49 protein-coding genes, 5 tRNA genes and 1 rRNA gene are annotated in these 56,895 nt (G+C 63.3%); 20 read left to right on the top strand and 35 right to left on the bottom strand.

What is annotated here, in order from left to right; all coding sequences use genetic code 11:
* Positions 1–44: 44 nt before the first annotated feature.
* From AOG28_RS02585 to AOG28_RS02575, 3 genes are all read left to right on the top strand, one after another.
* On the top strand, positions 45–473 hold the full coding sequence (locus AOG28_RS02585) for a cupredoxin domain-containing protein (protein WP_235506922.1): 429 nt from the start codon (positions 45–47) through the stop codon (positions 471–473).
* A gap of 76 nt (positions 474–549) precedes the next feature.
* Positions 550–1,410 carry an FTR1 family iron permease gene (locus AOG28_RS02580; protein ID WP_054555232.1) on the top strand — a complete coding sequence of 287 codons (861 nt, stop codon included), beginning with the start codon at positions 550–552 and terminating at the stop codon, positions 1,408–1,410.
* Positions 1,411–1,451: 41 nt separating this feature from the next.
* Positions 1,452–2,960 (top strand): 4Fe-4S binding protein, encoded by a 1,509-nt coding sequence (locus AOG28_RS02575; RefSeq protein ID WP_054555231.1) that lies wholly within the window; start codon positions 1,452–1,454, stop codon positions 2,958–2,960.
* A 142-nt stretch (positions 2,961–3,102) separates the two neighbouring features.
* Here the strand turns inward: AOG28_RS02575 and AOG28_RS02570 are convergent, their stop codons facing one another.
* Both AOG28_RS02570 and AOG28_RS02565 read right to left on the bottom strand, forming a co-directional pair.
* On the bottom strand, positions 3,103–4,737 hold the full coding sequence (locus tag AOG28_RS02570) for a DHA2 family efflux MFS transporter permease subunit (protein WP_082388176.1): 1,635 nt from the start codon (positions 4,735–4,737) through the stop codon (positions 3,103–3,105).
* 2 nt (positions 4,738–4,739) lie between these two features.
* A complete protein-coding gene (locus tag AOG28_RS02565; RefSeq protein WP_082388175.1) occupies positions 4,740–5,867 on the bottom strand; it encodes an HlyD family secretion protein in 1,128 nt (375 codons plus the stop codon).
* A 244-nt stretch (positions 5,868–6,111) separates the two neighbouring features.
* Here AOG28_RS02565 and AOG28_RS02560 point away from each other — a divergent pair, with 244 nt between their 5' ends.
* On the top strand, positions 6,112–6,789 hold the full coding sequence (locus tag AOG28_RS02560) for a TetR/AcrR family transcriptional regulator (protein ID WP_054555230.1): 678 nt from the start codon (positions 6,112–6,114) through the stop codon (positions 6,787–6,789).
* A gap of 214 nt (positions 6,790–7,003) precedes the next feature.
* On the opposite strand, the gene AOG28_RS02555 is transcribed toward AOG28_RS02560, so the two are convergent.
* From AOG28_RS02555 to AOG28_RS02500, 12 genes are all read right to left on the bottom strand, one after another.
* Positions 7,004–7,753: an ABC transporter permease gene (locus AOG28_RS02555; protein ID WP_054555229.1), complete on the bottom strand. Its 750-nt coding sequence runs from the start codon at positions 7,751–7,753 to the stop codon at positions 7,004–7,006.
* A gap of 1 nt (position 7,754) precedes the next feature.
* Complete coding sequence (locus AOG28_RS02550; RefSeq protein ID WP_043333243.1) at positions 7,755–8,474, bottom strand: ABC transporter permease; 720 nt, start codon at positions 8,472–8,474, stop codon at positions 7,755–7,757.
* Between the two features lie 96 nt (positions 8,475–8,570).
* Positions 8,571–9,476: a transporter substrate-binding domain-containing protein gene (locus AOG28_RS02545; RefSeq protein ID WP_235506921.1), complete on the bottom strand. Its 906-nt coding sequence runs from the start codon at positions 9,474–9,476 to the stop codon at positions 8,571–8,573.
* A 79-nt stretch (positions 9,477–9,555) separates the two neighbouring features.
* Positions 9,556–10,413: an amino acid ABC transporter ATP-binding protein gene (locus AOG28_RS02540; RefSeq protein ID WP_082388174.1), complete on the bottom strand. Its 858-nt coding sequence runs from the start codon at positions 10,411–10,413 to the stop codon at positions 9,556–9,558.
* Positions 10,414–10,875: 462 nt separating this feature from the next.
* Positions 10,876–11,850, bottom strand: coding sequence for an ABC transporter substrate-binding protein (locus tag AOG28_RS02535; RefSeq protein ID WP_235506920.1), 975 nt, complete (start codon positions 11,848–11,850; stop codon positions 10,876–10,878).
* A 203-nt stretch (positions 11,851–12,053) separates the two neighbouring features.
* On the bottom strand, positions 12,054–12,698 hold the full coding sequence (locus tag AOG28_RS02530; protein ID WP_082388173.1) for an HD domain-containing protein: 645 nt from the start codon (positions 12,696–12,698) through the stop codon (positions 12,054–12,056).
* On the bottom strand, positions 12,695–13,849 hold the full coding sequence (tmpA, locus tag AOG28_RS02525; RefSeq protein ID WP_442854942.1) for a 2-trimethylaminoethylphosphonate dioxygenase: 1,155 nt from the start codon (positions 13,847–13,849) through the stop codon (positions 12,695–12,697). The genes AOG28_RS02530 and tmpA overlap by 4 nt, the downstream gene beginning before the upstream one ends.
* A 232-nt stretch (positions 13,850–14,081) precedes the next feature.
* Entirely contained in the window at positions 14,082–14,705 is a 624-nt protein-coding gene (locus tag AOG28_RS02520; protein ID WP_054555228.1) for a hypothetical protein, read from the bottom strand.
* A gap of 131 nt (positions 14,706–14,836) precedes the next feature.
* Positions 14,837–16,186: a TRAP transporter large permease gene (locus AOG28_RS02515; protein ID WP_054555227.1), complete on the bottom strand. Its 1,350-nt coding sequence runs from the start codon at positions 16,184–16,186 to the stop codon at positions 14,837–14,839.
* Positions 16,176–16,907 carry a TRAP transporter small permease subunit gene (locus AOG28_RS02510; RefSeq protein WP_082388172.1) on the bottom strand — a complete coding sequence of 244 codons (732 nt, stop codon included), beginning with the start codon at positions 16,905–16,907 and terminating at the stop codon, positions 16,176–16,178. Before AOG28_RS02510 ends, AOG28_RS02515 begins: the two co-directional genes overlap by 11 nt.
* Positions 16,904–18,040, bottom strand: a complete 1,137-nt coding sequence (locus tag AOG28_RS02505; RefSeq protein ID WP_082388171.1) for a TRAP transporter substrate-binding protein — start codon at positions 18,038–18,040, stop codon at positions 16,904–16,906. The genes AOG28_RS02510 and AOG28_RS02505 overlap by 4 nt, the downstream gene beginning before the upstream one ends.
* Positions 18,041–18,491: 451 nt before the next feature.
* On the bottom strand, positions 18,492–20,057 hold the full coding sequence (locus tag AOG28_RS02500; RefSeq protein ID WP_235506919.1) for a sigma-54 interaction domain-containing protein: 1,566 nt from the start codon (positions 20,055–20,057) through the stop codon (positions 18,492–18,494).
* Positions 20,058–20,433: 376 nt separating this feature from the next.
* Here AOG28_RS02500 and AOG28_RS18085 point away from each other — a divergent pair, with 376 nt between their 5' ends.
* Positions 20,434–21,294: a hypothetical protein gene (locus AOG28_RS18085; RefSeq protein WP_152965313.1), complete on the top strand. Its 861-nt coding sequence runs from the start codon at positions 20,434–20,436 to the stop codon at positions 21,292–21,294.
* A 90-nt stretch (positions 21,295–21,384) separates the two neighbouring features.
* Here AOG28_RS18085 and polA read toward each other — a convergent pair whose 3' ends face one another.
* Complete coding sequence (gene polA, locus AOG28_RS02495; protein ID WP_054555226.1) at positions 21,385–24,273, bottom strand: DNA polymerase I; 2,889 nt, start codon at positions 24,271–24,273, stop codon at positions 21,385–21,387.
* Positions 24,274–24,630: 357 nt separating this feature from the next.
* Between polA and AOG28_RS02490 the strand changes: the two genes are divergently transcribed.
* The 3 genes from AOG28_RS02490 to speA all read left to right on the top strand — a co-directional run bounded on the left by AOG28_RS02490 (position 24,631) and on the right by speA (position 28,193).
* The gene (locus tag AOG28_RS02490; RefSeq protein ID WP_082388170.1) at positions 24,631–24,960 is read left to right on the top strand and encodes a DUF2782 domain-containing protein; all 330 of its coding nucleotides are present in this window, start codon (positions 24,631–24,633) and stop codon (positions 24,958–24,960) included.
* A 195-nt stretch (positions 24,961–25,155) separates the two neighbouring features.
* On the top strand, positions 25,156–26,118 hold the full coding sequence (locus tag AOG28_RS02485; protein WP_054555225.1) for a homoserine kinase: 963 nt from the start codon (positions 25,156–25,158) through the stop codon (positions 26,116–26,118).
* Positions 26,119–26,294: 176 nt separating this feature from the next.
* On the top strand, positions 26,295–28,193 hold the full coding sequence (gene speA / locus AOG28_RS02480) for a biosynthetic arginine decarboxylase (RefSeq protein ID WP_054555224.1): 1,899 nt from the start codon (positions 26,295–26,297) through the stop codon (positions 28,191–28,193).
* A 255-nt stretch (positions 28,194–28,448) separates the two neighbouring features.
* On the opposite strand, the gene AOG28_RS02475 is transcribed toward speA, so the two are convergent.
* Together AOG28_RS02475 and thpD are read right to left on the bottom strand one after the other, a co-directional pair.
* The gene (locus tag AOG28_RS02475; protein WP_054555223.1) at positions 28,449–29,183 is read right to left on the bottom strand and encodes a fumarylacetoacetate hydrolase family protein; all 735 of its coding nucleotides are present in this window, start codon (positions 29,181–29,183) and stop codon (positions 28,449–28,451) included.
* Between the two features lie 208 nt (positions 29,184–29,391).
* Positions 29,392–30,498 carry an ectoine hydroxylase gene (thpD, locus tag AOG28_RS02470; protein WP_318833289.1) on the bottom strand — a complete coding sequence of 369 codons (1,107 nt, stop codon included), beginning with the start codon at positions 30,496–30,498 and terminating at the stop codon, positions 29,392–29,394.
* Between the two features lie 589 nt (positions 30,499–31,087).
* On the opposite strand from thpD, the gene AOG28_RS02465 reads away from it, so the two are divergent.
* The 4 genes from AOG28_RS02465 to AOG28_RS02450 all read left to right on the top strand — a co-directional run bounded on the left by AOG28_RS02465 (position 31,088) and on the right by AOG28_RS02450 (position 34,886).
* Positions 31,088–32,002 carry a CsgG/HfaB family protein gene (locus tag AOG28_RS02465; RefSeq protein ID WP_225996534.1) on the top strand — a complete coding sequence of 305 codons (915 nt, stop codon included), beginning with the start codon at positions 31,088–31,090 and terminating at the stop codon, positions 32,000–32,002.
* 25 nt (positions 32,003–32,027) lie between these two features.
* Complete coding sequence (locus AOG28_RS18080) at positions 32,028–32,954, top strand: hypothetical protein (RefSeq protein ID WP_152965312.1); 927 nt, start codon at positions 32,028–32,030, stop codon at positions 32,952–32,954.
* 116 nt (positions 32,955–33,070) lie between these two features.
* The gene (locus tag AOG28_RS02455) at positions 33,071–33,454 is read left to right on the top strand and encodes a hypothetical protein (RefSeq protein ID WP_054555221.1); all 384 of its coding nucleotides are present in this window, start codon (positions 33,071–33,073) and stop codon (positions 33,452–33,454) included.
* Positions 33,455–33,608: 154 nt separating this feature from the next.
* A complete protein-coding gene (locus AOG28_RS02450; RefSeq protein WP_082388167.1) occupies positions 33,609–34,886 on the top strand; it encodes a sigma-54 interaction domain-containing protein in 1,278 nt (425 codons plus the stop codon).
* Positions 34,887–35,015: 129 nt separating this feature from the next.
* Here the strand turns inward: AOG28_RS02450 and AOG28_RS02445 are convergent.
* From AOG28_RS02445 to AOG28_RS02405, 9 genes are all read right to left on the bottom strand, one after another.
* Positions 35,016–35,090, bottom strand: a tRNA-Gln gene (locus AOG28_RS02445).
* Between the two features lie 3 nt (positions 35,091–35,093).
* Positions 35,094–35,169 (bottom strand) — tRNA-Phe (locus AOG28_RS02440).
* A 77-nt stretch (positions 35,170–35,246) separates the two neighbouring features.
* Positions 35,247–35,322, bottom strand: a tRNA-Thr gene (locus AOG28_RS02435).
* A 49-nt stretch (positions 35,323–35,371) separates the two neighbouring features.
* Positions 35,372–35,446: transfer RNA gene (locus AOG28_RS02430), tRNA-Gln, on the bottom strand.
* Positions 35,447–35,451: 5 nt separating this feature from the next.
* Positions 35,452–35,527: transfer RNA gene (locus tag AOG28_RS02425), tRNA-Phe, on the bottom strand.
* A gap of 104 nt (positions 35,528–35,631) precedes the next feature.
* On the bottom strand, positions 35,632–35,943 hold the full coding sequence (locus AOG28_RS02420) for an oxidative damage protection protein (RefSeq protein ID WP_054555219.1): 312 nt from the start codon (positions 35,941–35,943) through the stop codon (positions 35,632–35,634).
* A gap of 138 nt (positions 35,944–36,081) precedes the next feature.
* Entirely contained in the window at positions 36,082–37,254 is a 1,173-nt protein-coding gene (gene mutY / locus AOG28_RS02415) for an A/G-specific adenine glycosylase (protein WP_082388166.1), read from the bottom strand.
* Between the two features lie 110 nt (positions 37,255–37,364).
* Positions 37,365–39,758: an AsmA family protein gene (locus AOG28_RS02410; protein WP_054555218.1), complete on the bottom strand. Its 2,394-nt coding sequence runs from the start codon at positions 39,756–39,758 to the stop codon at positions 37,365–37,367.
* 240 nt (positions 39,759–39,998) lie between these two features.
* Positions 39,999–40,484 carry an acetyl-CoA sensor PanZ family protein gene (locus AOG28_RS02405; RefSeq protein ID WP_225347481.1) on the bottom strand — a complete coding sequence of 162 codons (486 nt, stop codon included), beginning with the start codon at positions 40,482–40,484 and terminating at the stop codon, positions 39,999–40,001.
* Positions 40,485–40,744: 260 nt separating this feature from the next.
* Between AOG28_RS02405 and hisB the strand changes: the two genes are divergently transcribed.
* The 4 genes from hisB (at position 40,745) to hisF (ending at position 43,696) form a co-directional block, all read left to right on the top strand.
* Positions 40,745–41,338, top strand: coding sequence for an imidazoleglycerol-phosphate dehydratase HisB (gene hisB / locus AOG28_RS02400; RefSeq protein ID WP_043336716.1), 594 nt, complete (start codon positions 40,745–40,747; stop codon positions 41,336–41,338).
* A gap of 69 nt (positions 41,339–41,407) precedes the next feature.
* The gene (gene hisH, locus AOG28_RS02395; protein ID WP_054555217.1) at positions 41,408–42,049 is read left to right on the top strand and encodes an imidazole glycerol phosphate synthase subunit HisH; all 642 of its coding nucleotides are present in this window, start codon (positions 41,408–41,410) and stop codon (positions 42,047–42,049) included.
* Between the two features lie 115 nt (positions 42,050–42,164).
* Entirely contained in the window at positions 42,165–42,911 is a 747-nt protein-coding gene (gene hisA / locus AOG28_RS02390; protein WP_043336722.1) for a 1-(5-phosphoribosyl)-5-[(5-phosphoribosylamino)methylideneamino]imidazole-4-carboxamide isomerase, read from the top strand.
* An 11-nt stretch (positions 42,912–42,922) separates the two neighbouring features.
* Positions 42,923–43,696 (top strand): imidazole glycerol phosphate synthase subunit HisF, encoded by a 774-nt coding sequence (gene hisF, locus AOG28_RS02385; RefSeq protein WP_043336726.1) that lies wholly within the window; start codon positions 42,923–42,925, stop codon positions 43,694–43,696.
* Positions 43,697–43,804: 108 nt separating this feature from the next.
* On the opposite strand, the gene AOG28_RS02380 is transcribed toward hisF, so the two are convergent.
* From AOG28_RS02380 to AOG28_RS02370, 3 genes are all read right to left on the bottom strand, one after another.
* Positions 43,805–44,653, bottom strand: coding sequence for a CHAD domain-containing protein (locus tag AOG28_RS02380; protein ID WP_160317844.1), 849 nt, complete (start codon positions 44,651–44,653; stop codon positions 43,805–43,807).
* 62 nt (positions 44,654–44,715) lie between these two features.
* On the bottom strand, positions 44,716–45,327 hold the full coding sequence (locus tag AOG28_RS02375; RefSeq protein WP_054555215.1) for a YjaG family protein: 612 nt from the start codon (positions 45,325–45,327) through the stop codon (positions 44,716–44,718).
* Between the two features lie 181 nt (positions 45,328–45,508).
* On the bottom strand, positions 45,509–45,802 hold the full coding sequence (locus AOG28_RS02370; protein ID WP_054555214.1) for an MGMT family protein: 294 nt from the start codon (positions 45,800–45,802) through the stop codon (positions 45,509–45,511).
* 256 nt (positions 45,803–46,058) lie between these two features.
* Here AOG28_RS02370 and AOG28_RS02365 point away from each other — a divergent pair, with 256 nt between their 5' ends.
* The gene (locus AOG28_RS02365) at positions 46,059–46,685 is read left to right on the top strand and encodes a type 1 glutamine amidotransferase (RefSeq protein ID WP_054555213.1); all 627 of its coding nucleotides are present in this window, start codon (positions 46,059–46,061) and stop codon (positions 46,683–46,685) included.
* A 26-nt stretch (positions 46,686–46,711) separates the two neighbouring features.
* Here the strand turns inward: AOG28_RS02365 and mnmH are convergent, their stop codons facing one another.
* Complete coding sequence (gene mnmH, locus AOG28_RS02360; protein ID WP_043336739.1) at positions 46,712–47,818, bottom strand: tRNA 2-selenouridine(34) synthase MnmH; 1,107 nt, start codon at positions 47,816–47,818, stop codon at positions 46,712–46,714.
* Between the two features lie 118 nt (positions 47,819–47,936).
* Positions 47,937–49,808 carry a SulP family inorganic anion transporter gene (locus AOG28_RS02355; protein WP_152965310.1) on the bottom strand — a complete coding sequence of 624 codons (1,872 nt, stop codon included), beginning with the start codon at positions 49,806–49,808 and terminating at the stop codon, positions 47,937–47,939.
* A gap of 325 nt (positions 49,809–50,133) precedes the next feature.
* Between AOG28_RS02355 and AOG28_RS02350 the strand changes: the two genes are divergently transcribed.
* Positions 50,134–50,778 carry a DUF1415 domain-containing protein gene (locus AOG28_RS02350; protein ID WP_082388164.1) on the top strand — a complete coding sequence of 215 codons (645 nt, stop codon included), beginning with the start codon at positions 50,134–50,136 and terminating at the stop codon, positions 50,776–50,778.
* Between the two features lie 160 nt (positions 50,779–50,938).
* Here the strand turns inward: AOG28_RS02350 and radA are convergent, their stop codons facing one another.
* The 3 genes from radA to AOG28_RS02335 form a co-directional block, all read right to left on the bottom strand.
* Positions 50,939–52,351, bottom strand: coding sequence for a DNA repair protein RadA (radA, locus tag AOG28_RS02345; RefSeq protein ID WP_054555212.1), 1,413 nt, complete (start codon positions 52,349–52,351; stop codon positions 50,939–50,941).
* 141 nt (positions 52,352–52,492) lie between these two features.
* Entirely contained in the window at positions 52,493–52,960 is a 468-nt protein-coding gene (locus AOG28_RS02340) for a copper resistance protein NlpE N-terminal domain-containing protein (RefSeq protein WP_043336742.1), read from the bottom strand.
* 179 nt (positions 52,961–53,139) lie between these two features.
* Positions 53,140–54,279, bottom strand: coding sequence for an alkene reductase (locus AOG28_RS02335; RefSeq protein ID WP_054555211.1), 1,140 nt, complete (start codon positions 54,277–54,279; stop codon positions 53,140–53,142).
* Positions 54,280–54,691: 412 nt separating this feature from the next.
* On the opposite strand from AOG28_RS02335, the gene hisC reads away from it, so the two are divergent.
* Positions 54,692–55,747, top strand: a complete 1,056-nt coding sequence (gene hisC / locus AOG28_RS02330; protein ID WP_054555405.1) for a histidinol-phosphate transaminase — start codon at positions 54,692–54,694, stop codon at positions 55,745–55,747.
* A 167-nt stretch (positions 55,748–55,914) separates the two neighbouring features.
* Complete coding sequence (gene gloA2, locus AOG28_RS02325) at positions 55,915–56,358, top strand: SMU1112c/YaeR family gloxylase I-like metalloprotein (RefSeq protein WP_235506918.1); 444 nt, start codon at positions 55,915–55,917, stop codon at positions 56,356–56,358.
* A 341-nt stretch (positions 56,359–56,699) separates the two neighbouring features.
* On the opposite strand, the gene rrf is transcribed toward gloA2, so the two are convergent.
* Positions 56,700–56,815, bottom strand: a 5S ribosomal RNA gene (rrf, locus tag AOG28_RS02320).
* Positions 56,816–56,895 lie beyond the last annotated feature (80 nt).

Genomic DNA, 56,895 nt, shown 5'->3' with positions numbered 1-56,895 from the left:
CGCTGGTGTCAATGTGCGCTTTCCCTCATCGTCCGGAGTGTCCCATGCGCCTGACCTCTTTCTTGCCCTCACTCTTGCCCTCTCGCCTGCCCTCTCACTTGCCTTCTCGCCTACCCCCTCGGGCAAGCGCCCTGCTGCCCGCGCTCGCCATGCTGCTCATCGCCCTGTTGCTCGTGGCCCTGCTGCCTAGGTCGGCGGCCGCCAGCGACATGCCGTCCTACGACCTGACCCTCGACAACGGCAAGCTCATTCCTGAGGTCCTTGAGGTGAAGGCCGGCGAGAAATTCGTCATCCAGCTGCACAACGCGGGCAATACGCCGGCCGAATTCGAGAGCAACTCCCTGCGCAAGGAGAAGGTGCTGGCACCGGGCGTGAAGTCGTTCGTCGTCATCCATCCGCTGCGCGCGGGGAGCTATGACTTCTTCGATGATTTCCACCTGCCGGACGCGCGTGGCAAGGTCGTCGCCGAATAAGCTCGGCCACCCTGTGCCAATGACGCCTTTTTCGTCATCGATGGCGCGCACCGAACGTCAGTAGAAGAGAGTCCGCATGTTTGAACAGATCCTGTTTATCGTCTGGCGTGAAAGCGTCGAAGCCATTCTCGTCATCGGCATCATGCACGCCTGGCTGGTGCAGTCCGGCACCCGCGCGGGCCTGCACTACCTGTGGGGTGGGGTCGTCGCCGGCCTGGTGCTGGCCGGCCTGATGGGGGCGGCGCTGATGGGCGCCAACACCTGGCTGACCGGCACCGCGCAGGAGGTCTTCCAGGCCGTACTGGTACTGACCGCCTGCCTGTTGATCACCCAGATGGTGCTGTGGATGCGCACCAAGGGCCGCACGTTCAAGGCAGAACTCGAGAGCGGCCTGGCCAGCGCCGTCTCCTCCGGCAGCTACTGGGGCGTGGCGACGCTGGTCGCCATCGCCGTGGCGCGTGAAGGCGCGGAAACCGTCGTCTTCCTCTACGGCATGGGCGCCGCCAGCCTGCAGTCCGGCGGCATCGCCAGCTTCGCGCTGGCTGCGGGCCTCGGCTTCGCCCTCGCGGTGGCGACCTTCATGGCGCTGCAGCTCGGTTCACGCCTGTTCTCGTGGAAGCTGTTCTTCCGCGTGACCGAAATCCTGCTGTTGCTGCTGGCGGCGTCACTGCTGATGTCGGGCCTCGAACAGCTGATCGGCCTCGGCTATCTGCCGGCGGGCCTCGACCCGCTGTGGGATTCCAGCTGGCTGCTCGATGATGGCAGCGGCCTCGGCGGACTGCTGGCGACCTTCGCCGGCTATCGCGCCTGGCCTGCCACGACGATGGTGGTCGGCTATCTCGGCTACTGGGTCATCGTCGCAAGCCTCATGAAGCGTCAGCGCAAGAAGGAGCGCGTGGACCAGCGCCGTCAGCTCACTGCCCGCGCGCGCAGCTGAGTCTTGTTCACGCGATCTGCCAGTCAGGAGAAACGATAGTCATGGCCAATTGCGGCTCCAGCCCCCACGGCGACATAGCCAACCTCATCGCCAGTGATGGCGGCACCTCGCCTGGCCGTCAGGCCACGCGCATCGCGCGCTTCGGACAGGCGATGCAGCAGCGGCGTGGTCTGATCCAGCTGGTGCAATGGCTGGTGGTCGGCATCTATGCCTTTCTGCTGGTGGTGCCTGCGTTGCTGCCGCTGCCGGATTACCAGGCGCATATCCTCACCAATCTGACGGTGTTCGCCGAGTTCGTGTTCTGGGGGCTGTGGTGGCCCTTCGTACTGATCAGCATGGTGCTGATGGGGCGCGTGTGGTGCGGTGTCTTCTGCCCCGAAGGCACCCTGACCGAAGCCGCCAGTCGCATCGGCCTCGGTCGGCCGATTCCCGGCTGGATGCGCTGGGGCGGCTGGCCCTTCGTGGCCTTCCTCGGCACCACGCTCTATGGCCAGCTGGCCAGCGTCTATCAGTACCCGCTGGGCGCACTGGTGGTACTGGGAGGCTCGACGGTGGCCGCGATCATCGTCGGGCTGATCTACGGCAAGGGCACCCGCGTCTGGTGCCGTCAGCTGTGTCCGGTGAATGGCGTCTTCAATCTGCTGGCGCGCCTGTCACCGACCCACTTCCGTACCGATCAGGCCCGCTGGAACGCCCACAATCAGGCTGTCCGTCAGGGCAACGCCGTGCGCATGCACGCCCCTGACTGCGCGCCGCTGATTCCGCTCAAGCAGCTCGACAGCGCCGGTGACTGCCATGTCTGCGGACGCTGCAGCGGCTACAAGGACGCGATGCAGCTGGAGTGGCGTGCGCCGGGGGCAGAGCTGGTCGAGCCGCCGCAGCCGGTGCGCTTCACCCACTACTCGGTGCTGGTGTTCGGCCTGCTCGGCATCGCCATCGGCGCCTTCAGCTGGAGCGCCAGCCCGTGGTTCGTCGCCCTCAAGCAGCAGCTGGCCTTCTGGCTGATCGATCACGACCTGATGTGGCCGCTGACCACCACCCTGCCGACCTGGATTCTGACCAACTACCCCGAGCACAACGATGTCTTCAACCTGCTCGATGGCAGTCTGATCACGCTGTGGATCGTGGTCGGTGGCGGCCTGCTGGGCGCGCTCACCAGCCTGCCGCTGCTGCTGGGCAACTGGCTGATGGGTGGCAAGGCGACGCTGTCACGCCTGTGGCATCTCTCGCTGAGCCTGATTCCGCTGGGCGGGCTGGGCGTGTTTCTCGGCCTCTCCGCCACCACCATGACGCTGCTGCGCGGTGACGGCATCAACCTCACCTGGGCCAATGACCTGCGCGCCACCCTGCTGGCACTGGCCTGCCTGTGGGGGCTGCGTCTGGCCTGGCGCATTACCGGTGAGCAGCGCAACGGCGAGCAGTACAATGGTGAGCAGCGCAACGGCGGCCTGCTCGCCGGCAACGCTGCACGGCTGATCGGTACCGCGAGTGTCGCGCTGGCCTGCCTGCCCGCACTGGGCATCTGGTATCTGATGTTCTGGGGCTGGTGACGCCCTGCTGGCTGGATGCTGGCTGACTGACAGAGGCTCAAGGCCTGACACATCAAGGCTTGAAAGACAAAGACCCGCCGATTGGCGGGTCTTTGTCTTTCAGCGACATGCGACTTTTTCTCAGAGTACGATCAAGGCGCCATCAGTGCGCTGGGCTCTGTTCGCCACTTTCGCTGGCATCCGCCTTGCTGGCAGGGTTTTCCGGACGACGGAACAGGAAGGCCGCCACGCTGCCGACTACATAGACCGCGCCCAGCCACAGGAAGATATTGTCGAAGGCCAGCACCTCGGCCTGGATGCTGATGCGCTGGGCGATCATCTGCACACCGGCCTGCCACGGATCAGCCAGCCCCGCGAAGGTCGACTGATAGCTTGCCAGCTGATCGATCACCACCTGGCGGCTCTGGTCGATGGCCCCGATCATCTGGTTCCAGTGATAGTCCTCACGCAGCTCGCGGATGGTGTCGATCAGCGCCAGCCCCACCGCGCCGCCCAGGTTGCGCATCACGTTGAACAGGCCACTGCCGTTGCCTATCTCGTGGGGCGCCAGACGCCCCATCGCCAGCCGGGAGACCGACAGCAGCACCATGATCTGGCCCGCGCCGCGGATCACCTGCGGCCAGAAGAAGTCATCGAAGCCCGAGTCCGAGGTCAGGTGCACGTTCATGCCGGTGCCGAGGCCGGTCAGCACCAGGCCGATGCACAGCATCAGGCGCAGGTCGATGCGGTCAGAAAGCTTGCCCGCCACCGGCGCCATCAGGAACATCACCACGCCGCTGACGAACATCACCTGCCCGATCTGCACGCTGGAGAAGCCGGAAATCGAGCCGAGAAACAGCGGCACCAGATAGACCAGCCCATAGAGCACCACGCCGATCCAGAAGCCGATGATCGCCCCCAGCGCGAAGTTGCGGTCCCTGAACACCCGCAGGTCGACGATGGGGTTGCTGGTCGTCAGCACGCGCCAGAAGAAGCCGACCGCCGCCACCGCGCACACTACGCTCCAGAACAGGATCAGCGAACTGGCGAACCAGTCATCGCCGGGCCCTTCCTCGAGCACGAATTCGAGGCTGCCGAGAAAGACCGCCATCAGCGCCAGTCCCAGCGTATCCAGACGGCTGAGCAGACCGCGATCGCCGCGGTCGATTTCCAGATTGCGCCACACCAGTGTCGCCACGATGATGCCCGGCACCAGGTTGACCAGAAACAGCCAATGCCAGCTCATGTATTCGGTGATGTAGCCGCCGACGGACGGCCCGATGGAGGGCGCCATGGTCGCCACCAGGCCGATCACCGCCTGGATGCTGCCCATCATGCGGCGCGGGAAGATCGAGAAACTGGCCGCCTGGGTCAGCGGAATCATCGCCCCGCCCATGAAACCCTGGACCGCGCGCAGCACGATCAGGGCTTCCAGCGAGGTCGAGAGCGCACAGCCCAGACTCGCCAGCGTGAAGCCCAGCGCCGAGACGGTCAGCACCAGCCGCGTCGAGAAGATGCGCGCCAGCATGCCGGAGAGCGGAATCATCACGATCTCGGCGATCAAGTAGCTGGTCTGCACCCAGGAAATCTGGTCCTGACTGGCGGCCAGGCCCGCCTGCAGCTCGTTGAGCGAGCTGGACACGATCTGGATATCCAGAATCGCCATGAACATGCCGAACACCGCGGCCACGAAGCCGATCTGCTGGCGGCGCGTCGGCATGTCACTGGCGGTACCCGTCGGGGGCTGGCTCGGGGGCTGTCTCGGGGTCTGGGCCGAGGACTGAGTCGTCTCGGCCATGCTTACTGCGCTCCGCGATCAGCGCTGGCGATCTGCGCGGCATCGGGCGCGATGACGTCCCTGGAGAGGCTATCGACGGCATAGGTGCCGGTGTCCGCAAGCTCTCGAGTATCGACGCTGGGGATGACCGACAGGCCGGCGCGCAGACGCGGCAGCGCATCCACTGGGCCGGTCAGGCGAATGCGCACCGGCACACGCTGGACGATCTTGTTGAAGTTGCCGGTGGCGTTGTCGGTCGGCAGCAGGCTGAACTCGGTGCCGGTCGCCGGCGCCAGGCTATCCACCACGCCCTCAAACTCGATGTCCGGGTAGGCATCCACCTCGAGACTGACCGGCTGGCCGACGCGCATGCGCTCGGTCTGGGTTTCCTTGTAGTTGGCCACCACATAGGCGCTCTTCACCGGCACCAGCTGCATCAGGGTCAACGAGGCGCTGGCCATGGTGCCCACCTCGACACTGCGATTGCCGACCACGCCATCCTGCGGCGCGTAGATCGAGGTCTTCTCCAGCTGGTGGCGCGCGTAGGCGAGATCCGCCGCTGCTGACACCACCTGGGCACGCGCCGATTCCAGCTGCGCCTTGTAGACCTCAAGCTGCTGCCGGGCAGACACCAGCGCGGCCTGCTTCTGGGCAACGCTCGCCTCGGCGGTGCGCATGGTCACCTGGTCATCTTCATAGGACTGACGCGAGGCGTAGCTGCGGCTCTCCAGACTTCTGGAGCGCTTGAGGTGCAGCGCCGCCTGATCGCGTTCGGCCCTGGCCGAGGCCAGCGCGGCCTTGGCCTCGTCGATCTTCGCGCCTTGCAGGTCCAGCTGACGCTCGGCCTGGACTTCCCCGGTGCGGGCGTTGTCCAGCGCGGCACTGGCCTGGTCCAGATTGGCCCTGGCATCTTCGTCATCCAGCTGCACCAGCAACTGCCCCTTCTTCACCGGCTGGTTGTCATGCACCAGCATGCGCGTCACCCGCGCGGTGACCTCGGAGCGCACCGCGACGCTGTCGGTACGCACATAGGCGTTGTCGGTCTCCTGCATGAAGCGCCCGACCTGCCACCATTCGACCCCCATCACTCCGCCAGCGATCACGCCCGCCACCACGATGAGTGCCACGACACCCTTGCCTGCCTTGTTCATTCGGCGACTCTCTCTTGCTGCCTGTCGGTGACAGGCGTGTAATCTGTCTGACGCTGCGGATGAGGGGGCCACGGCGCTCGCGAGCGCTCAGGCCACGGCTGTCATCTTGCATCGCCACAAAGTGTAATGAATACTACACTTACTTGAGGCAGCCCCGACAGTTTCGACAGACAGCGTCTCTCGTTCGCAATATCGCAACCTTGCCTGTTTCAGGCGGTTTCCGGATCACAGACAGGACACTCACATGACTGATTCGCCCTCATCAGAGACCGCCCCTGACTCGGGAAGCACCGCGACTCGCGCCTCACCGCGCGGGGAAGCACGCCGCAAACGCCAGCTGGAAGTCGCCCGCGAACACTTCCTCGAACACGGCTTCGCCGCGACCAGCATCAATGAGATCGCTCGGCAGGCCGGCGGATCACTGGCAACGCTGTATCGTAATTTCGGCAACAAGGACGGCCTGTTTCTGGCCGTGATGCAGCAGGAGGCGCAGACGGTGTGGTCGGTGATGGACCACGAAACCAATGAGACACGCAGTGTCGAGGAAGCGCTGGAAGACTTCGGCATGGCGATGCTGGCGCTGGCACTCGCGCCCGAACTGATCCGCCTGTTCCGTGGCCTCGCCTTCGAGAGCGGCCGCAATCCGCAGCTCGGCAAGCTGTTCCTCGACAACGGTCCCAAGCTGACCCGACAACGCCTGGCAGGCTACCTGTCACGTCAGGTCGCCCAGGGCCACCTGCCGTCCACCGGCCTCGGCCAGGAACCGCTGGCCGCCGCCAACCTGCTCACCGGCATGCTGCTCAACCCGCTGCATGTCGACGCCCTGCTCGGCTGCCCACCCGACACCGAAAGCCCCGAACAACTCCGCCCACATGTCAGACGCTGCGTGCGGGTCTTTCTTGCTGGCTTCGGTACCAGTTAGAAAGCTTGCCGGCTTCGGGGCAAGTTAGAGAGCTTGCTGGCTTCGGAGCAAGTTAGAGAGCTTGCTGGCTCCGGAGCAAGTTAGAGAGCTTGCCTGCTTAGAGACCTGATCATCGGCCCACTGACACAAAGACGCCGAGTCGACTGACTCGGCGTCTTTGTGTGCAAGAAAGATGATCTGCAGGAAATCAGCGATGGCCGCCAGGCGAGTGGCCTCAGGCGGGCCTTGGCTGACGCAGGCGCGACAGCCACCCGCCGCTGCGTGCCTGGGCGCGTACGCCGGGGAAGTTGAGTTCGACCTGGCGCAGGCACAGGGTCAGCAGGATGGTCAGCACGAGGTAGATGGCGCCGATGAACAGCAGCGGCTCGTAGGTGAGGAAGTTCTCGTCGCGGATGATGTTGGCGACCTGCAGCAGGTCCATCATGGCGATCGTCGAGACCAGCGGCACCGACTTGAGCAGCAGGATCATCTCGCCGGTCAGGGTCGGCAGGCACAGCTGGATGGCGCGCGGCAGCCACAGGCGACTGAAGACCTGAAGCGGCCCCATGCCGAAGGCACGGCCCGCTTCCCGCTCGCCCGGCGGCACGCTGAGCAGTGCCCCGCGCAGGACTTCACCGGAGTAGGCACCCACTGAGAGGGTGAAGGTCAGGGTGGCGTAGAAGAACGGATCACGCAGGATGCCCCAGAACATGCTCTCGCGAATACCGGGAATGCCCTCCAGCAGCCGGCCGATGCCGTAATAGAAGAAGAACAGCTGCACCAGCAGGGGCGTGCCGCGCATCACGATGGAAACGCCGCTGGCCAGCCAGGCGAGCGGCCTGGGGCCCTTGATACGCGCCATCGCCATGCCGACCGCCAGCGTGAAGCCGAGCACGGCCGACACCACCAGCAGTACCAGGGTATTGGTCAACCCTGTCCACAGCGATTCCTGATAATAGGGGTCCGATAACCAGCTGAAATCCATGTCACGCCTCCTGGGCTGAAATATCGGGTTCGCCGCGGCGCACGTAGCGCTCCAGACGACTGAACGCGGCGCTCGAGGTCAGGGTCATCAGCAGATAGAGCAGCCCCGCCACGCTGTAGAACAGGAAGTAGGCGCGCGAACTGGCGGCCGCCTGCTGCACGGTGAAGAACAGCTCGCTGAAGCCGATGACGCTGATCAGGGCGGTGTCCTTGATCAGGATCAGCCACAGGTTGGACATGCCCGGCAGTGCGTTGGGCAACATGCCCGGCAGCGTGATGTAGCGAAAGCGCGCCATGGGCGAGAAGCCGTAGGCATCGGCCGCTTCCAGCTGGCCCTTGGGGATGGCCAGGATGGCGCCGCGAAAGACTTCAGTCATGTAGGCGCCCTGCACGAAGGCCAGCACGCCGACGGCGGTGACGAAGCCGCTGATCTCGACCTTGCCCGCGACACCCAGCGCGTTCATCAAGGCGGTGAGTGCCTGGGAGCCGCCGTAGTACAGCAGGATGATCAGCAGCAGTTCCGGCACCGCGCGCACGGCCGTCGAATAGCTGGTGGCCAGCGCGCGCAGCGGCGCCCAGGGGCTGAGTCGTGACGCCGCCCCCACCAGTCCGAGCAGCAAGCCGATGGCATAGGCGGCGAAGGCGATCTGCAGGGTGGTGACGGCACCGGCGAGTATCGGGGCTGCCCAATCGGCGAGCCCTTCCTGGGCGAACTGGGACATGATCAGCGTCCTTCTCGTATCAGTAGGAAATGGCGGATGCGATACGCGAGGCATGCTGACCGGGCGACCTCAGCCGGCCGGCCAGCACGCGCAGGATCAGCCCAGGCAGACGTCGGTATCGAAGTACTTGTTCGAGAGCGCCGTGCAGGTGCCGTCCGCATAGACCTGATGGATGGCGCCATCGAGCGCCTCTTTCAGTGCGCCATCTTCCTTGCGTACCCCGACACCGGCACCGATGCCGTAGGCCTCGTGCTGTGGCGTGGTCGCCTTGATCTCGAAGTTGCTGGCCTCATCACGCTTGACCAGTGCGCTCATGGCGATCTCGTCGGCCAGAATCACGTCCACGCGCCCGGATAGCAGGTCACTGTTGACCTGCTCCTGCTGGTCATAGAGACGCACATCGACGCCAGTGCTGCGCAGCGCTCGACGCGCGAAGTTGGCGTGGGTGGTCGCCGCCTGGGTGCCGAGAATCTTGCCGTCGAGGCCGTCCGGAATCTCGAGCTCTAGATCCTTGGCGGCCACGTAGGCACCGGGCGAGTTGTAGTAGGGGATGCTGAAGTCGATGACCTTCTCGCGGGCCTTGGTGATGGTCATCGAATTCATGATCATGTCGATGCGACCGGCCTTCAGCGAGGGGATGATGCCGCTCCAGCCGGTCGGGGTGATCTCGCATTCACGCTGCATGGCGTCACAGATCGCCTCGGCCAGCTCCACTTCAAAGCCGGTCCACTCACCGCTGGCGGAGGTATAGGTAAAGGGCGGGTAAGGTTCCGCGGAAATACCGATCTTGAGGGTATCGGCGGCATGCACCTGAGCGGCGCCCAGCGTCAGTCCACCCACCGTCAGTCCCCCCATCATCAGGGCGCCGGCCAGCTTGCGCAGCGCAGAGGTGGGGGCAGAGGTGAAAAGAGCAGAGGTGGAAGTGGAATCAGAGGCAGGCGTTTCGCGCGCGGTCAGTGAAGGTGTCTTGGCAGCGAATCCAGCGTCGTTCATCAAGGTCATCAGGCCATCTCCTGGCTGTTGTTGTGGGTCCATCTACGTCATGGCGGGGAGGTCCATGCCGGGGTGATGCAAGCAGGCTTCAGGCGGCCGGTGCGATGAAGCGGCGGCAGCGCTCGTGCTCGGTCTGCTCGAAGACCTCCGCCGGGCTTCCGGCCACGCCTACCCTGCCCTCATCGAGGAACACGATCTGATCGGAGACTTCTCTGGCGAAGGCCATCTCGTGGGTCACCATCAGCATGGTGCGTCCCTCATCGGCGAGGCTGCGGATGACGCCGAGCACTTCACTGACCCGCTCCGGGTCCAGCGCCGAGGTCGGCTCATCGAAGAGCAGCACGCGCGGCTCCATCGCCAGCGCACGCGCGATCGCGACCCGCTGCTGCTGGCCGCCGGAGAGAAAGGCCGGATAGCTGTCGGCGCGCTCCAGCATGCCGACACGTTCCAGATAGTGCTCCGCGATACGCGTCGCCTCACGGCGTGACATGCCCTTCACGCGCATCGGCGCCTCGGTGACATTGCCGAGCACGGTCAGGTGCGGCCACAGATTGAACTGCTGGAAGACCATGGTGACCTTGGAGCGCAGGCGCTGGATCTGACGACGATCCAGCCCGATGAGGCCGCCACGGCTATCGCGGTCGAAGCGCACATGCTCATCGGCGATCGACAGCTCGCCCCGATCAGGGCGCTCGAGCAGGTTCATGCAGCGCAGCAAGGTGCTCTTGCCGGAGCCACTGGCGCCGATGATGGTGGTGACGGTGCCTTCCTTCACGCGCAAGGACACGTCGTGCAGCACCGCCAGATCACCGTAGTGCTTGACGATGTTGCTGGCTTCGACGACGACCCGATTCGAGGCAACGCGCGCGGGTCTGGCCTGGCCGTCCGGGCGCGCCTGCGGAGGCTGGGAGATGCCGTCACTGTCTGCATTCTTCGAGCGGGTCATGGGAGATACGTTCGAGGGCGAGATAGTCATGAGCGACTCACAAGTGGGTGGCTGTGGCGGGCGTGAAATGGGCGATCGTGCAGCCGCTAGCGGCGTGACGCACCCTGCTGGTGCGGCGTGATGCTGCCGGGCCTGACGGACGATGCGCGGATGACGCCTGTCTTGCCGCTGCGGGCCGCTGCGGGCCGCGGCGGGCTGCGCAATCGGCGATCGAGCTGCGCAATCACCGATCGACCTGCAATCGAGCGAACGACTATTGATACACTTGTATAGCAAGAGGCGTTCCACATTGCGACTTTCCACGCCAGAGGCATGGCAAGCAGGGTCGTGGTTCACGGATTGCGCGTCCTGGACGCGACGTGGCTTGGGCGCTACGAGGCTTAGACAATACGAGGCCGAGGGCGGGAGCCATCCCTCGGCGCCCGCCCATGCCGTCAAGGCGGCAGCAAGGCTAGGTCAGCCTCACAGGCTGGCCTTCACGGCGGCCAGGGCATCCTCGCCATCGCGCGTGGTCACGTCGGCGAGAAATTCCGCCAGCCGGTCCGGATTGGCGGCCAGCCAGTCGTGCGCCACCTCATCGAGGTCACGCTCCTTCAGGCTGTAGTCGAGGATGAAGCCGCTCTGCTCTTCGGAGCTGAAGACCAGCTGATCGAGGAAGCGAGCGAGGTTGGGATTGGCTTCGGCGTAGGCGGTACGCACGACGGTCTTGACGTCACTGGCGCCATTGTCGGGGCCGAACACCGACTCCGGATCCTCCAGGATATGGGTGTCGAATTCCGGCACCATCCAGTGCGGTGTCCAGCCGTAGAAGGCGATCCAGCGTTGCTCGCGCTGGGCGGCACGTACCTCGCTGAGCATGCCTGGCGTCGAGGACTCCATCGCATCCCAATCGCCCAGGCCATAGACATCATTGTCGATGGCGCCATTGAGCATGTCGCTGACGGTGGAGCCGCTTTCGATGGAGTAGACGGTCTCGTCGAATTGCTCGGCGTGGGCGGCAAGATCCGCGGCGCTGTGGATGCCGGCCTCGTAGACATAGCCCGGCACCGCGAAGCCCATGCGGGCGCCGGTGACGTTGTTGCCGAGATCGGTGATCGCACCGGCGGCCATGGCCGCGTCGTAACTGTCTTTCTGGGCAGGCAGCCAGCCAGCGAGGAAGGCGTCGCTGTCGCCGGTGGTCAGGGTGTTGTAGCCGACGGTGGAGCTGACTTCCTGTCGCTCCACGTCGTAGCCCAGCGGGGCGAGGATCTGGGCGACGATCTCGCTCTTGACGGTGACGCCGGGCCACGGCGGCACGATCAGCGTCAGCTCGTCATCCTTGTCCTGGGCCGAGGCTGCCAGGCTAGCCGTGCCGAGCAGCAGGGTCGCGAGGGCAAGCAGGCCACGGCGGGCGCCGTGCTTCATCGTACATGTCAGGGGGTACGGGGTGGTGGTCATCGTGTCTTTCCTTGTCGGTTCCGGTCGCGCCGGGCCTTGTTGTTGTCGGGGCTGAAAGGCTTCGTATATGGCGGTCGTCGTGCGTGTCCGTCGCTCACGGCGCTGTCGTTGTCGGCGCTTGTGTCTTCTCCGCCCTGGTGCGTCGCTGAATTCGCCGCAAGCAATTGATTTGTTGGAGCTTTACCCTCCAGAGGAGTGCGTCTTCAGCGAGCACTGGCCTGCCTGGCCAGGCCCTTCTCAAGTTCTGGCTCCATTTCTGCCTCAAGTTCTGGCTCCGGCACCAGATCCGGCAAGCCGCCGAAGGGCGCACGCGCCATCACCCGCTCCAGCATCGGGATGAAATGCTCGAGCGGCAGGGTGTCGTATTCGGGGTCGAAGCTGGTCTGGTCCCACTCGTCACAGAAGCGCACGGTGCGCTCATAGGCGGGATGCCCGGCATGTGCCTCGCGGGCGTGGCGGTCCTGACCGAAGAATTCGCGGTAGTGATAGCCCTGGAACAGCTCGTGATGACGAATCATCCAGGTGTTCAGCGGGTCGATGAACGGCTCGAGGATACCGGCGGCGATCTCGGCATGATTGGCCGGTGCCAGGTCATCGCCGATGTCATGCAGCAGCGCGCAGACCACCATCTCCTCATCGGCACCGGCGCGCAGCGCGCGGGTGGCGGTCTGCAGGCAGTGTTCGTAGCGATCGACCGGATAGCCGTGGTGATCGCCCTTGAGACGCCCCAGATGTTCAAGCACACGCCGGCAGGCATCAGACTGATATTCCCGGAAGCGCGCATCGATCAGCGCCCACTCGGCATGCGTGCTTTCCTCGAAACTGCGGAAGCGGGCCTGTTCGCTCATGCGCTGGTCTCCTCATTGGCGAACTGACCGTCGCGCTGACCGGCGAGCTGATCGGCCAGCAGCAGACGGCGGCTGGCGGTGGAGTCACGATCCACATAGCCCTGGCGCATATGACGGATGCCGCCCTCCAGCTGGAAGGCGCTGCGACCATGGAACAGCCGGTAGTTGTCCATGATCAGCATCTGGCCCGGCGCCAGCTTGAGGTGCAGCGTGAAGTCGTCACCGGAGATCAGGCGATAGAACGCCTGGCGGGCAGCGTAGTAGCGACGCAGCGTCGCGCCGGGCAGCGCCGGCACCCGCTCGGTGCGGTTGGAGAAACGTACCCGGGCGACCTGACCACGGCTATCCAGCTCGATCAGCGGGCCTTCGCTTTCCAGGCGCGTGGTGGCGTCGTGATAACGGAAACCGGGGCTGACGTCTGTCAGGCAGGCGAAGGCCTCGGGGTCTTCACGGCGCAGGTGCTCCGCCGCGCTGAAGCCATCCACCAGCATGCTGTCGCCGCCCTGGGCCGCGTTGCGCAGACAGTGCAGCCAGATGTAGCCCGGAATCGGGTCGCGGTAGGGATTGTCGGTATGCGGCTCCAGCCCGCGCTGGGTCATGGTGAGGTCATAGGCATTGGCGACGGATTTCACGTCGGCGATGCCACCCCAGTTGGTGCGCCGCAGCGGCCCGATACGGTGGATCAGCCCCTGCATGCCGTCCTCCGTGTCCGGCACGCCGCTGACCCGCACGAAGCCGAAGCGCTGCAGCTGCTCGAGCATGTCCAGCAAGGCCGCGTCATCCTCCAGCGCCGCCGCGAAGTCGGCCTCGGGCAGCTGGGCGAGATTCCCCTGCCAGAAGGTCATGCCCTGATAGGCCTCACACGGCTGACACTCCGCCAGCAGGGCCGCCAACGAGAAGCTCGCCGCATGGCCGTCACTGAAGGCCAGTGACAGCGTATCGCCATCCAGCTGCGCCTGAGTCAGGCTCAGGTCCAGCGGCAGGTCCGCCGCCTCGATCAGGCGCTGACCGGTGAGGGAATCGAGCGTCGTTTCATCGGGACTCCGCTCACGCAGCCAGAGCGCCTCGAGGGTCAGATCGCCCTCGGCGTGGCTCAGATGCAGTTGTTGTCCATGGTCTTTCAGGCTGACGGAATGCGGGCTGCTGGGCACTCGATGATCTCCACGGCTGAGGGAGCGGCACTGTTGTCTTACTGGACAGGTACCTGCTCGCGGATGCTGGTGCGACGCTGAGTCTCCTTCTACCTTAATCACTTCAGCCAGAGCGGATTGATATAATTGGACGTATATTTGATCAAATTGGCCATATGTCAGACCAGCAGACGACGACAAGCGGCCGTGGCAATGCCACGGCCGCTTGTGTTGTGAAACGTCTGTCGGGAGGTCAGTCGCTCAGGTGCAGCACCTGACCATTGAGGGAGCGCCCGGCGCCACCGGCCAGAAAGCGCGCGCATTCCGCCACGGCGTCCGGTCGGCTGCCCTCGGGGCACAGCAGATTGGCGCGTACCTTGTCCGGCGCGCGTGATGCCAGCCGCTGGATCAACTCACTCAGCGCCGCCTGTGCCATGGCAGTGCCGTGATGCTCCTGAGAGGATAGCTGCGAGGACAGCGACGAGGACGGCTGCGAAGGCAGCGGTGGTGCCACGGCCAGCAGGCGTCCGCCGTGGCGCAACATGCGCGCACAGGCCGCCTTGAGCAAGGCGCCGGGGCCGGCAACCTGCGCGACCAGGCAGGCTTCCAGCGACTGCCCGGCCATGGCCTGAGGCGGCATGCAGACCAGCACGTCGAGGCGCCCGAGACGCGCCACCAATGTCTCGAAGCAGCCCTCGCCGACCACCTGGCCGAAGCGGTCCGACTGCTCGCCGCCCAGTGCATCCAGCACGCGTTCGAGGTCCGCCGGCGCGGTGCCCATCAGGGCGATGATGGCGCCATCTTCCAGGAAGGTGCGCGCCATGGCCTCCAGCCACTCCCCCTGCCCCGCGATCAATACCCTGCGTCGTGGCAGCATCTCATTCTCCCTGATAGAACCCCCGAAGGGTCGCCCCTGCGTGCCTCATGCCGTATAGCGCTGCTCAGCTCTCTGCTCAGCTCTCTGTTTACCCAGACATCACCTCCCTGTGATGTCCGGAGTGGCGTGGGTCAGGGCATCAGCCCCGGCAACCACAGCACCAGCGCGGGGAACAGCATGCACAGGATCAACCCCGCCAGCTGCAGGCCAACGAAGGGCAGAATCGAGCGATAGATGGTGCCGATGGAGACCTGCCCGGCGGTGATGCCCTTGAGATAGAACAATGCGTAGCCGAAGGGGGGCGTCAGGAAACTCGTCTGCAGGTTGATGGCGACCAGAATCGCGAACCATACCAGCAGCCCCTGGCCGGAAAGCCCGAGCCCGAAGTCCAGCGCCTCGACCACCGGCGCCACCAGCGGCAGCACCACGAAGCTGATCTCGATCCACTCGAGGAAGAAGCCGAGCACGAAGATCAGCCCCATCAGCAGCAACAGCAGGCCGTAAGGGCCAAGGCCGGTACCGGTGATGACATCCTCGATCAGGTAGTCACCGCCGAGGCGCTTGAAGACCACCGAGAAGCAGGTCGCGCCGATGACGACGAACAGGATCATCGCGCTGGTCCGCGAGGTATCGCGCAGCGTGTTGCGCAGGGTGGAGAAGGACAGGCCGCCCATCACCAGCGCCAGCAGCAGACTGCCACCCGCGCCGATGGCCGCGGCCTCGGTGGGCGTGGCGATACCGGTCATGATCGACCCCAGCACCGCGACGATCAGCACCATCGGGCCGAGCAGATCCCGCAGCAGCGCCAGCGGCAGCGGTGTCTTGTCGGTGCCGAGCAGCGACTGGTCCGGCAGCGGTGCCCAGTCCGGGCGCAGCTTGGCGGTGATCAGCAGATAGGCGACGTAGAGCGCGCCGAGCATCAGCCCCGGAATCAGCGCCGCCTTGAACAGCGCCCCCACCGAGATCTGCAGGATGGAGCCCATCAGCACCAGCATGATCGAGGGCGGAATCAGGATGCCCAGGGTGCCGGAGGCCGCGATGACCCCACAGGCCATCTCGGCCTTGTAGCCCTGCCCCAGCATCACCGGCAGCGCCAGCAGCCCCAGCATGACCACCGAGGCACCGATGATGCCGGTACTGGCGGCCATCACCACGCCCAGCAATGCCACGGAGACGGCCAGACCGCCATGCACGCGACCGAACAGCCGCTGCAGTGTCATCAGCAGATTGCGCGCCACGCCGGAGCTTTCCAGCATCAGCCCCATGAACACGAACAGCGGAATCGCGATCAGCAGCCAGTTCTCGATCACGCCACCGAAGATGCGCGAGCCGACGGTGCCGAGGAACGGCAGCGGGATGTCGCCGATGAACGCGAACAGGATGCCCAGCCCGCCGAGCAGAAAGGCCACCGGGTAGCCGGAGAAGATACCGATCAGAAGTGCCACCACCATGGTGATGGGCAAGGCGTATTCAGCGAGCATTGTCATGGCTCCCGTCTGCATGATTCTGGGGTGCCGTGGCGTCGGTGGTCGCTTGCGCAGCGTTCTGCTGATCCGCAAGGCCGGCCAGACTGGCAATCTCGTGGTCTTTCAGGCGCTCGGGGGTGCGCGCCGGGTCGAACAGGCAGGCCAGATTCTCGAAGATCTGACCCAGCGCACCGAGGGCGAGGAACACCAGCCCCGTCGGCAGCATCGCCTTGATCAGGTAACGGTCCACCAGGCCGCCATAGTTGGATTTCTCGCCGGACATGTAGGACATGGTGACGAAGTGCTTGGACAGCCAGGCGATCAGCAGGCAGAAGGGAATCAGCATGATGATGTGGCCGAGGATATCGACCACGGCGCGTCCGCGCGGCGAGAGGCGCTGATAGAACAGGTCGACCCGCACATGCGTATCGCTGTGCAGGGCGTAGGTGCCACCGAAGAGCGTCAGCAGACCGAACAGGTGCCACTGCAACTCGGTGACGGAATTGATGGTGATCGCGGTGCCGAACAGCAGCACGTCGGGCGACCCCCAGTTGGCGATTTCATTGATGCCCAGGGCGTTGAGCGTGACGGTGGTGAGCACGGCCAGGATGATCGCCAGACCCAACCAGCTGGTCAGGCGACCCACCCACAGCCCCAGGCCGACCAGCGGTCGACCCAGGGCGTCACACACCGCCCCGCCCTGTGCCCGCCAGGGCGCAAGGCGGGGGTCGGTCATTGGGCGCTACCCTCGTCAGCGTTGTCTGCCTGCTTCATGGCCATCGGCTGCGGCATGGCCTGCAGCTCGTACCATTCGTCGATCAGTGCGGCGTGCTTCATCAGCGAATCGTAGGCCTTGGCGAAGTCAGGGTTGGTCTGCTTCTCTTCGGCAAGCACTTCACCCCAGGCTTCCTGCAGCGCGGTCATCACCGGCTCCGGGAAGCGCTTGACCTCGACACCCTTCTCCTCGAGCTCGTGGATCGCACGCACCTGAGCCGGCGGCGCTTCGGCCATCGCCCACTGCAGGGTCGCGCGGCAGGCAGTCTGGAACTGTGCCTTGCGCTCATCGCTGTAGCTGTCCCATACCTGCTGGTTGATCAGCAGCGAGAACCAGCTGGCGCTCTGGTGCCAACCCGGGAAGTAGTAATACTTGGCGACTTCATTGAAGCCCATCGCCTGATCGACCTGCGGCACCGAGAACTCGGTGGCATCGACACGGCCACGCTCCAGCGCGAGGTAGATCTCGCTGCCCGGCACCAGCTGAGTCGAGGCGCCCAGCTTGTTGAGCACCTTGGCGCCAAGGCCGGAGATGCGCATCGACAGGCCCTTGAAGTCCTCCGGCGAGTTGATTTCCTTGTTGTACCAGCCGCCGGTTTCCTGCGGCGAGATGAAGCACGGCAGCACCTTCACGCCGTAGGGGTCGTAGGCGGCCTGCACAAGCTCGGTACCCTCACCGGCCCACATCCAGGACATGAAGGCTTCCGGGCTCGGGCCGAACGGCAGTGCGCCGTAGAGGTTGGTGATCGGCACCGTGCCGGCCCAGTAGCCCATCCAGTCCCAACCGGCCTGGATGGCACCGGAAGACACGGAGTTGAAGACTTCGAAGGCCGGTACCAGGTCCCCCGGCTCGTGCACGCGCAGGCCGACTTCGCCGCCGGTCGCGCTCTTGAGTTCCTCGGACAGGCGCACGGCACCGGCACCGAGGAAGTTCTTGGTCGAGAAGGTACTGGCGACGTCGAGCTGTTTCGGCCCTTCCGCCTGGGCTGGCGCGGCGGCCATCAAGGTGGTGGTGGCCACGGCCGCCGCAATGGCAGCTCCGAGGCGCAGGCGGCGGGTCGGCGTCGATTGATACGGCGTGGCGTGTTGCGACATGGTGCGGCTCCCTGATTTGTTGTTGTGCTCGCTGGTCGTACGGCTTGTGGCTTGCTGGACATGAGCCACGTTGCAAGATGACGCTTACGTCAACTTACCCGATGACAACGCAAGCGGCTGACCACGCCATAACAACGTCAATGATTTCAGAGAGCTACGAGGGGAAGGCCCGCGCGAGCCGACTCACCGCGCCCTGCGCGGCAGTATCGGCTCGCGACAGCGTCCGGAAAGCCGGACACTCAGGCCGCCAAGGCTGCGACCAAGGTCGCGCGCGGTCATGAATTCTGTCTACGACTCCAGTCGAATATGCCGATAGAGGAATGCAGACCCCATGCGGGTATGCAGGCCGTGGGCTGGCGAGAAACGCAAAGCGTCCGGAATTCCGGCCACTGACCGAGATTCCGGACGCTTTGGCCACTCGTTGGTGGCGGGGAGGTGAAATGCCGGTCGATCAGGGCGTTTCAGCCAGCAGGCCATGCCGGTTGAGCTTCTCATAGAGCGAGGACTTGGCGATGCCGAGCTGCCGAGCGGCGCGGGTGCGATTGCCCTCGGCGGCGCGCAGCGCGTTCTCGATCAATTGGCGCTCCGCCTGGGCCATCGCCTCACGCAGCGTGACCGGCGTAGTGTGCAACTCCCGGGCGGTTGTGGACGACTCGGGCGCTGAAGCGGGTGTGGACAAGTCGCTTTGATGGGTAGCGGCGTGCCGCGCATCGCTATGCCGGGCATCGCCATGCCGCGCATCGCCATGCCGGGCGCCGATGGCATCCGGCAGATCGGTCGGTTGGATATGGCTGCCGCCCAGATAGAAGGCAGCTTCGAGCACGTTTTCCAGCTCGCGCACATTGCCGGGCCAGTGGTGGGCGCACAGGCGTTCGAGGGCGGCTTCGGAGAGAATCGGCGGGCGGCGACCACTGCGTCGCGCCAGACGTGACAGCAGATGCGTGGCCAGGGTCGGCAGGTCGTCGCGGCGCTCGCGCAGTGGCGGCACTTTCAGGGGCACCACGTTGATGCGGTAGAAGAGGTCTTCGCGGAATTCGCCGCTCTCGACCAGCGCTTCCAACGGGCGGTGAGTCGCGGCGATGACACGCACATCGACGCTGACCAGACGAGTCGCACCGACCGCCTCGACCTCGCGGTCCTGCAGTACGCGCAGCAGCTTGGCCTGCATCGCCAGCGGCATGTCGCCAACCTCATCGAGAAACAGCGTGCCGCCATCCGCAAGCTGGAACTTGCCGGGCTTGCCGCCACGCTTGGCGCCGGTGAAGGCGCCTTCTTCATAGCCGAACAGCTCCGCTTCCAGCAGCGCTTCGGGAATCGCCGCACAGTTGAGCTTGATGAAGGGGCCCTTGGCACGCGCCGAGCTGCGGTGCAGCGCATGGGCATAGAGCTCCTTGCCGGTGCCGGACTCGCCACGGATCAACACCGAGGCACCGCCGGGGGCGATCTTGCGCACCTTGCAGGCCAGCTCCCGCATGGCCGGCGAATCGCCGATGATGTCACTCAGCTGCCAGCGCGCGCCGGTGGGGGTTTCCAGCGCCTGGCGGTAGTAGTCCACCTCCGCTTCCAGCGCCTGAACCTGAGCATTCACCTGCCGCCATTCCCAGGTGTCGTGGTAGAGCACCGAGCCGATGGCGCCGATCAGCTCGCCATCGCGGTAGATGGGATAACGGTGGGCAATCATGTGGTGGCCACGAATCAACTGCAGCTGGGCAAGCTCTGCGCGTCCGCTCTCCAGCACCTCGTGCATGCGGGTGTTCTCGATCACCTCGCTGACATCGCGACCCAGCACCTCGCTGGCCTCGACGCCAAGAAACTCGGCATAGGGCGCATTCAGAAACTGGATACCGCCCTGGGCATCCACCACCACGACCCACTCCTCCACCGCATCCATCGCGGCACGCAGCAATTCGCGGCGCGCCCGCTCCAGATGAATCGAGGTAGCAGGTAGATCATCACGCAGCGGGGCAGCCATCTTCTCCCCGACCACCGCACCTGACACAGGCATCTGCTGAGCCATCACCGCTCTCCCTTGGCGTGTCCGGTCATCGTGGGTAGCCGTCATGCTGCCACCAACACCCGCCGGATCTGATTGTTATGGGCCGCGCCATCGCGCAGCCAGCGTCCGGAAAACCGGACCCCCCCCACAGCATCGGCCTACCGCCGCCAAGGATCAACGTAGCCAGTGGTCGTAGTACTGTTATCAATAAAAGCTAGGCGAATAACGATTCATCGATACATCCTCCATAGCTCTTGGAATTAAGACTCGGCATACCACACTGTAACTGCACGATTCCTATAGATTTATGGAATATCACCACGAGTTCTACAGTACATATCCAAGAGAATGTGCTATAAGCTATCCTATCCAACATCCTCTGTATAGAAAGAGATACATGGAAAATATAAATATAAGTCTTTATCAAGATTGGATTAATATTCTTCGCAATAGATTATCTGATTTCGGATATAGCATTAGCGATCATAGCGATGAAAATATAAGCCGCATCTATTTAAATCTAGAAAAAAGGCTAATACCACAAAAAGCTCGAAGAATCCTTAAGCACGACAACTTCTATTGCCCTGATGAAATGACTAGTGGTCTGAAAGGAGTTGAAGAAGCCATTACGTCAGGCCAGAACCTGCTACCATATTTAAGCAAAAGAATCAAAAAACCCAATTACAATGATGCCTTACTTAATCACTGGGGAATTCATCACTTACATCTTGGTAAAACCATTGGGCGCGATGGATTTGTTGAACATGGCAATCCTTTATTGTTTTGTAGATTTGATGACGAAAATGCTTATTTTATTAACGTCTTAACCCATGGCGCCTGGGCAGAACAAGACATGATTAGAGTGCTACATAAAAACTGGCCTGATAGTATAAAGCAGTTCCAAATAAATGGTTTGATAAGATTGACACAGCCTATAACTGACTCAGATATCAAGACTTTTAGGCAGAAAAAAATAAACACTTTCGTAGAGGTTGAAGATGGGGCTATCTATGGTGCAATCGGGGGCGGTTTCGCATCATCGGGAATAAGTATCGACGTGGTAAGACAAGCCGATCAGTACGAAGCATGGCTAAACCAGAACCAAGCTCACATCATTAATAACATCGAAAACATCAGGAACGAAGCAAGAAAGAAAAATATAGAGCTACCATCAACACCTCACTTTGAGCTAAAAATAGAAAACAATACAGAATATGCAGTAGAGAGCGTATCCAAGATATGTATCAAGCTTCATTAGCTCCAACAAACAGAAATTTCACATAAGACAGCCGCTCATCAAAACCCCGCCGAAGCGGGGTTTTGATGTTTGCTTTAATGGTGCATCGCGTTAATGCGCTTCTTCCCAGTTGTCGCCTTGCTCGACTTCGACGAGCAGCGGAACATCGAGGGAGGCGGCATTCTGCATGCGCTGCGCGACGTCTTTCATGAAGTCTTCGACCTGCGCTTCGGCGACTTCGAAGACGAGTTCATCGTGTACCTGCATGACCATCATGGCGTCGTATCTGTCGGCACCGTCGCTGCCCGCCAGCCAGGCGTCTACGTCGATCATGGCGCGCTTGATGATGTCGGCGGCGCTGCCTTGCATCGGGGCGTTGATGGCGGTGCGCTCGGCGGCGCTGCGACGCGCGTGATTGCGCGAGCCGATTTCCGGCAGGTAGAGACGACGGCCGAAGATGGTCTCGACGTAGCCCTGCTCGGCGGCGAGCTGACGCGTGTCTTCCATGTAGGTGGCGACGCCCGGATAACGCTCGAAGTAGCGCTCGATGTAAGTCTTGGCCTGGCCGGGTTCGATATCCAGCTGGCGCGAGAGACCCCAGGCGGACATGCCGTAGATCAAGCCGAAGTTGATGGCCTTGGCGCTGCGACGCTGGTCACTGCTGACACGCGATTCCTCGGTGCCGAAGACTTCCGCGGCGGTGGCGGCGTGCACGTCACGGTTGTCGGCGAAGGCCGAGAGCAGCCCCTTGTCACCGGAGAGGTGCGCCATGATGCGCAGCTCGATCTGCGAGTAATCCGCCGCGACGATGCGATAGCCGGGGCGTGCAATGAAGGCCTGACGAATACGACGGCCCTCGTCGCTACGCACCGGGATGTTCTGCAGGTTCGGATCAGACGACGACAGACGCCCCGTGGCGGTGACGGCCTGATGGTAGCTGGTGTGCAGGCGACGCGTGGTCGGGTTGACCAGCTGCGGCAACTTGTCGGTGTAGGTGCTCTTGAGCTTGGTCATGCCGCGATGGCGCATGATCAGCTTGGGCAGCGGGTAGTCCAGCGCCAGCTCCTCAAGCACCGCTTCAGCGGTGGACGGCGCGCCCTTGGGGGTCTTCTTCTTGACCGGCAGCTTCTGCTCCTCGAAGAGGATCTCGCCCAGCTGCTTGGGGGAAGAGAGGTTGAACTCGCGACCCGCCAGCTCAAAGGCCTGCTTCTCGATGTCGTGGATCTGCTCGGTCAGCTCACGGGTCTGGGCGTGAAGGCGCTCGGGGTCAATCGCGACGCCGTTGCGCTCGATGCGCGCCAGCACCGGAATCAGCGGGTATTCGTAATCACGCAGCACCTCGCCCAGACGTCCCAGTTTCTCGATGCGCGGCATCAGCAGCGCGGCGAGGCGCAGGGTGATATCGACATCCTCGCAGGCGTAGGGCATCGCCTCTTCCAGCGCGATCTGGTCAAACGTCAGTTGCTTGGCGCCCTTGCCGGCGATGTCGGTGAAGCTGATGGTGCTCTCGCCCAGATACTTGAGCGCCAGCGAGTCCATGTCGTGACGGGTCGCGGTGGAATTGAGCACATAGGACATCAGCATGGTGTCGGCCAGCGGGCCGGCCACCGCGATGTCGTAGCGCGCCAGCACCTCGATGTCGTACTTGAGGTTCTGGCCGATCTTGGTGATGGCGGTATTGGCCAGAATCGGCGTCAGCGCTTCCAGCACGGCCTGGCGCTCCAGCTGCGCGGGGGCATCCAGATAGCTGTGGGCGACGGGAATGTAGACGGCCTCGCCGACTTCCAGCGCCATGCCGATACCGACGATCTCGGCTTCCATGTAGTTGAGGCTGGTGGTCTCGAGATCGAAGCACAGCGAGGTGGCGTTGCGCACGCGCTCGAGCCACGCGTCCAGCTCGGCCTGCTCGGTGATGGCGCGGTAGTTGCGCTCCTCACGCGGCGGCAGCGCATCGGGCATCTCGTCGCCCTCTTCCGCCGCTTCCAGATCAGGCGTTGGCGCAGCGGCGGTCTTGCCCTTGCCTGAGGCCTTTTCAGCGACCGGCGCGATGCTGTCACCGAACAGGTCACTGCCGGCGACTCCGCTGTCCTTCTCGTCGGCATGCGGGGTAGCCGCCATGTCGCCGCCTTCCAGCAGCTCCTTCAGCCAGGCGCGGAATTCCATCTCGCGGTAGAGCTCGACCAGCGCGGCGGTGTCCGGCGCGGCGATCGCGAGGTCATCCAGGCCATATTCCAGCTCGCAGTCCAGCTTGATGGTGGCGAGGCGATAGGAGAGGTAGGCATCTTCGCGATGCGCTTCCATCTTCTTGGCCAGGGTCTTGGCGCCACGGAAGCTGAGCGTCTTGATGCGATCGAGATCGCCGTAGATGGTGTCGAGGCCGCCTTCCATGCCCTGCAGCAGGCCCAGCGCGGTCTTCTCGCCCACGCCCGGCACGCCGGGAATGTTGTCGACCTTGTCGCCCATCAGCGCGAGGAAGTCGATGATCAGGTTCGGCGGAATGCCGAACTTCTCGGTGACGCCGTCCACGTCCAGCGTCTCGTTCTTCATGGTGTTGACCAGGGTGATGTGCTCGTTCACCAGCTGGGCCATGTCCTTGTCGCCGGTGGAGATGACGGCGTCACGCCCGGCTTCGGTCGCCATGCGCGCCAGGGTGCCGATGACGTCATCGGCCTCGACGCCTTCCACGCACAGCAGGGGCAGGCCAAGGGCACGCACGCAGGCATGCAGCGGCTCGACCTGCAGGCGCAGGTCATCCGGCATCGGCGGACGCTGGGCCTTGTACTCCGGGTACATGTCGTCGCGGAAGGTCTTGCCCTTGGCATCGAAGACCACCGCCATGGGGCTGTCCGGGTACTGGCGGATCAGGCTCTTGAGCATGTTGATCACGCCCTTCACCGCGCCGGTGGGCAGGCCCTTGGAGGTGGTCAGCGGCGGCAGAGCATGAAAGGCACGATAGAGATAGGAAGATCCATCGACGAGAACGATCGGCGTGGCGGCCATGAGCAGTCGCATCCGTAGGCTGAAGGGTGAGCTTGGGGCAAGCAGAGTCGGGGCCGAAAACCTCTCGGCAGCTATGGCTGTCATGATACGCAAGGGCTGCGGCGAGGCACAGTCGCCACCCTCGGCGCGTGTGTCTTCTGCGCCCGGCATTGATGGCGGGAAGTCGTGCACACTGCCGGCAAGGGACGTAAACTGCGCCCATCAGGCAAGGTTTCAGGCCAGCGCCGATTCGCTTGTCTTCTGCACGGGTACGCACCGGGTTCTTGCGTGTAGACACCCTGCTCGCAGACCCCTTGCTCACAGAACTTTTGCACGCGGAACCTGATACAGGCTGCGCTTGTGTAAAGGAGGATTGTCATGCGCTCGACTGCTTCCATTGCTCCGCATTCCCTGCTGCGCCTGCCCACGCTGCTGGCCACCGGGCTGCTGCTGGCCGTCACCGCCCTGAGTGCGCCGCTGGCCGTCGCCGAGAGCGAGGCCCCCAAGCCGCAGATCACCAGCCGTCAGCAGGATGACCGCCAGCTACGCGAATACCGCGTCAATGGCCATCTGTATGCCATCGAGATCATCCCCAAGGGCGGCGCGCCCTTCTTCCTGCTCGACAGTGACGGCAACGGCAACTTCATCAAGTCCAGCGTCACCAGTGCCAGCCAGCTCAAGGTGCCCGGCTGGGCACTGAAAAAGTGATAAGCTCGGCATCTGGTTCACGCGACAGCTGAGCCAGCAGCGACAGGCGTCACGCCCGCGGCACATCTCTTGCCCCCGGGCGTGGCGGCATCCTTCCTGCATACCTACAACAACTCCTGTCAGCGCATTGCCGCCGTTTCGCTCCGGCGGCGCGCCACTGGCGGGGCGGACACATTTCGGCGAGAAGAGTCACCCATGGCAGTCTTTACCCCCCTGAGCGACGCTCAGGTCGCAGAATTTCTGGCAGAGTACGACGCAGGCACGCTGACATCGCTTGAGGATGTCGCGCACGGCACCGAGAACTCGACCTTCTTCGTCACCACCGATCGCCGCGAGATGGTGCTGACCCTGTTCGAGCAGGGCGAGCATGCGGAACTGCCCTTCTTCGTCGAGCTGCTCGACTTCCTCGCCAGCCACCAGCTGCCGGTGCCGGGTCCGCTGCACGACCGCGACGGCCAGGCGCTCAAGGTGCTGGCAGGCAAGCCGGCGCTGCTGTTCCCGCGTATGCCGGGCAACTGGCCTGTCTCGCCCAACGTGGCCCAGTGCCGCGAGATCGGCGCGGCGCTGGGGCGCATGCATGCCGTCTCGCAGCATTTCACCGGCCACCGCCCCAACACCCGCGACCTGCACTGGATCAAGCCGATGCACCACAAGGTGCTGGCGTATCTGAGCCCGGAAGACCAGGCGCTGATGGCCGACGAGATCGATGTCTGCGAAGACGTCTTCAGCGGTGTCGAGCTGCCGCAGGGCGCGCTGCACGGTGACCTGTTCCGCGACAACACCCTGTTCGACGGCGATCGTCTCGGCGGCATCATCGACTTCTACAACGGCTGCACCGGCGACCTGATCTTCGATCTGTCGATTCTGGTCAATGACTGGTGCTCCAATGATGATGGCCGTCTGGACCAGGCGCGTTATGACGCCCTGCTCAGTGCCTATCTGGCCGAGCGCCCGATGAACGCCGACGAACGCCGCCTGTGGCCGAGCATGCTGCGCATGACCGCGCTGCGCTATTGGCTGTCACGCCTGCTGGTGGTCTACGTGGACCCGCCCGCCCACAGCCTGACGCCGAAGGACCCGGCACAGTACCGCCAGCTGCTGGGTCGGCGTATCGAGGAAGGCGCTCTGCCGCTGCCCGAGGCCACGCAACCGGCCTGATCGGTACCTTCCGTACTGACCGAGTCGTCAAAGCAATTGCCTGCTGGCCCCCAGCAGGCATAATGCGCCCTCTGAGCGCCCGCATTCCTGCGGGCGTCATTGTCTTCTCCGACGCTGCCCACACCTGTTGAGCACCGCCGGGCTTGCCTTCACGCCGTCCATCTCCGGAGACCGCGATGACCTCCTTTGCAGCCGAAGCACGCCGCACCTACAACATCGACCAGTGGGGCAGCGGCTATTTCGACGTGGGCCAGGATGGCCTGACACTGGTGCGCCCGCATGGCGAGCCGGGCACGCCTGCGCTGCCGCTGATCTCGCTGATCGACAAGGCGCGCGCCCAGGGCCTGCGCCTGCCGCTGCTGGTTCGCTTCGCCGATATCCTGCATGACCGCGTCGAGCAGCTGTGCGCCGCCTTCGATGCCGCCATCAGCTCGCGCGGCTATGGCGCCAGCTACACCGCCGTCTACCCGATCAAGGTCAATCAGCAGCGTCGCGTGGTCGAGGAACTGCTGGCGACCAGCGAGCGCTCACGCGGACGTGTCGGGCTGGAAGCCGGCAGCAAGCCGGAACTGCTCGCCGTGCTGGCGCTGTCGGACAGCGGCCCGTCGGTGATCGTCTGCAATGGCTACAAGGACCGCGAATACGTGCGTCTGGCGCTGATGGGCGAGAAGCTCGGCCACCGCGTGCATCTGGTGGTCGAGAAGGCCAGCGAGCTTGAACTGGTGCTGGAAGAGGCACAGCGCCTGGGCGTGCGTCCGCGCATCGGGCTGCGCGCGCGCCTGGCCACCATCGGCAAGGGCAACTGGCAGAACACCGGCGGCGAGAAGTCCAAGTTCGGCCTGACCGCCAGCCAGATCGTCGCCCTGGTCGAGCGTCTGCGCGAGGTGGATGCGCTGGACTGCCTCAAGCTGGTCCACTTCCATCTTGGCTCCCAGATCGCGGACATCAGCGATATCCAGCGCGGTCTGGCCGAGTGCGCGCGCTTCTATCAGGGCCTGCACGAAGCTGGCGCCGGCGTGGAAATCGTCGATGTCGGCGGCGGCCTGGGCGTGGACTACGAAGGCACGCGCTCGGAAAGCGCCTGCTCGCTCAACTACTCGATGCGCGAATACGCCGACTACGTGGTCGGCGCCTTCCACGCCGTCTGTGATGCCCATGACCTGCCGCATCCACACATCATCTCCGAATCCGGCCGCGCCCTGACCGCTCATCATGCGGTGCTGGTGACGGACGTGATCGGCGAGGAGCGCGTGAATCTGCCGCTGCCCGCACGCCGCGAGGACGATGCCCAGATCGCCGCGCTGTGGGCGCAGGCTGCACGACTGGAAGGACAGCTGGAGCCGCGTGAGCTGGTGGAGATCTACCACGCCGTGGTGCATGCCCAGCATCAGGTGCAGGAGCGCTTCGTGATGGGGCTGGCCAGCATCGCCATCCGCGCCGAGGCCGAAGCCATCTACACCAACGTGTGTCGCAGCCTGGCCGGGCGTCTCGATGCGCGTCAGCGTTCGCACCGCGCGGTGCTCGATGAGCTCAACGAGAAGCTGGCCGACAAGCTGTTCGTCAACTTCTCGCTGTTCCAGTCGCTGCCGGACATCTGGGGCATCGAGCAGATCTTCCCGATCCTGCCGCTGACCGGTCTCGACCGCGCGCCGACCCGGCGTGGCGTGATTCAGGACATCACCTGCGACAGCGATGGCCGCATCGACACCTATGTGGATGATCAGGGCCTGGACGCCACCCTGCCGCTGCCGGAATGGCATGCCGATGAAGAGAAGCTGCTCGGCTTCTTCATGGTCGGCGCCTATCAGGAAATCCTCGGCGACCTGCACAACCTGTTCGGCGATACCGATTCCGTAGATGCCAGCCTCGACGATGATGGCCAGTGGCAGCTTTCTCATGCGATTCAGGGTGATAGCGTGGCGCAGGTGCTGCGTTACGTGAACTTCGACCCGGAGCAGCTGGCCGCACGCCTCGCGCGTCAGCTCAAGTCATCCAACCTGAATGCGCTGGAACAGGCAGACCTGCTCGAAGACCTGAAGGCCGGTCTCGACGGCTATACCTACCTGGAGAGCTGAGACACTGCCGAGGCTCGGGCCCTGGCTCAATGAACCGAGTTTGGAAGGATCAGGTTCGGAAGGATTGGCCCGGATAGCAAAAGCTAAAGTCCAGACAGCAAAAGCCCCTGCCGGTGACCCGGCAGGGGCTTTTCTGTTTTAACCCGCTCAGAGCTGTTTTCAACCCGCTCAGGGCTGTTTTCAACTCGCTCAGCGCTGCTGTCTACTCGCTTAGGGCTGCTGTCTACTCACTCAAGGCTGTCTCAGCCCCAGACGTCATGCCACGCCGCGCGTGCGCGTCTCGATGCGCAACAGCTCGCCGCTGCCATCCGGGGCATCCAGCGACAGTGCCAGCGCCTGATCCGGATTCAGCTCGCCGACGCCTTCCGGCGTGCCGGTCAGCACCACATCGCCGGGCAGCAGGGTGAAGCTGTGGCTGATCTCACTGAGCAGGCGCGCGACGGGGAACAGCATCAGGCTGGTATCCGCCTGCTGGCGCTGCTCGCCGTCGATGGCGAAGCGATAGTGCAGCGCCTGGAAATCCACGCTGTGCAGCTCGCCATCGGCATCGCACCAACGCGGTCCTTCCAGCGCCACGAAGGAAGACAACGGACAGCTGCCATCGAAGGCCTTGGCCAGCTCCCACGGCTGGCCCTTGGCCTTGAGCTTGCTCTGGCGCTCACGCAGGGTCAGGTCCAGTGCCAGGCCCATGCCGGCCAGTGCTTCCAGCGCCTCTGCTTCGCTGGCTTCACACAGCGGCTTGCCGATCAGCAGCGCCAGCTCGGCCTCATAGTGGTACTGGCCGCGACGCCGCGAGATCGCCAATGGCTTGTCCATCGGCGTCACACTGGTGGCGGGCTTGATGAACAACAGCGGCTCGCTGGGCACTTCATTGCCGAGCTCCGCGGCATGGGCGGCGTAATTGCGGCCGACACAGACCACCTTGCCGAGGTCATGAGCGAAGACGCGACCATCGCTGAAACGCGGGGTGAAACGCTGAGCAAGCGGCATGCAGAACTCCTGTCGGGGCGTGATGGAGGATCAATGAGAGACGATCAATGAGAGATATCGCAATGATACGTCGCCCCGACAGCCTGCCACTACCACACCAACGTCCGAGATTTCGCCGCCTGAGCGCAACCCGGCGTTGTGCAGTTCAGTCCACTTCCGTCTTCAAAGCGCAGCTTTCAAGCTCGGTCTTCAACTTCAGTTTTCAAGCTCAGTCTTCAAGTTCGTCCCAGCCGCCGTCGAGACGGTGCGCCAGAAATTCCGGGCGCGGACGCGCGGCGGCAAAGGGTGCCTGCATCGCGTTGTCGACACGGTTGTAGACGAAGAAGGCGTTGCTGCGCGGGTCCGGCGACATGTTGGCGTTGGAGCCATGCAGCGTATTGCAGTCGAACATCAACAGGCCACCGGCGGCGCCGGTCGGCGCTTCGATACCACGTTCGGCGATCAGCTCGCTCAGTGCTTCACGCGAGGGCACACCGACCTTCTGGGTCTGCAGGGATGACTTGTGGTTGTCATCCGGCGTCTCGCCCAGGCAATGCACGAAGACTTCATGCGAGCCGGGGATCAGCATCAGCGGACCATTGAAGTGGTGATTGTCGGTCAGGATGATCGAGGCGCTGACCGCGCGCATCTCCGGCATGCCATCCTCGGCGTGCCAGGTCTCGAAGTCCGAGTGCCAGTTGAAGCCCTTGCCCTCGAAGCCCGGCTTGTAGTTGATGCGCGACTGGTGGAGATAGACATCGCCCCCCAGGATCTGGCGCGCGCGATCGACCAGGCGCGGGTCTTCTGCCAGTTGGCGGAAGCGCTCGGACAGGAAGTGCACGGCGAAGATGGAACGAATCTCGCGGCTCTTGGGCTCGGTGATGGTGAAATCACGCCCCTGCCACTCTTCGTTGTCGAGCAGCGCTGCCAGCTCGGTCTTCAGCGCCTCGACTTCCTCCGGCGCCAGGAATTCCGGCTCGAACAGGAAGCCGTCACTCTTGAAACGCTTGAGCTGCTCGGCGCCCAACGGCCCCTCATCGGCACGCGAATGCACGACGGGCTCGCGGCGCTTCTGCCACAGATGCTCCGGCGGCTGGCTCAGGCGCGTCGGATAGGCGTCTCTCGAGTGATCGGAGCCTCGGTCGCTGCCCGACTTGTCGAGATAGGCTTCCGGCGCCTGATCACGGTCGGCATTGGTCTGACGGGCGTCCAGCTGCTGATTGGAGGCTTCTGCAGCGGCGCTGACGTTGCCACCATCGGTCTGCTCATGTTGGCGTTGCTTGGATGAAAGAGCAGAAGTGGCGTTGTACGAGGTCATATGGCGTGAAGCTGTCATCATGCTCTCCTTAAGGCATCAATGTCTTGCATTGAGGAAAGTGGAATCTGGCGTTCTAGCATGCGGCTTGCCCGCACTGTCCCACCTATGGGCCATACAACAGACTTCAACCCCGAGATTCATGAAATAAGCATAGAGATCTGATCCACAAGATCGTTAAAAGACCATCCAATCTCACACCACACCCGCCATCACCCTTCTCAAGAAAACATGAGGCTGCCTGTGCCTCGCGGATGACAAATTCCTTCAGTCATCCCCTCTCGCCAGTCCCGACTCATCCTGTTGCCACGAACTCTCATCTTCCGTGAGACAAGCGGCTTAATCAGCGACTCATCACTGGCACCACGCCCGTGGTATTTCCCCTCACTTCGCTTCGCCATTTGCAAAACGCATCGCACGCAACATTGCGCATTAATGCGTAAGTGTCTGTGAAATATTGTGAAATTGTTTGGCACGCTTCATGCCCCTTAGAAAACACGGCAGAACAACTGATAGAGACATATCAGAGAAAAAATAACGGCGCAGGATCATGCGTCACACCAGGGGAACTTCCAGCATGTTTAAGCCACGGATATGCATGGCCGCTTGCATGGCCACAGTGCTGGGGGGCTGCGCAGCTGTCGAACCGAAATTCGACAATGTCGAACCGGTCGTAGGGCCACCAGTCACCTCAAACAACACCCCATATAGCGAATGCCTCGTATCACTCAGCCGGGTGCAAGGTGCCACCAACCTGCCTGTGATTGCAGTGGGTCAGGTGACGGACAAGACCGGTCAACGCAGCTACTCCACCGTGACAGAGAGCGCTGCCGTGACCCAGGGCGTATCCGAGATGCTGATAAGTGCCCTCTACAAGACTCGCAAGGTACATCTTACCGAGCGTCTCGATGTGCGAGTCCCGCTGGCAGAGCAGCAACTTTTCGAGCAGAAGGCATTGGCTTATACCCCCCGAAACCTCGCGGTACTTCCTTCGCATTTCGTGGTTCTCGGTGCACTGACAGAGCTCAATTACAACATTTCAAGCGGCGGTGCCCGCCTGTTCGTCAGCGGAATCGGGGCCGGACTGCGCACTGCAGTCATCAACGTCGGCCTGGACCTGCGCATGGTCGATATCCGCACCTTCCGCACCGTCTATGTCACCAGCCTGCAGAAGCAGGTGGTGGGTTACGAAGTCGAAGCCGGCATCTACCGCTTCTTCGGCAATCAGTTGATCGAGTTTGATTCCGGCGCAGTGCGCAATGAACCACTGCAGCTGGGGGTGAGATCAGTCGTGGAGATGGGCGCGTATCAGCTTCTGACTGAAGGCTTGGGGCTTCCTGTACCTGCGGGACAGGAATGCGCGCTTCACCCGGGCCAGCATGTTGCAGACGACGATAGCAACACGCAGCAAGTGGCCGCAGCCAATACCAGCAGCAATGCAGCAAGTGGCAATGAAGCAGTCGCAACACCGTTGCAAGCAACACCCGCATCAGAAGTACCGGCAGCATCCAGCGCAGCACAATAAGTCAACATTCATGAGGAACATGACAATGACTACCTATAATAAGCTCGCAGTCGCCATCGGTCTCGCAAGCGGCATGATGATGGCAAGCCAGGCCCACGCCTTCGGAACAGTAAATTGGTATTGGGGCGGCGTTGTTACAACGGATGTCAACATCGATGTAGATTACGACCCAGGATTCCAAGATCCAGGTGGCCTGGTGATGGTGGAAAGCCTACAGACACAAGTGGGGGATGTCTCATCCACTGCTACTGTCAACAACGTCACATATGGCACAACTATGTTGGGTGACCCAGAAATAGAGGTAGTCTATCCTGACAGTAATAACAGAAGGGGTGGCGGCCATCATGGCGGGGGCCACCATAGCAACCCAGATGTGGAAGTTATTATCAGCTATCCTAACGCGGAATTTAGTGTGGCCAAGTTGGGCGAGCTTGAGAACGTAGCTGCCTCTATAGGGAATAATGCTTCCATAGAAGCTGATGCTATGATCAACCTTCACAATGCCCAGGTTCTCACTGGCACTGACATTGGCGATGATGACCTGATCAGTCGCAGAGGCCACCATGGCGGTTCGAGTGTAGAACTAGAGCCTGCAAATATCTCTTCGTTGGCACAGGTCAGTAATATTCTCAACCTCTCTGTTGACAACTCAGCCACTTCCGTCGGAAATAACCTGTCAGCAACACTCGATACTACCAGCGGTGATGATGTAGAAGTTGATACTTCTTCAAATAGGCATCACCCGCAACCACCGCAAATCGAAACAGTCGATTCTGTCCTGATTGCTGATAACACTCAGTTCAGCTTTGCCAATATCTATTCCACGGCAACTGTGAAGTCTGTAGCGCTTGACCTACCTGCAGCCAATAGCTTCAGTGGGCCTCTCATCAACAACGCGGCCACCTCTGTGGGCAACAACATGTCCATCAGCGTCGGCCCCGTTACTCCGTAAATCCTCAGCAGGCAACCAACACACGCGGGGCGACCCGCGTGTGTTTCAGTACCTGCCGACATCAGAAGTCTCACGCATCAGACACTGCATCTTTCACAGAGCGAAAGGAGCAAGACATGAATGCTTTTACACGTCTCAGCCTGGGGGTCGTCAGCGCGGGGTGCCTGCTGACCACGACTGCCAGCGCCAACTCGTTGATGGGGCCCTTCCCCTACGACTTTCCGGCACGTAGCGCAGAATCCGCCCTGATTCTCTACGAGAGCAAGAAGGCCGGCAGCCTGGGGGAAGGGTCCGATACCAATATCGGGGAATACACCCTCAATACCGGCAGCAGCACCTCGATCGGCAACTGGCAACAGATCGAACAGACGCTGAGTGATGGTTCCACCGGCACCATCGATGGCACGGCGGATCAGTCTGCGGATGGCAGTTCTCAGACATCATCGACTGACTTCACCATCACCCACAACAACGGAGATGAAGAGGAAGACGCCCAGTGATGCACTGCTCGGGACAGTCATCCGTGGGAAGACAGACCGTCAGATACCAGAACTCACCCTTTCAGCGTGAGTAGAGAGTTGGTCAGCCAGGCAAGCGTCGAGACTGAGAAGTCTGCCACTCAGGGGGAGCGGAAAAAACGCACTAAAAGCCGCCATGATCATCTCGCACAAGTCATTAACCTCTATATGGGTACTCGATAAACCCCCAAGACGAACACTCAACGCTGGAGAATCCAGACTCTCCGGTGAGGCTGTCACCAGAAGCAGCCCGACAATTATTCTTTCGCAGCCCGCTCGCACGAAGCGCAGGCAATGCAGAAAGACCAGCAGCAAGGGAACAACACTCATGACCGCACTGAAAGCTCATCAGGCTGCATCATCGGCTACTGCATTGAATCTGGCTGACGATATCTCCACTACCTCGCGGGTAAGGGAACTACCGGTAAAGCGACCTCGCGGTTTTGGGGAGTTTATCGGAGACTCATCGGCCATGCAGACGCTCTATCGCACTCTCATCCAGGTCGCCCACTCGGACGCTCCCATCTTCATCACCGGCGAAAGCGGCAGCGGCAAGGAATTGTGTGCCACTGCCATTCACCGCCATAGCCCGGTACGTGACGGCCCGTTCATCGCCGTCAATTGTGCCGCCATTCCGGCAGAGCTGCTGGAGTCGCAATTGTTCGGACATGTGCGCGGGGCTTTCACGGGGGCCGTGAGCGCCCAGCAGGGGCTCGCCGTGGCGGCAGATGGGGGGACGCTGTTTCTCGATGAGATCGCGGAGCTGCCATTACCCTTGCAGAGCAAGCTGCTGCGCTTCCTGCAGACAGGACAGGTAATGCCGGTGGGTGCCACGCGCACGGTAGAGGTCAATTGCCGCATCGTGTGCGCCACGCATCAGAACCCGCGGGTACTGGTCGATACTCACCGCTTCCGGGAAGACCTCTTCTATCGTCTGCACGTCATCCCGCTGAAGGTGCCGCCGCTGCGCGAGCGCGGTCAGGATATCCTGGAGATCGCCACCGGACTGTTGGGGCGCATGGCAGGCCACGAAGGCAAGCGCTTCACACGACTCAGTGCGTGCGCCGAGCGTCAGCTGCTGGCCCATGACTGGCCCGGCAACGTGCGAGAGCTGGAAAACACGCTGCGGCGCGCCATCATCCTCAATGATGGTGAGGTGCTGACGGCCGACATGCTGGACCTGCCCTCCAGCACGGCGCATCGCACGTCGGTCAGCCACAACGCGCCGGAGGACGGCGAGACCACGTTGCGCCCGTTGTGGATGGTCGAACGCGAAGCGATCGAGAGCGTCATCAGCGCCTGTGATGGCAGTATCCCCCGCGCTGCGGCGATACTGGAGATCGCCCCCTCTACCATCTATCGCAAGCGCCTGAGCTGGCTGGCGATGCACCCGGACGAGCCCACCTCGCACTGAGATGAGCGCCGGCCGAGGCGTGCCCGTCGCCCTCCAGACCTTTACTCCAGACGCAGAAAAGCCACCCCGAAGGGTGGCTTTTCTGTTGGCTGCCGAATTCATCCTGCGACTTCATCAGCTAGCCAGAATTGGCTGGGGTACCAGGACTCGAACCTGGGAATGCCGATACCAAAAACCGGTGCCTTACCACTTGGCTATACCCCAATTTGGTGGCCAGAGACGGAATCGAACCGCCGACACGGGGATTTTCAATCCCCTGCTCTACCAACTGAGCTATCTGGCCAACCTGAAGACACAAAAAAAGCCGCCAAGGCGACCTCTATATCGTGTGTTCTTCGCTCATCTACAGAAGCCTGAAGATGGTGCCGGCTAAAGGAGTCGAACCCTCGACCTACTGATTACAAGTCAGTTGCTCTACCAACTGAGCTAAGCCGGCACAAAGAACTCATGATATGAGTCTTCTTACTACGTTACTGCATGTCAGCTGGCTGGGGTACCAGGACTCGAACCTGGGAATGCCGATACCAAAAACCGGTGCCTTACCACTTGGCTATACCCCAACACTTGGTGGCCAGAGACGGAATCGAACCGCCGACACGGGGATTTTCAATCCCCTGCTCTACCAACTGAGCTATCTGGCCCTTGCCAACGAGGACGTATTAAATAGAAAACCTTTCCCGACGTCAACCCTTGCTTATCAAGAATTTGGCGTCGTAATTCGCCTTCCGCCGTCCTCGCCGTCCACTCAGACTTCGTAGCCCTGTCCGCCCTGCGATTCACCCTTGGCGGCGGCGTCCGTCGGCACGAAACCTTCGGCCTGGTCCGTCTCCTGGTTGTTGAAGAAGCGATCCATCTGCTCCATCAGATAGCGACGGCTGTCGGCATCCATCATGTTGAGATGTTTCTCGTTGATCAGACGCGTCTGCAGCGCCTGCCACTCTTCCCATGCCTGCTTCGAGACGTTGGCCCAGATATCCTGGCCCTTCTCGCCCGGCAGCGGCGGAAAATCGAGACCCGGCAGGTCCTGGTCATACTTGCGGCAATGTACGGTGCGCATGGGTAACTCCGTAAGAGAACTGGATGTCAGTGTGGATGAGCGCCGAGCCTTCGCCAGACGCCTTTACTGTTGCCTCATTCTCGCACGCTTGAGCCGCTTTGCCCCAGACGTGCGGCCGATGCCGACGCCAGCAAGGCCTCACAGGCCGAACAGATCATCCGTGCAGCGCGCCAGCAGCGCCTTGACCGGCGCCGGCAGGCCCACGGCGTCCGGCGCGGCAGGGTCGACGAAGCGGCGGTCGGCGGCTGACTCGTTGACGCTCTCGGCCGCTTGAGCTGGCGCAAGCCCTGCCTCCCCCAGCTGTACCGGCTGTGGCGTGATGGTCAGCCGGAAGTGGCTGAAGACATGTTCGAAACTTGCCAGTGGCGCCTCCAGATGGGCGCCGCGGGCTTCGCGAGCGACCCATTCCCGCGCAGCCTCGCGGTCCTCGACCAGTGGCGGCGCCCACAGACCACCCCAGATGCCCGTCGGTGGACGGCGCTCCAGCAGGATCTTCCCCGCCGCATCGCTGACCAGCAACATCAGCGTCTGACGCGTCGGAATGGCCTTCTTGGGCTTGCTCTCGGGGAAGCGCTTCTCTTCGCCACGCGCATGCGCCACGCAGACCTCCTCGAAGGGGCAACGCGCGCAATCCGGCTTGCTGCCGCGCGTGCACAGGGTGGCCCCGAGATCCATCATCGCCTGGGTCCAGTCCGCCAGCCGCACCTGCGGCGTGTAGCGCTCCGCCAGCGTCCACAGCTTGCGCTCCACCGCCGGGCGTCCCGGCCAGCCCTCCACGGCATGCAGGCGTGCCAACACGCGCTTGACGTTGCCATCGAGAATCGGCGCCCGCTGTCCGGTGCTGATACTGATGATCGCCCCGGCGGTCGAACGCCCGATGCCCGGCAAGGCCGACAGTGCCTCGACACTCTCGACCGGGAAGGCGCCGTCGTGCTCATTCACGACCTGCTGCGCGGCCTTGTGCAGATTGCGCGCCCGCGCGTAGTAGCCAAGGCCCGTCCACAGGTGCAGCACGTCGTCGATATCCGCCGCCGCCAGCGCCGCGACATCCGGGAAGCGCTCCATGAAGCGGGCGTAGTACGGCAGCACCGTCGCGACCTGGGTCTGCTGGAGCATGATCTCCGAGACCCACACGCGATACGGCGTGGTGTTCTCCTGCCAGGGCAGATGCTTGCGGCCATGCTCATCGAACCAGTCGAACACGCGCGCCTGAAACGCCTCGGGGCTCAGGGCGATGTCTTCGAGGCCGGGTGTGGCGTGGCTCTCGGGAGCTGTCACGTCTGGCGTGGCAGCAGTGTCAGGTCGCGCCATCAAAACTTCCTCTGCTCGCGCCATGGTTGACGCCATGGCCTGGGCTCAAACGGCAGCACGCCAGCCCCGAGGAGCTGGCGTGCCGGTCTTGCTGCGAAGGGAGCGCGTGATCAGTTGAACAGCCCCTGAATCGCGCCCTTCAGCTTGTCGCTGGCGCCTTCGCCCAGCTTGTCGTCGATCTTCTTGCGGGTATCTTCGTCGAGCTTCTCATCCAGCTTCTCGCTGACCTTCTCGCCCGCCTTGCGCTTGGCTTCATCCTTGGCCAGTTCCGCTGCGGCACTCTGGAAGCCTTTCTGATCGAAGCCACACCACTCGCCCGGCTCACCGCTCAGGTTGCCCTGACACTGCACCGGGAAGCGCAGCTTGATCAGACGCGGATTGACCTCACAGGCCGCGTCATCCGCGCCCTCGATGAAGCGCGCCGCCACGTTGTAGTCGAAGGCCTCGGTCGGCAGGTTGAGCTGGCCCTTGCCGTCCAGCGCGATGCCCGGGATCGCCAGGGCGAGATCCTGATTGCTGATCACGCCATTGGTGACTGTGAAGCTGCCCTGCGCACGCTCCAGCGGCGTATTGGCCTTCCACTCGCGCGAGGAGGTCTTGCCACTCAGCGTCGCCACGGCAGTGCACATCTCCTTGGAGATATTGACGTCGAGCACCTCGCCATTGCGAATCTCGAAGTTGCCCTTGCCGTTCAGATTGCGCTTGATGCTGTCGATCTGATTGGTGCTGGTGGTGTAGTCACCATTGAGCGTCAGGCGACCGCGCAGGATATCCTTCTGCTCCGGCGCCAGCGCCTTGAGGAACGGCGCGATATCCAGATTGGTCAGCTTCTCGCCGAAGCTCATGCTCAGCGGTGTCTTGCGGCTGTCGATGCGTGCATTGGCCGCCAGCGAGCCGCCATAGAGGCTGGCCGTCAGGCTATCGAGCTGCTGCACACCCGGCTGACCGGATAGCTTGGCGGTCACCTTGCTCATCTCGAGCCCCGAGGCGATCAGCGTGCCGATATCCAGCTGCCCCTGAAGGCCCAGCGTCTTGAGCAATGCCACCGGCAGCAGCTCCGCGTCACCATCGGCCGCATAGACCGGCGCGATCACGCCCGCCGTAAGCGCTTCCCCCAGGCTTGCCGTCTTCTCGTCTGCGCCCGCCGGTGCCAGGTAGTCATCGAGATTGAGCGCGTCGACATCCAGATCGAAGGTGATCTGCGAGGCATCGAAGGACGAGCCGAGGCGCCCGTTGATGGTGGTGTCATCCAGCGCCATCACCAGGTTGGTCAGCTGCACCTGCGACATGTCGCCCTTGAACGGGCTGGAGAAGGCCAGTGAGGTCAGCGCGCTGCTCTTGGCAGTCTGCGGCGCCTCCATGCCGACACGCGTCATCCACGCCTTGGGCGACAGCGGTGCCAGCTTGAACTGACCGGAATAGCTGAGCGCATCGCCGGTGATGTCCTTGGCCTTGAGCGCCCCGCTGAGGCGAAGGTCACTGCCGGAGGTCAGCAGCAGGTTCTCGAGATTCGCCGTACCCGCCGCCAGGTCCGCTTCGGCACCGAAGGTGGCTTTCAGCGGCAGGGCCTTGTCACCCAGCGCGGCCTGATGGAGCGTCGCATCCAGCTCGGCGCCATCGGCCAGATACAGCTGCTTGTCGGTATCCAGCGTCAGGGTGTCGATGTCCAGCGCCACGCTCTGGTCCTTGTCACCCAGCGACGGCATGCGCGTGGTGGTATCCAGGCTCACGCCGGTCAGCACATGACGGCCGCCCTGCAGGTCCAGCGCCACCTTGCCATCGAGGCTGACGGTGCTCTGAAGTTCCGGCTCACGCCCATCGGCCACGAACGACAGCTCGACCGGGAAGGCCTTGTCGGGGCTGACGTTGGAGGACGTCAACGCCACGTCATTGAGCGTCATGTCGAGCCCGCTGGCCGCGTCCTGATAGGCGATCTGACCATTGGTGACCTGCACCGAGGCGATATCGAGATTGACCGCCATGCTGCCGGCGCCATTCTGCACCGACGGGGTCGTGTCATCCGCCAGCGCCACACCGGCGCTCTTGGCCGGCGGCAGCGCTTCATCCGCCGCGCCACTGTCGGCGGCCGTCGCCGCATGCTCGAGCAGGCTTTCCCAGTTGCCACGCCCCTGTGCATCACGCTCGAGCGCCAGCTTGAGGCCGTCGAGGAAGACGCCTTCGACTTCGACTTCACCGCTCAGCAGTGGCGTGAAGGACACGCCGACTTCCGCGCGGGTAAAGGAGGCAAACGGTGACTGGTCACGTTCCTGCTCCGGCAGCCAGGCTTCGGCGTCCTCGACACTGACGCCGAGACGCGGATAGAAGGACCAGTCCAGCGGGCCGTTCAGGGCCAGTTCCAGCCCCGCCTGGTCCTTGACCGCCTTGACCAGTCGCGGCTTGAGATCATTCGGATCGAGGAAGGTGGTGACATAGATCACCCCTGCCACGACCACCAACGCCAGTACTCCGACGATGGCCAGCAAGGCTCTGAACAGTGCTTTCATCTGCGTCCTCCCTTTGACACGATGAGAATTGCTACGGTGCCCTCACTCCAGAGGGCAGCACATGGAATGGCGCTGGGAACTCGTGGCATCAGGCGATGCCCTTTCTCCCGCTCATCATCTAGCTCGAGCGCTGCGCGCCATCCTCCCGCACAGCGAGACAGCCTCAAGACAGAAATGATGATGACACAGCCGGTGGACAGGTCGCGTTGACGTCAGTTCCGCATCCGGCAACGACCGGGTTCACTCCTGCGCCAGCACGAAGCCGTCGCGGGCGGGGTCTCGCACATAGCCCAGACGTGATACCAGCAGCTCGTCGGCCAGGGTCAATCCCTGACTCGGCACGACCAGTAGACGCTGGGCACTGGCCGCTTCCAGCGACAGCAGCGCCATCAGACGCGTACCGACACCGCGTCGACGCGTGCTCTTGCGCACGCAGCAATGGCTGATCTTCCAGGCATCGCCTTCATCCTCGCAGAGTAGCGCGCCGATATGACGATCGTTGAAGAAGGCGCTGCAGAAGCGGTGTCCCGCGGCGAGATTGGCCTGAATGAAGTCATCCGGGGCGAGCGGGAGACGCTCACTGGGGGCTTCGTGATAGATACGCGACAGATCGATACGGACTTGCTCATCGGTTTGCCAGCGTGCGTGATCGATCATCTGAAGAGTGACCGGCATGGTGAGATCCTCGCCCGCGATATGAATGCCCGCCATTGTAGCGGATGCCATTGTCCTTTCTCTATAATGACGGGTCGGGCAGGCACAAAGACGACGCGCCTGCCGCCGATCAAGCGCCCCGCCGACGGCTCTTTGCCGTCGTCAATGCCCTGATCACGATTTCGATTGCGACATCACATGACAATAACCACATGATGCGCACTTCCCGGCCGGACTGGACACACGCCTCTCATACCAAAGGCCCCAGACTGCGCCCAGACCCCATCGGCCCCGAAGCCGCTGATGGCGTCACCGACCGCTGGAGAGACATCATGGTAGAGCGTATCGCCGAAGTTCATCGCAACACCTCGGAAACCAAGATCCGGGTCCGCATCAATCTGGACGGTGAAGGCAAGCTGAGCGCCAACACTGGCGTGCCCTTCCTCGAACACATGATGGACCAGATCGCCCGTCACGGCGTGATCGACATCGAGGTCGACTGCGATGGCGACCTGCATATCGATGACCACCACACCGTCGAGGACATCGGCATCACCCTGGGTCAGGCCTTCGCGCAGGCGCTGGGCAACAAGGCCGGCATCCGCCGTTACGGCCATGCCTACGTGCCGCTGGATGAAGCCCTGTCTCGCGTGGTGATCGACTTCTCCGGTCGTCCGGGCCTGTTCATGCAGTGCGAGTTCACCCGCGGCAACATCGGTCGCTTCGATACCCAGCTGTTCTGGGAATTCTTCCAGGGCTTCGTCAATCACGCTGGCGCCACCCTGCATATCGACAACCTCAAGGGCTTCAATGCCCACCACCAGGCCGAGACCATCTTCAAGGCCTTCGGTCGTGCCGTGCGCATGGCGGTGGAAGAGGACGAGCGCATGGGAGGCCGTATCGCCTCCACCAAGGGCTCGCTGTAAACGAATGATCCGGGCGCCAGACGCCTGACATCCAGCGCCGGAGCCTGCTCCGGCCTTCGGGAGAAAGACATGACGATTGCCGTCATCGACTATGGCATGGGCAACCTGCACTCCGTCGCCAAGGCGCTTGAGCACGTGGCCGACGAGAATGTCGTGATCACCAGCGACCCGCGCGCCATCCGCGGAGCCACCCGCGTGGTGCTGCCCGGCCAGGGCGCCATCCGTGATTGCATGGGCGAGCTTGAACGCGCCGAGCTGCGCGGTCTGGTCGGCGAGCTGCTGAGCAACCACAGCAAGCCGCTGCTGGGCGTATGCGTCGGTCAGCAGATGCTGATGGAGCGCAGCGAAGAGAATGGTGGCATCGATTGCCTCGCCTACTTCAAGGGCGACGTGAAACGCTTCGATGACCAGCAGCTGGACGAGCACGGCCAGCGCCTCAAGGTGCCGCACATGGGCTGGAACCATGTCGCGCACACCCAGGGCCACGCGCTGTGGGAAGGCATCGAGGACAACTCGCGCTTCTACTTCGTGCACAGCTTCTATGTGTCGGCCAGCGAGCGCTCCAAGGTCTACGGCGCCACGCACTACGCCGGTGCCGAGGCGCACGTCGCCATCGGTGAGGGCAGCCTGTTCGCGGTGCAGTTCCACCCGGAGAAGAGCGCGGCCGCCGGCCTCAAGCTGCTCGAGAACTTCGTCCGCTGGCAGCCCTGAAGGCTCGCCCGCGTGACCCTCGGCGTCTGTCTCGCGTGACGGACGCCGATACATCCGCCTTCGATATACCGACGACAATACAGGCGTGCCCAGACACGCCGAGAGGACACCCGACATGCTGGTAATCCCCGCGATCGATCTCAAGGACGGTCAGTGCGTACGCCTGAAGCAAGGCCGCATGGAAGACTCCACCAACTACGGCGATGACCCGCTGGCCATGGCCGCGCGCTGGGTCGAGGCCGGTGGCCGTCGTCTGCATCTGGTCGATCTCAACGGTGCCTTCGAAGGCAAACCGGTCAATGGCGACGCCGTGACACGCATCGCCCGCGCCTACCCGGAGCTGCCGATCCAGATCGGTGGTGGCATCCGTGATGCCGCGACCATCGAGCACTATCTGGAAGCCGGCGTCGGCCAGGTCATCATCGGCACCAAGGCCGTGAAGGAACCGGCCTTCGTCGCCGAGATGTGCCGCGCCTTCCCGGGCCGCATCATCGTCGGTCTCGATGCGCGTGACGGCTTCGTGGCCACCGATGGCTGGGCCGAAGTCTCCACCATCAAGGCCACCGAGCTGGCCAAGCGCTTCGCCAACGACGGCGTGTCCTCCATCGTCTACACCGACATCGCCCGCGACGGCATGATGCAGGGCGTCAACATCGAAGCCACCGTGGCACTGGCCCGCGAAGGCGGTATCCCGGTGATCGCGTCCGGCGGCGTGACCAACCTGGATGACATCCGCGGCCTGGCCGAAGTGGCCGATCAGGGCATCCTCGGTGCCATCACCGGCCGCGCCATCTATGAAGGCAGCCTGGATATCGCCGAAGCGCAGGCGCTGTCCGACTCCATCACCGGCCGCAAGGCCTGAGGGGAGCGATCATGGCACTCGCCAAACGCATCATTCCGTGTCTGGACGTCGACGCCGGTCGTGTCGTGAAGGGCGTCAACTTCGTCGGTATCCGCGATGCCGGTGACCCGGTCGAGGTCGCCAAGCGCTACAACGAGCAAGGCGCCGACGAGATCACCTTCCTCGACATCACCGCCAGCGTCGACAACCGTGGCACCACGGTCGACATGGTGTCGCGCATCGCCGGTGAGGTGTTCATCCCGCTGACGGTGGGGGGCGGCATCCGCACCTGTGAAGACATTCGCACCATGCTGAATGCCGGCGCGGACAAGGTCTCGATCAACACCGCGGCCGTGTTCAACCCGGACTTCGTGCGTGAAGCCGCGGAACGCTTCGGCAGCCAGTGCATCGTGGTCGCCATCGACGCCAAGCGCGTCAGCCAGGACGGCGAGACACCGCGCTGGGAGATCTTCACCCACGGCGGCCGCAAGCCGACCGGACTCGACGCCGTCGAGTGGGCGAAGAAGATGGTCGAGCTGGGCGCCGGCGAGCTGCTGCTGACCAGCATGGACCGCGATGGCACCAAGGCCGGTTTCGATCTCGGCGTGACACGCGCCATCTCCGACGCCGTCAGCGTGCCAGTGATCGCCTCCGGCGGCGTCGGCACCCTCGACCATCTGGTGGATGGCGTGCTCGAAGGCGGTGCGGATGCGGTGCTGGCCGCCAGCATCTTCCACTTCGCCGAGTACACGATCCCCCAGGCCAAGGCGCATATGGCCGCACGCGGTATCGAGATGCGCCTGTAAGCGCAGCCGCAGGTAGTTCAGGCAGAAACGCGAACGCCGCCATATCCTCAGGGAATGGCGGCGTTCTTGTCTGCAGAGAAGCAACTTCGGCTCAGGCGAGAACAGCGCTCAGACGTAGCCCAGCTTCTTCAGTGGCTTGAGCGCCTGCGCGAGTCGCTGGTCAGCAAGCGTCATGATATCCGCGACCAGGTGCTTCTCGGCGGCGGGCAGCATCACGCGCTCCCCGACCCACAGCGCCAGCTCCGCCAGGTCATGCTGATTGCCCAGCCGCGCGGCCGCCTTGTCGAGCAGTTCCGGCTCGCGGCGCCGTCCGTGGCTCGGTGACTCGAGCTCCCGCGCGGCTGCCTCACCCAGCGCCTCGTGCGCCAGTGCCAGCTGGAACATGCGGTACTTGGCCCACTTGCGCAGCCGGTGAGACGTCTCGATCTCACGCTTGCTGGCCACCTGCGCCGCAAGCTTGCTGATGCGATGACGGCTGAATTCCAGCCCGATGTTGAGCTCCTCCACCGTCAGCGGTGCCGCCTGCCAGGCCGCCCGCTCTTCGCTCAACAGCGTCTCGAGCGGCGCGTGATCCAGCTCGCCTTCGGGCTCGCTGAGCGAGGCACTGGTCAGCCCCGGACGCAGCGCATCCAGCAGACGCTGACTGCGCTCATCCACCCAGGCGTAGGCGCGACCATGGGTCTTGCGCAGCATGTGCGCCTCGCGCGGCCCGGCCAATGCCTTGGCGACGGCGCGCGGACGCGCCTGATGCTCACTCACCGTCGACTTGCCCAGCGACTCACGCCGCAGCTGCCACCAGCCGCGCAGCTGCTTGCAGTCGACACGCAGCGCATGCACATCCGCCGCACTCAGCGTCGGCTGCGCGAGACGCTCACGCATGGCGTCCAGACGCGCCTGAATCACGCCATTCAGCGCTGCGTTCATCGGAGAAGAATCCTGCTGACGGGTGTCGCTCATCTGTCTCTCCAACAACGGCTGGCCAGTCATCACTGGCACCAGGATGGCCCGAATCGGGCCGCTCAGTCCTGCAAGGATAGCCCGAGATTGCTGACATCTTCATTGCGGCCCAATTGCTTGAGCGCACGCCAGTCATCGCGGGACAGCTGCGGGGCTTCGACGCTCTCGAGCACGGCGTCCTGGAAATCACGCTCATCGATCATCAACGGATGTTCGCGAATCATGGCTTCCAGCGCTTCCTGCTCGATGCCCTCACCGGCCTGCAGGTCGATCAGCGCGCGCACGCCATCGGCGGACAGACGGCTGATCTTGAGCGCGGCTTCCGGCTCTTCGCTGATCAGCACATCGATGCAGGCGGTCAGCGCCATCACGGCTTCCAGGGCGCGGCGAGCGCCGAAGCTGTCGTCCTCCTCGGCGGGCTCGAAGGCGGTGACCTTCTCGGCCTGCAGCGAGAAATCGATCTTGGCATCGCGCACGCGCAGCTGCTCCCAGACGAGGTCCAGCAGCTTGCGCAGCTCACGCGTGGTGTCCAGCGCGCTGGCCGTGCCATTGGCTTCGGCGTAGAAGCCGGCATTGGGCAGGAGTCGCTCGGTCAGCGCCGCCATGAAGGCAGTACGGCGCACGGGGGCCAGCGCATCAAGGCGCGCACGGAAACCGGATACAGGCTGAGTCATGACGGCTCTATTCTCACTTCACTATTCAATATGCGGCGTTCGCGCTGGCGTCTTGGCTCCGCCAGCCGCGATGTCACCGGAGGTCGCTATAGGGTATGCGATAGGATAGGCGAAAGGGTAGCGCCCGCGCGTGGCCGGATGAACACGCTCCCGCTCGAGCGCTGCCGTGCTGCCGCACACCTCAGGGCCACAGGCACTCCGTCGGCACGCGGCCGGCACCATCGAACAGGATGCCTTCGCTGCGCAGCTTTTCCCGCTGGCGCACTGCCCCGCCGTGCTCGGTGACCTTGAGCGAGGCGTTGATCACGCGATGCCACGGCATCTGATGGCCATCTGGCAGGTGACGCATCGCCGAGCCGACCATGCGCGCGCTGGCGCCATCGGTCATCTTGGCGATACGTCCGTAGGTGGTGATGCGGCCTTCGGGAATCTGCGCCACCACGGTGTAGATCTGTTCGAGCAGTTCGGCCCGCATGCGGTTCTCTCCTTGTCGTGTCGCGGCTGGCTCGCCCGGTTGCAGGTACTGAGATCATGGCACTGAGACGCAGGTACAGAGATGCAAACACTGGGGTCTTTACGCTGACATGGCGCTCACGCATGATGAAGACATGCATCTTTACTTCATACATCAGGGGCAACTCCCTGACACTGAACCAGATTCAGCCGCCGATACCGCAACGCTAGCGCATGACTGGCAGAGTCCGCTACGTCTCAGGGACTGGCTTTTCGGCATGGGACACAGCTTCAACACCAGCTTCCCGCTGGCAGGCGAGGCGCTGCCGGGCATCGATGACTTTCATGCGCTGGTGGTGCTGGATGGACCGCAACGCCTGTCGAGCGCCGCACAGCCCGCCTCGCCCGCCGAACAGCAGTCGCTGCGCCTGCAGCGCAAGTTGATTCGGCGCACGCTGAACAGCAATCGCCCGCTGCTGGGGATTGGCCTGGGGGCGCGACTGATCGCCGAGCAGATGGGGGCGATCGTCTCGTCCGCCGTGGTGCCGCAGCGTCGCTGGGCCACGCTGACGCGCAGCAACGAGTGCCCGCTGGGGCTACCCGCCGAGTTCGAGGCCTTGATGTGGCATGAGGAGATCTGCGGACTGCCGGAAGACTGCGAGCTGCTGGCCAGCAGCGAGCATACGCCAGTGGCCGGCTTCAGCTGGGATGAGGGTCGCGTGGTGGCGCTCAACTTCCATCCGCACATGGATGCGGCGGCCACGCAGGACCGCCTGGCCCGCCACCCCCCGCCCCTGGAGGGCAATGGCGTGCAGTCACGCGAGGCGTTGCTGGAGGACCCGAAGCGCTTTGATCGTCAGGCGGCCCTGCTGGACCGCCTGCTGGTGGACTGGCTGAATGCGTGAGCGCTGACCGGCGCTCGTAAGGGATGTCAGCGCTGCCAGCGGTGATTGGCGCTCCACTCACGCGCGAAGGCAAGGCTGTTGTCCCAGTCGCCGACGTGCAGGAAGGTGCGCTCGTGCTTCTCGAGCTGATAGCGGTACATCGGGTCGTAATACTCGCTGAGCAGCGGCGCCAGCCAGCCTTCATGGGCAATGGGATTGCCGCGCTTGTGCTCCTGGAAGGCGATGTCCTGCATGCGCACCAGACGAGCAAGGCGCGCACTGCCCAGGCGCTTGCGCAGACGCAGCAGCGCCTGACGCAGCTGACGCTGCATCAGGGTCCAGCCGAGGAAGTCACCATAGTGGCGACTGTAGGTGGACCACAGCCCCTCGATATAGTCCTTCTGAATCTGCACCACTCGCCAGTCCAGCGGCATTTCGACGCGGATCAACGGTGCCTGCTCCATCGCGCGCCAGGTGGCGAGCGGAATGTTGACGCTGCCGATGAAGCGCGACTCGTCTTCCATGATGGTCGGCGCTTCATCCTCAAGCGTGAGCATCTCGGCGGCGATGCGGTGCTCGAAGTCGATCTGGCTCGGCGCCGGGAAGGGGTGGCGGCCGAAGGCCGACCCCTTGTGGCGCGCACAGCCTTCCAGGTCGATGCCATTGTCCAGCGCATGGATCAGCTCGGTCTTGGCGCAGCCGGTCAGCCCGCCGATCAACAGCATCGGGGCCTGCTCGGCACGCTCATCGATATGCTGACAGAGCTGCTGACGCATGGCCTTCCAGCCGCCCTCGATGCGCGGACGCTCGATCCCCGCTTCCTGCAGCCACTGCTGACTGAGCTGGGAACGCATGCCGCCGCGGAAGCAATAGAGAATCGCGTCAGGGTGCCGCTCGACGTGCTCGACCCAGGCGCGGATACGTGCGCGCTTGATCCCGCCGCTGACCAGTTGATGGCCAAGATGTACCGCCGATTCCGGGCCGACCTGCTTGTACTGCACCCCGACGCGATGACGCTCCTCATCATCCATCAGCGGCAGATTGACGGCACCCGGCAAGGCACCAGCGGCGAATTCGACCGGCGCGCGCACATCGATCAACGGACGGCCGTCGCGAATCAGGTCGCAGCTGGCCGCCACGGTGGGCAAACTCATGGGCATCTCTCGGCAGACAGAACAGGATTGAGGCAATGGGCGGCGGCTAGCTGACTGGCCGCACCATCAAGGGGCCATATTCTAGCGCAAGCGCGCAGCCGCCCCCAGCCCTGTGCTTTCACGCCAACGGTGGCGTCAGGCGCACCCCCTGCCCCGGCCCGATCCCGGCCGGGCCGAACAGCTGACAATCGGGGCAGGCAGCGGGTTGATCACCGTGCGCGCGATGCGCTTCGGCGACCGAGTCGCGCAGCGAGGCTATCGCCGCCTCGGCGGTATGGAAGTAGTTCTCACGCCCCATGCGCTCGAGGAAGCCACCGCGCTCCATCACTTCCAGCGCGTACATGCGAAAGCCGCACATGCTGAGACTGCCGCCGGCATCGCGCAGGCGATGCTGCTCGATCTCGAGCATCTCGGCGCCCGCAATATCGATGAAGTTGCAGCCGGTGCCCAGCAGAATGACGTGCTTGCCGGTATAGCGCGCCAGCTTGCGCTGGACGTGGTCGACCGCCCCGAAGAACAGCGAACCATCCACGCGCAGAATCACCACTTCCCGGCACTGGGCCAGCTGATAACGCTCGGCATTGCGCACCCCAAGCTCCGGATGCTCCGGGTCTGGTGCCATCTCGACCAGCCGTGGCCGTGAGGTGCGGTTCAGATACAGCACCAGCGAGACCAGCACCCCGGCGAAGATGGCGAACTCCAGCGGCAACAGCAGGGTAGCGAGGAAGGTGATCACCAGCACCACCGCCTCTTCGCGGCTGACGGCCAGAATCTGACGGATATGACCGACTTCGATCAGGTTGGCGGCGATCACCATGATCAGGCCCGCCATCGCCGGCAACGGCAGCCAGGCGGTCACGTCAGGCACCAGCAACAGCACCGCCAGCACGATCAGTGCCGCCACCACCACCGACAGCGGGGTGCGGGCGCCGGCATCATAGTTGGCACCGGAGCGCGTGAAGGAGCCGGAGCCGGCAAAGCACGAGAAGAAACTGCCCGCCAGATTCGACAAGCCCTGACCGATGAACTCCTGGTTGCCATCGATACGCTGATGCGAGCGCACGCCGATGGCGCGCGCGATGGAGACCGCCTCGATCAAACCGAGCACCGCCAGCGCGAAGGCCGCCCCACCCAGCGAGCGCAGGATGTCAAAGCCCAGCGGCGGCAGGGTAAACGGCGGCAGACTGCCGGACAGGGCGCCGACCATCGGGATACCTGCCGCGCTGCCACCGAGCAATGCCGCGACACCGCAGCCGACAGCCATCGCCACCAGCATCCACGGCAGCTTGCGATTCAGCCGCCGAACCAGCACGGCCGTGAGCAAGGTGCTGAGTCCCGTGATCAACGTGGCCCACGAGGTATCGCCCAGATGCCCGAGCAGCGCCCACCAGGTGCCGAGAAAGCTCGAGGCATCGCCAAGCGCGATGCCGAACAGATGCTTGAGCTGACTGGTGGCGATCAAGACCCCGGCGCCGGCGGTGAAGCCGATCACCACCGTATGCGAGATGAGATTGACCAGCGCCCCCATGCGCATCAGCCCCAACGACAGCTGGATGATGCCGACCATGCAGGTCAGCGCCAGCACCAGCGGCAAGTATTCGGGACTGCCCGGCGCGGCCAGGGTCGAGACAGTGCCGAACACCACCATCGAGATCGCCGCGGCCGGGCCACTGACCATATGCCGCGAACTGCCGAACAGGCCGGCGATGATCGCCACCACGATGGCGGCATACAGCCCATGCGCCGGTGGCAGGCCGGCGATCAACGCATAGGCTACCCCCTGGGGCAGCACCAGCACCGCGCCACTCAGGCCCGCGATCAGATCAGAACGCGCATCCCCGGGCGACAGCTGACGCATCCAGCCGAGAAAGGGCAACAGTCGCGACAGACGATAGGCCGCGGCACTGGTGTGCTCGGGCCCCTCTGCCGTCTCGGTAGATTCGGGAGATTCGGGGGGCGGCGAGGAAGGAGGCGGAGTATCAGCGGACAAGAAGTATCTCCGTGGCGAGGCAGGAAAGAAGTCGTCAACCGGTAGCCGCAATATCCCTGAACGTACTCGGGACAGGCTTGAAACCAGCGGTGATAAGTCTATCGCTGAAATCACTAATGAAACAGGGCCGCCACATACCCGATAACGACCTGTGCCCCTGCGGTCCTCTCACTATAAAGACATACGCTGAAGAGACATGATCAAGAAACACGGCGACGAGACACGATAACGAGATACGAAGAGAGACGAGAAGACACGGCGCTGGCCATGCCGCGCCCGAGCAGTGACAATACCCTTTCCTGACACCGCTGCGGACCCTGACGCCATGACCACCGACGCTACGCCGACCGATACCACGACTCCCGAGACGGCGGGTGGCTATACCCCGCCGCTGGATGCCAGCGAAGCCGAGGCCATCGACGCCACTCGCCAGTGGGTCGAGACGCACATCATCGCTGACAATCTTTGCCCGTTTGCCGCGCGCGAGATGGCACGCAACAGCATCCAGTATGCCGTGGTGCCCGGCGCAGGGCTCGAGCGCTGCCTGCAGGCACTCGGCGACGAGCTGCTGAACCTGGACGCCAATCGCGACGCCGAGACGACGCTGGTGATCTTCAAGGACGGCTTCCGCGACTTCGATACCTACCTCGAGCTGCTCGACTATGCCGAGGCGCTGCTCGAGATGCAGGGCTACGAAGGCATCTATCAGCTGGCCAGCTTCCACCCGGAATACGTGTTCGAGGACACCGAGGAAGACGACGCGGCCAACTACACCAACCGCTCGCCCTACCCGATGCTGCACCTGCTGCGCGAGAGCTCGGTCGAAGCCGCCATCAATGCCTACGCAGGCGATGTCGAAGAGGTTCCGGGGCGCAATGAAGAACTCATGCGAGAGCGCGGTGTCGAGCTTCTGGTCTCACGCCTCAAGGCCTGTGCTCACGCCGCCCGCCAGGCTGACAAGCAGGGCTGACAAGCAGGGCTGACAAGCAGGACTGACAAGACAGACTGAGCTTCGTGCTCGGAGAAAACTCCATACGAACAAGGCCAGCCGCGAGGCTGGCCTTGTTCGTTGCATGCAGCATCACACCACGATGTCCCCGTGCGGCAGGCTCACGCGCCAGGCGCAGGGGTCACAGGGCTTCCAGCGCCTGGGACAGCTTGTCGACCGCCACGATGGTCATGCCCTTGGGCGGATTCTTGGGGGCATTGCCCTTGGGCACGATGGCGCGCGTGAAGCCATGCTTGGCGGCCTCGACGATGCGCTCCTGACCACTCGGCACCGGACGGATCTCGCCGGACAGTCCCACCTCGCCGAACACCACCAGCTCACGCGGCAGCGGACGGTTCTGCAGACTGGAGACCACCGCACACAGCACCGCGAGGTCGGCGCTGGTCTCGAGCACCTTGACCCCGCCGACCACGTTCAGGAAGACATCCTGATCGCCGGTGAACAGGCCGCCATGCTTGTTGAGCACTGCCAGCAGCATCGACAGACGATTGCCGTCCAGGCCGACGGCGACACGGCGGGGATTGCCCAGCGGCGAGTCATCCAGCAAGGCCTGCACTTCGATCAGGATCGGTCGCGTGCCCTCCCACACCACCATCACCAGACTGCCGGAGGATTGCTCCTCGCTGCGCGACAGGAAGATCGCGCTGGGGTTCTTCACCTCCTTCAGACCCAGCTCGACCATGGCGAACACGCCCAGCTCGTTGACCGCACCGAAGCGGTTCTTCTGGCCACGCAGCGTGCGGAAGCGCGAATCGCCATCGCCCTCCAGCAGCAGGGAGGCGTCGATCATGTGCTCCAGCACCTTGGGCCCGGCCAGCGAGCCGTCCTTGGTCACGTGGCCGACCAGCAGCAGCACGGTGTTGGTTCGCTTGGCGAAGCGGGTCAGCGCGGCGGCGGACTCACGCACCTGCGAGACACCCCCCGGCGCGGATGACAGATCCTCCAGATGCATGGTCTGGATGGAGTCGATGATCAGCACCTCGGGCTTTTCGCGCTCGGCGGTGGCCAGAATCGTCTCGACGCTGGTCTCGGCCAGCATCTTGAGGCCCTGGGTCGGCAGCTGCAGACGATGGGCGCGCATCGCCACCTGCGACAGCGACTCCTCACCGGTGACATAGAGTGAGCGCTTCTGCTGGGCGAGCTTGCAGGCGGTCTGCAGCAGCAGCGTCGACTTGCCGGCCCCCGGGTGGCCACCGAGCAGCACGGCGGAACCCGGCACCAGCCCGCCGCCCAGCACGCGGTCGAACTCGCCGAAGGTCGAGGAGAAGCGCGGCACCTCGGCCAGCGAGACATTGGAAAGATCGGTCACGTTGTCGCTGAGCGTGCCGGCGTAGCCGCCCCGCCCATTGCTGGCGCTACGCGCAGCACCACCGGCGACGGCTCCCGCAGCGGGGGCGGCGCCGGGCAATACCGTGGCGCCGACGCGGATTTCCTGCAGGGTGTTCCACTCGCGGCAGCCGCTGCACTGGCCCTGCCACTTCGAGAATTCGCTACCGCATTCGGTACATACGAAGGCGCTCTTTGCTTTCGCCATCAGACAATCCTGTCGGGAAGAAATGATTCTCGGCGCCGCAGCGGAGTGTCGTCAGCCGCGGATTTCCAACGGCCAGACACAAGGAAGGCGGCTTGCGCCGCCTTCCTTGTGCTCACGATCGCCTTGTGGCGCACGGCACGCTTACTGGCGCTTGAGGCGCAGTGTCTCACCGTTCTGGAAGCGACGCTTCTGCGGGTCGACCAGCTCCAGGGTCTGGGCATCCAGACGCAGGAAGTAGTAGGTCTGGCCTTCGCCGTCCGGCGTCAGCTCATAGACGGTCGCGTTCGGGTCCGTCACGGTGCCGGACAGCACGTCCCACTGGCCTTCGTAATGCTCCGGATCCGGCTGCTGCGGATGATCACGATAGGTGGCATCGAGACTGAAGGTACGCTCATCCTGGGCTGCCTCTTCGGCGCCCTTGAGGCGTACATCGAGGTCAATGCCCGTGCAACGACGACACGGCAGGGTGCCCTTGTAGACGGCAACCTGCTCGCTGGCTGTCTCGGTGGCGCTGTTGTCAGCGGCACCGTCATTGGTCTGGGCCGTTGATGCGCACCCGGCGAGACCGACCATCAGCGCGGCTCCCACCATCAGAGTCCTGATCTGCATTGAATCCTCCTTAAGGCGATGACTCGATAGCAGCGTCAGCGCTATCGACGGCGAGCGGTCTACCCGCTTTGGCAGGCAGACCGCTCACAAGCTTCCATGCTCAAGAATAGCGGGTATCCGCCCCGAGAGGCCACCCCCGATGGCGTTTATCGAACACCATTCGCTAAATCGTGTCGGCCTCAGCCGCGGCGATCATGGCCATTGTCGAGAAACGGATAGTCGGTGTAACCCTTGGCGCCACCACCGTAGAAGGTGTCCGGGTCCTGCTCGTTGAGTTCAGCCCCGAGGCGAATGCGCTCGACCAGGTCCGGGTTGGCGATATACGGGCGCCCGATGGCGACGGCATCCGCGATGCCCTCATCGATGATGCGTGCCGCGCTCTCACCGTCGTAATGGCCGCAGAAGATCAGCGCGCCCGTGACGCGCTCGCGCAGGGCACGACGGAAGTCATCGCTGAACTTGATTTCGCCACCGGCCCAGTCCGGCTCGTTGACGTGCACATAGGCGATGCCACGTCTGGAGAGCTGCTCGGCCATGTAGAAGGCCATCTCTTCCGGCTCGTCATCGGTCAGACCGAAGATCTCGATGAAGGGCGTCAGGCGGATGCCGGTACGCTCAGGGCCGAAGACTTCGGCGACGGCATCGACGACTTCCAGCGTCAGGCGCGCACGGTTCTCGACCGAGCCACCGTACTGGTCAGTGCGCTGATTGGTGCCGGTGGCCATGAACTGGTTGAGCAGATAGGCGTTGGCGGCGTGCACCTCGATCATGTCGAAACCGGCACGCTTGGCGCGCACGGCGGCCTGGCGATAGTCCTCGATCAGCTGGGGTATCTCGTCCGTTTCCAGGGCGCGCGGCGTACTGGTGGGGTGACGTCCGCTGGTGCCGTCCTCGAACTCGACGAAGCACTGGGCGCCTTCACCACGCAGGGCGCTCGGCGCGACCGGCTGCTGGCCGTCCGGCTGCACCATCTCATGCGAGACACGCCCGACGTGCCACAGCTGCAGCGCCATGCGTCCGCCCTTGGCGTGCACCGCCTGGACGACGCCCTTCCAGCCCGCTTCCTGCTCATCGGTCCAGATGCCCGGCGTGTAGACATAGCCACGTGCGGTGGGCGAGATATTGGTCGCCTCGCTGATGATCAGGCCGGCACCGGCACGCTGACCGTAATAGGCCTGCTGCAGCTCACCGGGCACGCTGTCGGGGGTACGAGCACGTGTCAGCGGTGCCATCAGGATGCGGTTGGGCAGGGTCAGATCACCGAGCTTGACCGGATCGAGCAGGGTATCGGCGTACGGGGCATTGGTGTTGGCAGTCATCGGGACTCCTTGAATTGCAGGTCTTCACCCAGCGTCGTCATCGTGCAAGGTCGCGCGAGCTGGGCAAACATGCCTGTGACATGCGGCACACCACGCGCTGCTTCAAGCATGCGCATCGCACGAGAATAATGCTGGCATGGCAACAATGGGTGAGGCCCGCCGTGCGGCTACTCTTGGGCTTCTTTCAACACCACTCTCGATAGCCCTTCCAACACTCTCTCCCGACAGTTCTTCGCAACAGTCTCTCGACGGTCCTTCGCAACAGACTTTCGCAACAGCCTTCAATCACCGCTCCAATGCCCCTCATGACTCACTCAGAGCGCATGCCGGTGCTTGTACCGCGACGATCCAGCGGGCAACATGAAAAGCATCCATGACACGGGTCATGCACTGTCACCAGCGGCGAGAAATCATGAGCAAGTACTGGAGCCCCCAGGTCCACGACCTGACCCCCTACGTCCCCGGCGAACAACCGCGTGAGCAGCTGATCAAGCTGAACACCAACGAGAACCCCTATCCGCCGGCGCCCGCCGTGGAGCAGACGCTGCGCGAGTTCAATGCCTCTGATCTGCGCCGCTACCCGGACCCGAGCTCCAGCTCGCTGCGCGCCGCCCTGGCCGATACCTTCCATGTGGCCGCCGAGGAAGTCTTCGTCGGCAATGGCTCCGATGAGGTGCTGGCGCTGGCCTTCCAGGCATTCTTCCGTCAGAACAAGCCGCTGCTGCTGCCGTCCATCAGCTACAGCTTCTACCCGGTCTACTGCCGCATGTATGGCATCGAGTCGCGCAGCATCGCGCTGACCGACAACTGGGAAGTCGACCTGGAAGCCTTCGGCAACGACAATGGCGGCATCATCTTCGCCAACCCCAACGCCCCGACAGGGCATGGCCATGGCCGCAAGGCGATTGCCGCGCTGCTGGAGCGCAATCCACAGAGCGTGGTGCTGGTCGACGAGGCCTACGTGGACTTCGGTGGCGAAAGCGCCATCCCGCTGATTCATCAGTATCCGAATCTGGTCGTGACAGGCACTTTCTCGAAGTCGCGCAGCCTGGCGGGCATTCGTCTTGGCTATGCCGTGGCCTCGCGTGAGCTGATCGAGGGTCTGGAGCGCGTGAAGGACTCCTTCAACTCCTACCCCATCGATCGCCTGGCCGAACAGGTCGGCGTCGCCGCGCTCAGTGATCCCGACTATTTCGATGAGTGCCGCACGCGGGTCATCACCACCCGCGAGCAGACGCGCGATCGCATGGCCGCGCTGGGCTTCGAGATCCTGCCCTCGCAGACCAACTTCGTGCTGGCGACTCACCCGACCCACGATGCCGGCAAGCTGTTCATCGGCCTGCGCGAACAGGGCATCCTGGTGCGCCACTTCAACACCGACGCACTTCGTGACTATCTGCGCATCAGCATCGGTACCGATGCCGAGATGGACAGCCTGATCGAAGCCCTGGAAACCCTGTGTCGCTGAGATAGCGCATGGCCTGGCCAGTGATTGCTCCAATCAAAGAAGGCGCCCAGTGGGCGCCTTCTTTCATCAGGATGTCACTCAGGAGTTCACCGCACCGCTCATCCACACAGCTCATCACACAGCTCGTCGTACTGTTCATCGCACCGAACACTCTGCAGGAGCACAACATGACAACGGACAGTCTCGCCATGGCTTCAGACGCCACCTCGACACCCCGCCTGCCTCTGACGCGAGTCCATCACGTGGCGCTCATCACCGCTGATTACCCTCGCGCCAGGCGCTTTTATCTCGAGGTCATGGATGCGCAGGTGATCAACGAGGCCTATCGTGAGGCCCGCGACAGCTACAAGCTCGATCTGCGCCTGCCGGGCGGCATCCAGCTGGAGCTGTTCTCCTTCCCCTCGCCGCCTGAGCGCCCCAGCTATCCGGAAGCCTGTGGCCTTCGTCACCTGGCGCTGGCGACGGAAGACATCGATACCTGTGTCGAGCTGCTGATCGCGCGTGGCGCCTCGCCAGAGCCGATACGTGTCGATGAATACACCGGCGCTCGCTTCACCTTCCTGGCAGACCCTGACGGTACGCCCATCGAACTCTACGAAGTCGCGCCCTGATGTGATGGCGCACTGAAACTTCACTGGCCCTGAAGATAAAAGGCCCGAAGACAAAAGGCACCTGTCGAAAAATCGACAGGGGCCTTCTTGTGTCATGTGCACGTTGCTTGGGCAGAGCTCTTTTCTTTCGCCCACTGCTTTTACTGCGCGCAAAGAGAACCGCCCCTGCAGCAAGGCTGCAGGGGCGGTTCGGTATAAGTGCCTGACGAGGATCGGGGCGGCCCTCCGCTGCTCTTGCAGGGAGAAACTGTTCTTGCGCCAACGTTTCCTGAGCACAACTTTTTCTCACCACAAAGAGAACCGCCCCTGTAGCAAGGCTACAGGGGCGGTTCGGTATAAGTGCCTGACGATGACCTACTCTCACATGGAGAAACTCCACACTACCATCGGCGCTAAGCGGTTTCACTTCCGAGTTCGGCATGGGATCGGGTGGTTCACGCTCGCTATGGTCGTCAGGCGAAACGGTGGCATCTTGCGATGCCTGAGTCTCGAGGCTTGTGGCCTCGCGACTCGCAATATGAATCATGCTGACCGATA

Source organism: Cobetia sp. UCD-24C (assembly GCF_001306765.1).
GTDB classification, from domain to species: Bacteria; Pseudomonadota; Gammaproteobacteria; order Pseudomonadales; family Halomonadaceae; genus Cobetia; species Cobetia amphilecti.
Note: the sequence above shows the minus strand (reverse complement) of the source record. Positions and strands in the feature narration are given on the sequence as shown.

Excerpts from the sequence above, each read along its gene's own strand:
- AOG28_RS02565 (WP_082388175.1), bottom strand. The coding sequence starts at position 5,867 with ATGAACAAGGCAGGCAAGGGTGTCGTGGCACTCATCGTGGTGGCGGGC.
- mnmH (WP_043336739.1), bottom strand. The coding sequence starts at position 47,818 with ATGAGTTTGCCCACCGTGGCGGCCAGCTGCGACCTGATTCGCGACGGC.
- polA (WP_054555226.1), bottom strand. The coding sequence starts at position 24,273 with ATGGCCGCCACGCCGATCGTTCTCGTCGATGGATCTTCCTATCTCTAT.
- AOG28_RS02405 (WP_225347481.1), bottom strand. The coding sequence starts at position 40,484 with ATGGCATCCGCTACAATGGCGGGCATTCATATCGCGGGCGAGGATCTC.
- AOG28_RS02530 (WP_082388173.1), bottom strand. The coding sequence starts at position 12,698 with ATGAGCGAACAGGCCCGCTTCCGCAGTTTCGAGGAAAGCACGCATGCC.
- hisC (WP_054555405.1), top strand. The coding sequence starts at position 54,692 with ATGAGCAAGTACTGGAGCCCCCAGGTCCACGACCTGACCCCCTACGTC.
- speA (WP_054555224.1), top strand. The coding sequence starts at position 26,295 with ATGACCTCCTTTGCAGCCGAAGCACGCCGCACCTACAACATCGACCAG.
- AOG28_RS02585 (WP_235506922.1), top strand. The coding sequence starts at position 45 with ATGCGCCTGACCTCTTTCTTGCCCTCACTCTTGCCCTCTCGCCTGCCC.
- AOG28_RS02505 (WP_082388171.1), bottom strand. The coding sequence starts at position 18,040 with ATGTCGCAACACGCCACGCCGTATCAATCGACGCCGACCCGCCGCCTG.
- AOG28_RS02515 (WP_054555227.1), bottom strand. The coding sequence starts at position 16,186 with ATGCTCGCTGAATACGCCTTGCCCATCACCATGGTGGTGGCACTTCTG.
- AOG28_RS02550 (WP_043333243.1), bottom strand. The coding sequence starts at position 8,474 with ATGTCCCAGTTCGCCCAGGAAGGGCTCGCCGATTGGGCAGCCCCGATA.
- AOG28_RS02540 (WP_082388174.1), bottom strand. The coding sequence starts at position 10,413 with ATGACCCGCTCGAAGAATGCAGACAGTGACGGCATCTCCCAGCCTCCG.
- AOG28_RS02575 (WP_054555231.1), top strand. The coding sequence starts at position 1,452 with ATGGCCAATTGCGGCTCCAGCCCCCACGGCGACATAGCCAACCTCATC.
- AOG28_RS02375 (WP_054555215.1), bottom strand. The coding sequence starts at position 45,327 with ATGACTCAGCCTGTATCCGGTTTCCGTGCGCGCCTTGATGCGCTGGCC.
- AOG28_RS02500 (WP_235506919.1), bottom strand. The coding sequence starts at position 20,057 with ATGGCTCAGCAGATGCCTGTGTCAGGTGCGGTGGTCGGGGAGAAGATG.
- hisA (WP_043336722.1), top strand. The coding sequence starts at position 42,165 with ATGCTGGTAATCCCCGCGATCGATCTCAAGGACGGTCAGTGCGTACGC.
- AOG28_RS02545 (WP_235506921.1), bottom strand. The coding sequence starts at position 9,476 with ATGACCTTGATGAACGACGCTGGATTCGCTGCCAAGACACCTTCACTG.
- AOG28_RS02580 (WP_054555232.1), top strand. The coding sequence starts at position 550 with ATGTTTGAACAGATCCTGTTTATCGTCTGGCGTGAAAGCGTCGAAGCC.
- AOG28_RS02485 (WP_054555225.1), top strand. The coding sequence starts at position 25,156 with ATGGCAGTCTTTACCCCCCTGAGCGACGCTCAGGTCGCAGAATTTCTG.
- AOG28_RS02370 (WP_054555214.1), bottom strand. The coding sequence starts at position 45,802 with ATGCGGGCCGAACTGCTCGAACAGATCTACACCGTGGTGGCGCAGATT.
- AOG28_RS02535 (WP_235506920.1), bottom strand. The coding sequence starts at position 11,850 with ATGACCACCACCCCGTACCCCCTGACATGTACGATGAAGCACGGCGCC.
- hisH (WP_054555217.1), top strand. The coding sequence starts at position 41,408 with ATGACGATTGCCGTCATCGACTATGGCATGGGCAACCTGCACTCCGTC.
- AOG28_RS02335 (WP_054555211.1), bottom strand. The coding sequence starts at position 54,279 with ATGACTGCCAACACCAATGCCCCGTACGCCGATACCCTGCTCGATCCG.
- AOG28_RS02510 (WP_082388172.1), bottom strand. The coding sequence starts at position 16,907 with ATGACCGACCCCCGCCTTGCGCCCTGGCGGGCACAGGGCGGGGCGGTG.
- AOG28_RS02455 (WP_054555221.1), top strand. The coding sequence starts at position 33,071 with ATGAATGCTTTTACACGTCTCAGCCTGGGGGTCGTCAGCGCGGGGTGC.
- AOG28_RS02560 (WP_054555230.1), top strand. The coding sequence starts at position 6,112 with ATGACTGATTCGCCCTCATCAGAGACCGCCCCTGACTCGGGAAGCACC.
- AOG28_RS18085 (WP_152965313.1), top strand. The coding sequence starts at position 20,434 with ATGGAAAATATAAATATAAGTCTTTATCAAGATTGGATTAATATTCTT.
- mutY (WP_082388166.1), bottom strand. The coding sequence starts at position 37,254 with ATGGCGCGACCTGACACTGCTGCCACGCCAGACGTGACAGCTCCCGAG.
- AOG28_RS02450 (WP_082388167.1), top strand. The coding sequence starts at position 33,609 with ATGATCATCTCGCACAAGTCATTAACCTCTATATGGGTACTCGATAAA.
- AOG28_RS02475 (WP_054555223.1), bottom strand. The coding sequence starts at position 29,183 with ATGCCGCTTGCTCAGCGTTTCACCCCGCGTTTCAGCGATGGTCGCGTC.
- AOG28_RS02490 (WP_082388170.1), top strand. The coding sequence starts at position 24,631 with ATGCGCTCGACTGCTTCCATTGCTCCGCATTCCCTGCTGCGCCTGCCC.
- AOG28_RS02350 (WP_082388164.1), top strand. The coding sequence starts at position 50,134 with ATGACCACCGACGCTACGCCGACCGATACCACGACTCCCGAGACGGCG.
- AOG28_RS02520 (WP_054555228.1), bottom strand. The coding sequence starts at position 14,705 with ATGCTGCCACGACGCAGGGTATTGATCGCGGGGCAGGGGGAGTGGCTG.
- AOG28_RS02380 (WP_160317844.1), bottom strand. The coding sequence starts at position 44,653 with ATGAGCGACACCCGTCAGCAGGATTCTTCTCCGATGAACGCAGCGCTG.
- AOG28_RS02465 (WP_225996534.1), top strand. The coding sequence starts at position 31,088 with ATGGCCACAGTGCTGGGGGGCTGCGCAGCTGTCGAACCGAAATTCGAC.
- thpD (WP_318833289.1), bottom strand. The coding sequence starts at position 30,498 with ATGACAGCTTCACGCCATATGACCTCGTACAACGCCACTTCTGCTCTT.
- AOG28_RS02410 (WP_054555218.1), bottom strand. The coding sequence starts at position 39,758 with ATGAAAGCACTGTTCAGAGCCTTGCTGGCCATCGTCGGAGTACTGGCG.
- gloA2 (WP_235506918.1), top strand. The coding sequence starts at position 55,915 with ATGACAACGGACAGTCTCGCCATGGCTTCAGACGCCACCTCGACACCC.
- AOG28_RS02365 (WP_054555213.1), top strand. The coding sequence starts at position 46,059 with ATGGGACACAGCTTCAACACCAGCTTCCCGCTGGCAGGCGAGGCGCTG.
- hisB (WP_043336716.1), top strand. The coding sequence starts at position 40,745 with ATGGTAGAGCGTATCGCCGAAGTTCATCGCAACACCTCGGAAACCAAG.
- AOG28_RS18080 (WP_152965312.1), top strand. The coding sequence starts at position 32,028 with ATGACTACCTATAATAAGCTCGCAGTCGCCATCGGTCTCGCAAGCGGC.
- AOG28_RS02340 (WP_043336742.1), bottom strand. The coding sequence starts at position 52,960 with ATGCAGATCAGGACTCTGATGGTGGGAGCCGCGCTGATGGTCGGTCTC.
- hisF (WP_043336726.1), top strand. The coding sequence starts at position 42,923 with ATGGCACTCGCCAAACGCATCATTCCGTGTCTGGACGTCGACGCCGGT.
- AOG28_RS02420 (WP_054555219.1), bottom strand. The coding sequence starts at position 35,943 with ATGCGCACCGTACATTGCCGCAAGTATGACCAGGACCTGCCGGGTCTC.
- AOG28_RS02555 (WP_054555229.1), bottom strand. The coding sequence starts at position 7,753 with ATGGATTTCAGCTGGTTATCGGACCCCTATTATCAGGAATCGCTGTGG.
- radA (WP_054555212.1), bottom strand. The coding sequence starts at position 52,351 with ATGGCGAAAGCAAAGAGCGCCTTCGTATGTACCGAATGCGGTAGCGAA.
- AOG28_RS02570 (WP_082388176.1), bottom strand. The coding sequence starts at position 4,737 with ATGGCCGAGACGACTCAGTCCTCGGCCCAGACCCCGAGACAGCCCCCG.